The sequence below is a fragment of the Aquimarina penaris genome, from assembly GCF_040786285.1.
GTDB lineage: Bacteria > Bacteroidota > Bacteroidia > Flavobacteriales > Flavobacteriaceae > Aquimarina.
The window spans coordinates 634387-690799 of sequence record NZ_JBFMKQ010000003.1 but is presented as its reverse complement, the minus strand read 5'-3'; the positions used below and the strand labels follow the sequence as shown (position 1 = coordinate 690799).

Genomic DNA, 56413 nt, shown 5'->3' with positions numbered 1-56413 from the left:
CCTTGAATACCGTAAGCCTTTTGAGCTTGCTTATAGGTCATCTCGCCTTTTTCTACCTGAGATACTACTGCTAATTTAAAGCCTAAATTGTAATCGCACTGAGTACGCTTCTTCTTAGAATTCACTGAATCTTTCATAAATAAGTCGATTTTGTGTCAACTTATTTCAGGACGAGACAATATAATTATAGAAAAAGCCTGAAAGTATTTTCAGGCTTTTTTTATGCTATTTTTTATTTAATGTTTGGATACCAATCCAATTGAACTACTTCAATATTAGGATCTTTAGAAACAATCTCCTTAAATTTGATAACATCACTTAATCCTTCAGTTCCGCGATAATGATACGGGTATACTTGATTAGGTTTAAATTCTAGAACAGCATCAGCAGCACTTTCTACAGTCATTGTATACGGTAGATTCATACAAATAAAGGCTTTGTCTATATATTTTAAAGCTCTCATTTCGGGAATATCTTCGGTATCACCAGAAAAGTATATTCGTTCTTTTCCTAAGGTAATCACATACCCATTTCCTCTACCTTTTTCATGAAATTTTAAAGCTTCTTCTCTTAGATTATACATAGGAATGGCCTCTATGGATATACCTTGTATTTCTTTGGTTTCTCCATTATTAATTATGACTAGCTTTTCGGTATAATGAGCAGGAAGTTTTTCGGCAACTGCTTGTGGAACAATAATTTCTGCCTTAGAAAGGTTTAAACTATCCAGAGTGTCAATATTCATATGATCTCCATGAATATCAGTAATCAATACCAAATCTGCGAGTTTTTTGTTGACAAAGGCCTTGGTACCTCCAGTTGGATCAATATATATAACTTTTTCTTTCCACTCTAATATAGTCGAAGCATGGCTTATAGGGTCGATAGTAATATCACTTATTGGTGTTTTCGGTTCTTCTTTAGGTTCTTCAGTTACTGTTTCATCAATAACTTCGGGATCTTCTTTTTTTTGTGATTTGCAACTCAAAATGAGGAAACAAATCATAACGATGGTTAGTAAGGGAAACTTCATATACGACGATTTTGTGTTTGTTAGATGTAAAAGATAAGAATAATCATTTAAAAGTAATTACAATACGAGTTTTGTAATTACTCTTAACTATCCAACCAAAGCTTTACTGCCATAGCAATCACCATAATGATTAAAAACACTTTTACTATGCCATCTCCTTTCTTTACCGACCATCTGCTGGCAATCCATCCTCCCGATGCGTTACCAAGAGCAAGAACAAGACCGTATAGATAATCTATTTGCTGGTTGTATATAAAAATAGCAAGTGCTCCGATGGTATAAATAAAAACCACCAATACTTTTACGGCATTAGCTTTAACAAGCCCCATATAATTTATAGAAGTCAGTGCCAATAGAATAAAAATGCCAACACCCGCTTGAATGAAACCACCATAGATACCAATAAAGAAAAAAGCCAGTATTGCTAACCATAGATGTTTACCTTGTATTCTCTCTATCATGTCTTCAATTTTTACTTTCGGCTTGAAAACCATAAAAAAGACAACAGTAACCATTACGACAGCTAAGATTTTATTAAAGGTGTCACCCTTGATGTCTACAGCAATTTGCGCACCAATTAATGATCCTATCAACGCAGAGAGGCCTAAGTATATACCAAAAGAATTTGGTTTAATTCCCTTGCTTTTAAAACCTGCTACCGAAGTGATACTTTGAATAAAAATACCAATACGATTGGTGCCATTTGCAACTGCCGGAGGCAATCCCATAAAAATTAACATGGGCAATGTGAGTAAAGAGCCGCCACCTGCCATCGTATTGATAACTCCGGCTATAAATCCAATAGCAGCTAAAAGGAGAAGAAGTAAAGTTTCATTCATTAGGCTATATGTGATATTAATCTAGTTATACTTTGCATTCAAAAATAGACAAATCATTAAAATAAACGTATCTATTAGAAATTCATTTGGCATAATTTACCAACTGTTGTAGATTTACCTAATCAACCAAAACAAAAAGAAGTCAAAGCACTACATAAAATAATCCCGTTTCTTCAAATCTTTACAAATAAAGAATACACTACTTCTGTTTTTAGGTCAGATATCATTGCTGGTATAACAGTTGGGGTAGTGCTAATACCACAAGCAATTGCTTATGCCTTGCTTATGGGAGTTCCTCCAATTTATGGGTTGTATGCCTGTTTAGTTCCTTTATTGCTTTACGCATTTTTTGGTACTTCTAGACAATTAAGTATAGGACCAGTTGCCGTCACGGCTATATTGGTAATGAGCGGTGTAAGCCAACTTGCTGAGCCTTTTACAGAAAAGTTCATAGAATTAGTACTATTTTCTGGTTTTTTGATTGGGATTTTGCAGATTATTATGAGTGTACTTAGAATGGGATTTTTGGTAAACCTTATCTCACAACCCGTTATTTCAGGGTTTATCTCTGCTGCAGCAATCATTATAATTGTTTCTCAGCTTAAACAGGGTTTAGGATTGGATATACCTAACTTTACCTATACACACGAAACGATTGGGTATGTTTTTCAGCATTTTCTGGAAATAAACTGGATTACTTTTGGAGTATGTCTATTTTCTATTGTGGTCATTCTAATCTTAAAAAAATGGAAACGATCTTTTCCTGGTGCACTTACAGTATTGGTGATTACTACTATTGCCGCTTATGTTTTTGATTTGAATGAAAGGGGAGTAGCAATAATACAAGATGTTCCTAGTGGGCTACCATCATTTATGATACCCGAAATGAGTTATGATAATATGATGATCCTTATCCCTTCGGTATTAACCGTTACTTTTATTGGCTATGTCGGAAGTATTGGGATCGCAAAATCTTTAGAAATGAAGAATCGTGATCATATTATTCGTCCAAATCAAGAGTTATTCGCTTTAGGCATTGCTAAAGTTATTGGTGTGTTTTTTCAGGCAGTCCCATCATCAGGAAGTTACAGTAGATCGGCTATTAATGATGAGGCAGGAGGAAAAACAACTGTATCTTCAATTATAGCTGCAATAATGGTACTTCTATCCCTATTATTTCTCACGAAGTTCTTTTACTATATACCTAACGCCACCTTAGCAGCTATCATATTAGTTTCGGTGTTTGGGCTTATCAATTTTAGCGAGGCTAAATACCTATTTCGTTTACGAAGAAGAGATTTTATTGTGATGATCATCACCTTTGTGGGAACATTAGTTTTTGGAGTAGAGAAAGGAATATTTATAGGAGTGATATTGTCTTTTATCTTCCTGCAGTATTATAGTTCTAGACCACACATTGCAGAACTTGTAAATATACCTGGCACGACCTATTATAGAAATATTAATAGATTTCCTGATGCTAAGCAATCACCTGATTATTTGATCATTCGTTTTGATAATCAATTATACTTTGGTAATTCAAGCTATTTTAAAGATACCATTCAAGAATATATAACAAATCGTAAACCATCACCTAAATTTTTAATTCTTGATAATACCAATATGCATGATATCGATAGTACAGGTTTACATGTTTTAGAAGATATATGTGAATATGTAGAAGGCTTGGGTATTCATTTGTTAATGGTGGGGACTATTGGCCCGGTGCGAGATTTTTTAAAACGATCTGGTTTTACCGATAAATTAGGAATAGATCACTATTATCTCACCATTTCGGATGCCGTAGCGTACGCCGAAAACCGTACAAAACACCAAGAAATGCATACAGCTGCAGTGCAATTTAATCAGAAACGACGGTCATTTTTAGATTAACAGGCTTTTAGCCCAATACTATTCATCCTCAAACAAATGTAATTTTAACCCCATACCGTAATTGGTATTGTTGTTTTTGATCAGATTGTTATTATCGCTATACTCTGGATCAAAACGCTGCCAGGTCCTGTTTTTAAAGAATATTCTCCTGGTAAATGTTTTGTAGCCGGTTATTTTATCGGTAAATGGAAGTAATGGCCTAAATGTCGTGGGTACTTTTACAATCCCCTTTCTGGTTTCTATCTCACTATACTTTTTTGTTTGTTGTAGTTTACCATCTTTACCAGCATAGCCTAAGACTTGAATAGAAATAAATATTCCATCCTTTGGGATGAAGACTTTGTGTTCTGAAACGTTCAGTTCAAAATTGGATTTATCTTTGTCAGTTACACTAAAAATAACATCATCATAAAACAATCTTTTGCCCGGATAGCCACTATTATTAGCATAAAACTGCATTTTGAATACCGTAGAAAAGGATTGGTTTTTTGTAGCGTTTCGGTTAGAGGATTCGACTTTTACCGGAAGATAAACTGAAGCTATTTTGGTTGATTTTTCTGTACTTTTCGGAAAAAAAACTGCTATTTCTGATTCTACAGTGGGTAGCCAGGATTTGAAATAATCATTATGAACCTCGGACGTTAACTTCTTGGTTTTATACTTTCTTTTCTTTTCGGCAGTTATAACGACTTCCTTTAACATTGCAACATCTTCTATCAAAAGTATCTCCTTAGGCAAAGATTTCGTAGATAATGTTACTTCTTTATGACCCAAAGCCGAAATGTATAAGGAATCAATGTCTGGATACCACTTTTTAGAAAATTGAAAATTACCATCCGCATCGGCAAAAGTTCCATTTCCGTTTCCAAAAGAGATGGTGGCATACGATATAGGTGTTTTTTGTACCGAATCCAGTACAGAATAATTCTGCGAATAAGCAATTTGTGCTAAAAAAAGCAGTAATAGGGGAAACAGCTTTTTCATGATTCAATTTGGGGGGTTAAGGAAACTAAAGTAATAAATTTATTTATAATGAAACCAAAATTATACCAAAGTGCCTAAATATAGGTATTAAATCACAGTAATATCCAAAGGCAGTACGTGTTGATTATTAGATTCTAGATGTATTATTGAAGTATTTAATTAGTGATATACTAAGCTGGTTTAGTATACTCCCAGCTATTAAAAAAATGTATCTTTGATACCTTTATGAAAAAAGCCATATACTATATGCTCCTTAGTGCTGTATGTTTTACAGCAATGAACTTATTTGTGAAATACCTATCTCATTTTGGCGGAGCTCAACTTGTACTTTTTAGAGCGTTTGGTTCCTTGTTTTTTACAATGAGTTATTTATTATGGCATAAAATTCCAATATTAGGGAATCAAAAAAAGTTATTGGTGTATCGAGGGTTGGCCGGTGTAACCTCTATGGGACTATTTTTTATGTCGGTGCAATATTTACCCATTGGTTCTGCGGTTTCTCTACGATATTTATCACCCATTTTTGCAACTATTCTGGCTGTATTTTTTCTTAGAGAACGAGTAAAATCAATACAATGGCTATTTTTCTTAATGGCATTTACCGGAGTATTAATGATCAAAGGTTTTGATCCTAATATTGATTCTTTTGGTTTTCTATTAATCTTAGGTTCAGCGGTATTTAGTGGGGTGGTATATGTATTGATTAATAAAATCGGGCAAAAAGATCACCCTGTTGTTATTGTTAACTATTTTATGTGGATTTCTATAGTGGTAGGAGGAGTACTGTCTATATTTAATTGGACTACGCCTGCGGGAGTAGAGTGGGCGTTGTTATTAAGTCTTGGTATTTTTGGGTATTTCGGACAATTATTTATGACCAAAGCTTTTCAATCGCAAGCGACAAATAAGATTGTCTCTCTTAAATACGTTGAAGTTATTTTTACAATGATTGCAGGCGTATTCTGGTTCTCTGATGCTTATCCATTTTTAAGCCTCATAGGAACATTATTAGTCATCGTAGGACTAGTTCTTAATGTTTGGTACCGCAGCCGGTAAACAGATGACTAATTAAGAAAAATCTTCTCTTAAATAATACATGATTTTGGCTTTATCGCTAAAGCTTTTAATGGTGATAATATCTCCTGTTAACTTATTATATATTACTTCTGCGAACAATAAATCTATATAGAAGATACTATAATAAAAATCACGATTTTTATCATTTATAGTAAAGAGGTGAATACCTCTATCCCAGATATCATTATATTTATGAGTTAATTGTCGAGCATTGAATTGTTGCTCAAGGGTAATTTTGTGCATAAGCTATCATTTTTAAATTTGGGTTGGTCTAAAATATATAAAAACCTTAGAATATGCAAATGAAATTCTTATAGCGCACTGAAAAACAGTCTTTTTACCGAATAACCTATGATTTAATGCATTTTAGTTTCTAGCCATCTTAAGTCTCTTGCGACACCTTCTAATCCCGGATACATTAATCGTTGGTTAATCCCATATTTAAAAAGTGTTTTCTTGATTGTGGCTTTTAATCTTTTCGGAATAATAACTTTCATAAGTTTATCATGTGTGAAAGCAACATCGGGTTGGTGATGCACTGTAAACAATCCCGCCTGATTCTGGATTCTGGCAGAAATATAAGGAGGCCTATATTTATATACTTTATCCAATGCATATGGATCTGTTTCGTCAGGTGCTTGAATAGTGGAACATCCAGAGAGTTTATATACAGCTCCATCGGTAACAGGAGTAGAGGATATTGCAAAAAATATAGCTATCAAGGGATTGTACGTCCAATCAAGCAATCGGGTAGGTAATCCATAGTGTTGTGCTATAGCAAGCCATTCTAACTCATTATTGGGCTTATGCTCCAGGTAGGGTATAGAGGATTCTTTAAATAGCTTTGTAAGTCTTGTCTCTAATTGATCTATAGGCTTGCCCATCGATGACTCACAACGCCCCAAAGAAGTGACTAATTGATATGTTATATTAGATACTCCTCGGTATACGAAGGTTTGCCCGGTTTTTTGACGTTCAAGAGCTTCTAATAACTCTTCAAAGGTTTTAATTTTAATAGTCTCCATAGTAAGCAAGTTTAAAGATATACTTTTTGGAGAATACGAATCATAAATCCAAGGCTAAGATTACCCATAATCAGAAAAATCTTACGGATATGCGCAGATTTGGTACTGGCAATACACAGTATTAAAGTTCTATCCTATTAATTTCAATAATACTATGCGTATTACTAGTATCTCCGTAACTGTTTCCATTAGTGGCAATAAAAACTCGTCCTGTAGGAGAAACTACAATATCTCGTATACGACCAAAAGTACCATTAAAGAATACTTCTTCCTGTGTAATTGCCGTACCATCGTTGTTAAGCGTAAGTGCAATTATCTGTTGTTCTTTTAACACCGTTAGTAGCAATTGATTTGTCCATTGAGGAATACGATCACTGGTATAATAAATTAGATCTGATGGAGCAATGGTTGGCGTCCAATTAAAAATAGATTCGGTGACAGGAGTGGTTGCTGCAAATGATTCTTCGCTTGGGGTATCTATTACTCCTCTTACGTTGGGCCATCCATAATTTTCACCCGATGTTATGATATTGATCTCGTCATCGGTATCCGGGCCGTGTTCTGAGCTATAAATACGTTCATTTGGCCCCAGGGTTAATCCTTGAGGATTTCTATGCCCTAAACTATATACATAACTGTTTGTAAAGGGGTTATCGCTAGGGATACCTCCTTCAAGTGTGAGCCTAAGTATTTTTCCTCCTAATGAGTTTGCATCTTGCGAAAGGCTTGTATTTCCTGCATCTCCTGTAGACATTATAAGATGTTGATCTGGAGTAATTAGAAGACGACTACCATTATGAATTCTATTCGCCGGAATTTGATCGATTAGCGTGGTTTCATTAGATAAGGTGTTATTGGTATAGGTAAAACGTACTAATCGCTCTAATAAATCGTTCCCACTTGAATATGTATATACAGCATATACAAACGGAGTATTAATAAAATCAGGATGCAATACCATACCTAATAACCCGCTTTCTTGTACCTGAGATACGTTACTTATAGTTAATAATTCAATTTGTTCTCCCGTGTTGGGATTGATTCTACTTATTTTTCCGTTGCGTTCGGCTACCCAAAGAAAATTATCAGGCCCCCAAAGTATTTCCCAGGGTACACTTAAGGTACTAATTAATGTTGTGGTGGCATCAGTAGGATTGGGATCTGGGTCTGGATCTGGATTAGGGACATTATCATCATCACTAGAGCAATAAGAAAATATCAGTGACATTAATACAATACCAATAATTTTAGCTACTTGTTTCATATTATAACTTTTTAACTAATAAAACTCTATATATTGATAACCAATGCTTTTTGAATTTATTTTAAGCAATCCTTATTTTATACATATTTGATTTCATTATATATATGTGTTATCCGATGTATTATTTCTTTAGATTCTGTAAAAGATACTAGTATTTCTCTAGTTTAGATTACAGATTATTAGTATCTTGATAAGATATATTTCTTTCCGAAAACAATTGAAAGTACTTTTTGGTGATGTTTCGGAGGATATTTGTGTAAGGGTTATGGGGTATATAAGGGATTCTTCTTTTTATCAAGATGCGATTCAGGAGTTACGGTATTCTTGTGGTACATACTATCTGTTTGATACTTTTATAGTATCAGAGATCAATGAAGGAGTAGTATACACGTGGGATGAGCATGCAAAACCCATTGTAAAAGAGTTAAGTGAACTCTATGATCATAATGGCGAGAATTTAGTCTTAATATCGAACCGGGTACACTCATATTCAGTAAAACCCAGCGATTGGATCAAGTTTTTTAAGAGTGATTATAAGTTAAGGGGATATGCTATTGTTAGCTATAATCCAAAAGGGCTTATTACTTCTTTGTTAGAAAAACTATTTATGCGAAACAGTTTTCAAAGCTTTGATAATCTCGAAGATGCTATAGCCTGGGCCAAAAGCCTAACTCAAACTCCTGATGTTACTTCTAAAAATGATAAAAGTGCGTAATAGTATTTCAAATAATCAAGATATTTGAAGTGCGAACTCATATTATTAGTACATTTTTTATCGAGATTTAATCTCTGTTTTGATATCTTTTATTTGTTTGTAGTTTATAAATAAAATTGTCGATAATGCAATAGGTATCACAAGCAACATATCGAGTGTTTTGGTTTTAATAGAATTAAATACGGTGACACCCAACAAAACAATAAGTACTCCAGCTAAAAGACTAGTTACTGTTTTTAAGGCTGTTGATTTTTTTAAAAGTTCTTCAGTAGATAATTTTTTTAGATCTTCTTTTTTCATATTTAATTTTGGTATTCAATTACTTTTTTATTCGGTATCCTTACGAAATGTAGTTTTCTGTATATATTTCTAGCAATATAATTTATTTGTTTTTAACATAGTTAGAAAAAACTTCCTGAAACTCAGTTACCGTTGTTTTTTCTTCTTTTGTGAGTTTTCCATTCTCATATATTTGATATAGGGTATTGCCCTTATTTTCTATACATCGAATACCATCCTTAATCAATCCATCACCATTAGTGTCAAAATAACCAATAATCACTGGCATTTCTTTATGCTTTTTTTCTATAGAAAAACCTTGAGTTTGTATCAATTTATCAAGTAAATGATCAAAAGCAATATCTATATCTTTCGAATTAGGTGTTTCTAATGTATTAAGGATATGAGTATTTAGATCTGCTTCAGATATTAAAATATTCGAATTATCTATATTACGATATGCCAATCCTCGTTCTACATTGTCTTCGACATATAGTCGTACAATACTATTTTTAGGGAAGTTGATAGCAGCATGAGCAACACTTTCGGTGTGAACCAATATTTGATCTTTATGTAATAATTGTATCACCCAAACATCATTATCGATAAACAACTTAATTTGGTAATTTTTCTCTTGCAAATTCGTAATCTGTATGGCGTCTTTTTCTTTTTCAAAAGTTATCCGATTATAATAATGCACCGCAAAAACGTCTTGAGTAAAACTCTCTAGTTTTCCATTATTCCAGTTTTTACAAAGGATCCCGTCTTTGAATTGTAGAACTTCAGATCCATTAAATATTTTTCCATCTTTATAGGTCGATTTAATATCTAAGACAAATTCTTCTTGCTCCATTTGATCCAAAATATCCATAGAATACTGGTATTTAGGCTCACCATTTTCATAAAAATCAACCGTATAAAACTCACGATCTCCTTTTTTAAAATATCCTTCATAAGGCTTTCCGTCTTTGTATTTTCCTGGATACGAATCCAGTGGGATTTCTTTAATCTTAAAAGAGTTGTCGTTAATTATCGAGTCTTTCATTTGTTGTGCATTAGTATATTGATATATATGTATAAAAAGCATACAGATCAATAACCTTATTACGTTGTTTTGCATATATATGTTATAGTTATCTTTTAAAACCTCTAAACAAAGTATTTTCATCTCCAATTTCTATTCCTAAAGAATCAAAAATAGCATAGACTTTACTTTTATTTTTTTTGTCAAAGAATATAAAATAAAATTGATCATTATAAAAGTTAACCATTCCCATTTCTATTCCATGAAATTGAAGTACCTTATTTACTTCTCCAAAAAGATGATTATCAACTTTATAATCCTTAGAAAATTTTGAAGATAAGATGGGTTCTATGGCCGAATAGATATTACCAAGACAAGGTTTTATATTGTACATAAAATCTTCGAACGAAAACTTATGATCTATAGAAGGTAAAAAACATTCTCCAGAACTTACGCTATAGAATTGCATTACATCCTGATAAAAACTTAATCGCCTCTCTTCTTCAGAAAGTTTTATGAGAACATCTACGTAACCACCCGATTCATTGGATCTGATTACCTGGTCTGCCGGCGGTAATTTATGTGTTTTAATAGAATCTATCAAAAGGGTCTTATTTACCTTATTATGTGTTACATCAAGAAGCTTTATAAACAAATCTTGGGTCTCTATATCATCTTCAGAAAACGTATCGTTTTTTTTATTGCATCCAGTAGTACTTATAACTAGAAGTAAACACAATATTTTGCGGTATCTTAAAAAGATAAATTTATTTCTTTCTGATCTCAACTCTTCTGTTTTTGGCTTTTCCATCGTCTGTATCGTTACTTTCTATCGGTTTGGTATCCCCAAATCCCTGACTGCTTAACCTGGATTCGTCAACTCCTTCGTCAACCAGTGCCATTAATACAGCTCTTGCACGATTTTCAGATAATTTTTGATTGTCTTTGGGTTGACCAACATTGTCTGTATGACCTTCGATAGCGATATCCAAATCCTTGTGCGTAGTCATTAATTTTTTGATCTCATCAATGATACTATACGATTCTGTTTTAATTCTTGATTTACCCGTATCAAAATTGATATAAAGCGCAATAAAACCTTTATCATCTAACTCTTTTTTGATCTCATCGGCGGTTACTTTGGTAATAGTTTGCTCAAAATCTTGTAGTTGCAATACTCCAATTTGCCCTTCGGCTGTACTGGCCCATAACTGCACAAGTATTCTTTTGTCTCCTGTATTGATTGCATATATACTTATTGGTGATCGATAAACGCTTTCGTTACCAATAATATGCTCGTATAAATAGGTGCCGCCATGTTTTTTTGATACTGCTTTTACATCTTCTTTGGGCACTTTTCCTTTAAAAAGTAGTTGTCCACCATTTGATGCTATATAATCTTCAAATGATTTCCGAAAAAGAACCTCATTCCAGGGTTGTCGTTTTCCATCCGAATCTCTTTCCATTTCTATAGATGACATGTATACTTTGCCTTCAATAGTCTGAAAATGACCATTGATATAGAAATCTAAACTATAGTAATCGTATGTTTTATCGCGCTTGTATACGAAGCCTTTTGGAGCATTAAAGAATGGAAAGTCTCCAATGTTTGCTGAAGTTACTTCAATCGTATCCCAATGTAGAGGTTCTTTGGTAGTTTTTTCTTTTTCAACAGAAGAAGGTTCTTCTGAAGCAGTTTTTTCCACCTCATTTGCCTGGTTAGTTGCATCCTCTTTTTGTTCTTGCTTGTTTTCGCTTTTACAACTCATTAAAGTCATACATAAGATTATTACTACCCAAAGTATATTTCTCATCTTTTTGTTTTTGTTGTGTGAATAAATGCTGGCTTATTTCATATAAAGCTTTAGTACGATAAAGTTAATAAAAGTTTAGTATCTAAGGTCAATACTCCCAAGCATACATAACAATAGGCTCTTTATCTTCGATTCCGCCAGCGGCTATATATGCTTTTCTGGCCGCGGTATTAGATTGTTCGGTAGCTATCCAAGCTTCTGTGCAATCTAATTTCTTACCATATTCACAGAGGTATTTTACGATAGCACGACCAATCCCTTTGTTTTGATAGGCCTCGATCACCGAAACTTCATTGATAAAGAGTGCAGGATCTTTATCAGGATGTATATAGTGAAATCCTGATGCCATCCCCACAATCAAGTCTTTATCATAAGCCAAAACCATATGATGCCTGGGGTCGTTAATAAATTCTATGGCGCGATTAGGTTTTATAGCATAATCAAACAGGGTGTCTCCGGCTTGTTGCATAGCATCGAGATCAGAGATTTCGGCTAATTTTAGTTTAATATTTGATAACATGTCGTTATGTACGGTTTTAAGTTAGAGAAGCGCCTGTTGCGCTTCTTAAATTTACAAAAATGATAATCAGTGTTATATCTTCAATCATCATTCTGTCTTCTAGATATTATTGCGCCACTATTTTTACTTAAGTATGATAGTATATATTTGGTATTCATTTTTAGAATCATATTGTTAACAATCAATTAGTTAAAATGTGTTACTGATGTGGGATATAGAAATTCGTTTTTACAATATCCGCTAATAAATTCGTATATTGATGTACTAGATGATTCCCGTAATTGATTAATTTTTTCGCTATGCTACAATTCAAACCACTTTCTAAAGATTCTATTCCAAAGGCTATTACTAGAGCAAAACACTATCGTCTGCTAAATGAACCTTGGCAGGCTAAAAGTATTTGTAGAGACATCCTTACTATTGAACCTGATAATCAACTTGCTCTTTTATATCTAATTCTAGCAATTACAGATCAGTTTGATGCTGAGAATAGCTCCTATTATTCTGAAGCTAAGGAACTATGTGACCAACTAACCGATGAATACGAACGGTATTATTATCGGGGTATTATAGAAGAGCGTTTTGGTAAGGCTATACTAAAAAGAGCCAGACCTAGGGTTAGATATATTGCTTATGAGTACTATCGTAATGCCATGGAATTTTTTGAAGAAGCTGAAAAGATCCATCCGGAAGATAATCAAGATGCAATTTTGAGGTGGAATGCATGTGTGCGAGGAATTCAAGAATTTAAGCTTGAACCTTCACCTGAGGAAGATCAAATGCAACCGCTGTTAGATGTATAGTCTACAACATTTTCAGGATTGAGTTTATCTGATATTGTGATTAGTGCTTAATAGGAGGGAGTTTCTTCTTTTTCTTTCCAAATATCTTGCGCCCTATAATGGTGACAGGGTCATAGTATCTATCGATAACACGTTCTTTTAGCGGAATGATACCATTATCGGTAAGGTTGATATGCTCCGGACATACATCAGTGCAACAGCGTGTAATATTACACATACCAGAACCGAATTCTTTTTTAAGTTCAGGAATTCTATCTTCAGTATCCAAAGGATGCATTTCGAGACTAGCTACTCTAATCATGAATCGAGGCCCGATAAACACGTCCTTTTTATCATGGTCACGCAGTATATGACAAACATTTTGGCATAGATAACATTCAATACATTTTCTAAATTCCTGAACGCGATCCACATCTTCCTGATACATCACATAGCCCTTTTCGGTCTTGGCTTCGCTAGCTAATTTCACAGGTTTTATTCTTTTATTTTGAGTATAATTCCAGGAAACATCGGTGACCAAGTCTTTTATTACAGGAAAGGTTTTTAATGGTGTGATGGTAATGGTTTCATCAGGGTCATATTCATTCATTCTAGTCATGCAGGATAATTTTGGCTTTCCATTAATTTCCATACTGCAGGATCCACATTTTCCGGCTTTGCAATTCCATCGCACTGCTAAATCATTGGCTTGTTCAGCCTGAATTTTATGAATAACATCCAGAACCACCATTCCTTCTTTTACTTCTGTTTCAAAATTTATCAACGTCCCAGTTTCCTGGTCTCCTCTGTAGATTTGAAATTTACGTAGTGTCATATTTTTCGAATTAGAAGTTATAATTGTTTCCTACTTATTAATTTTAAAACATCAAGCTTTTTCTTTTTTTCTTTCTTGGACGATTTCTATTTCAAGGTCTTCAATTGATGATTCTGCAATACGCTCTAACTCTGAATCCGGGACAGGACGTTCTACTTTTATAAGCTGCATTTTTCCGTCCATGCCCTTGGTAGATACAATATTGTAATTAAGCCAATCCTTTTGCTCTCCTGGGAAATCAGCTCGCGTATGTGCGCCACGGCTTTCTTCTCGAAGCAATGCGGCACGTGCCACTGCCTCAGCTGTTATTAATAGATTACGCAATCCTAGTGCTTCATGCCAACCGGGATTAAATTGGCTTGCCCCTTTAGCTTTAACATTTTTATATGCCTCTTTGATTTTATCTAACTGATCAATTCCGGTTTCCAGGGTATCTTTTGTTCTAATAATCCCCACATTGGTCTGCATATTTTGTTCTAGTTCTTCATGCAAAAGATATGGATTAGCTCCAGATTCACGATTTAAAATATTCGTAGCATTTTGAATTATCTTGTTAACCTGTTCTTTATCAATTTCTGAGTGTGTTGCACGTTGTTTAGCATATTCAGCAGCATTTTTACCCGATAAATATCCAAAAACAAGAAGATCAGATAAAGAATTACCTCCTAAGCGATTAGCACCATGCATTCCGGCGGCACATTCACCACATGCAAACATTCCTGGCACAGAACTCATTGTTGTATCAGCATCGACTCGTATTCCTCCCATAAAATAATGACAGGTTGGACCAACTTCCATTGGCTCTTTTGTAATATCCAGTTCTGCCAAAACTTTAAACTGGTGGTACATAGATGGCAATTTCTTCTTAATGTTTTCGGCAGATCGCTGTGTGGCGATATTAAGATATGCGCCTCCATGCTCAGAACCTCTTCCGGCTTTAACCTCATCATTTATAGCTCGTGCAACCACATCTCGTGTTAGCAGCTCTGGTGGTCGTCTCGCATTGGGATCACCTGCAAGCCAACGTGCTGCTTCTTCCTGGGTATCGGCAGTTTCTGAGCGAAACCGCTCGGGAATATAATTAAACATAAACCGTGTTCCTTCGTTATTGAGAAGGATTCCACCTTCACCTCGTACACTTTCGGTAACCAAAATACCTTTTACCGATAATGGCCAAACCATCCCTGTGGGATGAAACTGGTTAAATTCCATATCCATAAGTTCGGCACCAGCTTCATAGGCCATCGCGTAACCATCGCCTGTATATTCCCAGGAGTTTGATGTTACATCCCAGGCTTTGCCACCACCTCCGGTGGCCATAATGATAGATTTAGCTTTAAATATGACAAAGGTTCCGGTTTCGCGCCACATGCATACAACCCCACAGACTTCTCCTTTTTGGTTTTTGAGTAGATCTAGAGCGGTGCATTCCATATAGGTTTCAATTCCCTGATGGATGCCATGATCCTGTAAGGTTCTGATCATTTCTAATCCGGTACGATCACCTACATGGGCTAGTCTTGGATATCTATGGCCGCCAAAATTACGCTGGTTAATCAACCCATTCTTAGTTCGATCAAAAACGGCACCCCATTCTTCTAAAAGGCGTACACGTACAGGAGCAAGTTTAGCATGGAGTTCGGCCATACGCCATACATTCAGAAATTTACCGCCCCGCATGGTATCTCTAAAATGAATTTTCCAGTGGTCGCGCTCATCTACATTAGCCAATGCCGCTGCCATTCCGCCTTCGGCCATTACAGTATGTGCTTTACCTAGCAAAGATTTCATTACAATACCTGTGCTCATTCCTAGTGATGAAGCTTCGATAGCCGCGCTAAGTCCAGCTCCACCAGCACCAATGATTAGCACATCGTGTTCAATAGTTTTTATTTCTGAAATGTCTAACATCTTTGTTTGTTCCTTTTATCCCCAAGTATTGAGGTCTGTTATATATCCCATAGCAACCATACGAACATAGAAATCCGCAATCATAATCCAAATCAAACTAAGCCATGCAAATAATTCATGACGTCTATTGAGCCAGCCTACAACTTTTCCATTTTTGTGTGCTATATTACCGCTCATGCTACAAGAGTAACAATCTCTACTACCACTTAAAAGGTGCCGTATCGAATGACATCCAAAAGAATAACAGGCTAATAAAATAGGATTTCCTAATAACAAAATGCTTCCTATTCCCACACCCAATTCGCCACCTCTGAAAAATGATAGATAGGCATCATAAAAGAAAACTATAATATACATCATGGCAAAGTACATAGCGTAACGATGTAGGTTTTGCACCAGCATAAGTCCTGTCTCTCCTTTATAACCCGATTTTCCTTTGCGCGGTAATGCTCCCACAGCACAAGCCGGAGGAGTACCAGTAAAGGCTCTGTAATAAGCCTTTCTGTAGTAATAACAGGTAAATCTAAAGATTCCGGGAATGGCCAATATAAGCAGAGATGGAGAAGGAGGGATCCACGAAGGCCACCATGTGGGCCATGATCCAAATATAGCGTGTTCTATAGGTGCCGCACCAGCCACACCTTCTTTTATAAAAAGTAATGGAGAATAAAAAGGAGCTAAATACCCGCCAAATCCTTCTTGTCCTGCACTGTACCAATAAAAATCGGCTTGCCAGGCAGACCAAAATCCATAAATTAAGAAACCGGTAAGCCCAAAAACTACAAGACCAGGGTATAACCACCAATTATCTTTACGTAACGTTTTTGCAAATCCTTTGGAGCGAATGGCAATAGAAGGGTTTGAAGACATACGATGAGTTGGTTTTAATTTTGCCCAAGAGTGTGTGTAAGGTTAATTTTCATTAATATCCAATCGAGGATATTAGATCGCTTCGCATTTTAGGTAAAAAAAACAAAAAAAACTTTATTGTAGTAAGTTGATTAATAAAGTTTTATGATTTTAAAGTTAATGAAAAAATCCATACTAATTTAAATTTTTTCGAATTATGAAGTTTAGTATACTACTAGTTTGGAAGATAAAAATTGAGTTCTATATATAATAACATAGCGTAGAAAACCCACGCTATGTTATTGTTCATTAAGGTGACGCTTTATTTTTGTATAATCACCTTTTTGGTTTGTACTTCGCCTTTTTTATTGCTGGTCTTTATAATGTAAATACCATTAGACAATGATTTAGTAGCAAAGGTAGTATTGATGCTATTTTTTGCTTCAAATTTTAAATTTCCATTGAGGTCATATACAGCAACATCAAAAGTTTCATCAGAATTGGTAGTCACAGAAAGCTGATCTTTTGTTTGATGAATGCTAAATCCAATGCCAATACCTCCTCCTGTACCGCATACAGATAAAAAGTCTGTCACTACCGTTCTTGTGCAAGAATTAGCACCCGACGAAGCAGTAACCGATACACTTACTTTATCTACACGACCACTTTGAGGTACACATGGAACAGGGATTATGATTTGTGGATAACCATTAGGGTTAAGACTACCAGTATATGTCGAAACACTACCCGAATCAAGAGTGACCGTAAATGTACTGCTGGTAACCGACCATCCTGATTGTAGTGTAGGAACTGTAAAAAAGGCTACATTATCCTCTCCAGAAGCATTAAGCTGAGTAACTCTACTAATACTTAACCCGCATACGTTACTACTAACCACAATGTTTTTTGAAGCACAGCAAGGAGCAGATCCTGCTTTAAATTTGGTAATGTATAATGTTCCGCTACCTAATCCTCTTACCGTTACCGAAGATCCGGTATTAGATCCAACTATAGATAATCCACCGGTAACCGACCAAAAATAGCTAAACCCCGAAGATGCAGGAACACTGTATACTCTATTTGTATTGAGTGGGATAACACTAGATCCAGAGATAGTACAACCTGTACCACATTGAGCAGATACAGTAATAGATGCTAAAAAAAATGCGAGTAAAAATACATGTTTCATAATGTTTGGGTTTTAAAAGTTTATCTAAACAAGATAGCTTAAAACACGAATGAAAAATGTGAAGAATACATTAAACTTATCATAAATACTATACGTTAGTTTACCTGATTTTAGCTGTGGAAAAACATCAATAAGTTGACGATAAACATGAATAAACTACTACAGATTTTGATCATGTAGTAGTTTATTTTACAAGGGTGAAAGAGTTTTGTTGAAGTAAAGCGGCAACAATTCATAGAACTACTACCGCTTTAACAACCAAGTATGAACTACGTATACAGGGGTAGCTTAGTTGCAGGTACTTTCTACTTCACTAACTTGGCTTTGTGTTTCAATAAGGTTATCCAGTTTCATGGTTCCTCGAACGGTCACTTCTACAAAATCACTTCCGACCTCGGTAATAACACCATTAAAGTTATTGAAACTAAATTGAGATTCTATTTCATTACCGGTTAGATCGGTATTTGTTCTTATGTCTTTTCCTCTTACTCTAAAACGTTTTACAAATGAGACCATCACGTTAGAATAGGTTTGATAGGCATCATACACCAATACTGCTGTTTTAGGAAGTACCTCTATTGTACGACTACTAAAAAAAGTTTGGGTTTTTGAAGTAGATCGATCTCCAAAACCTGCATTTGATGCAGTCATTCCTCTAGAGACACTATGGCTAGAAGAAGTCGATGCCGATACTTCTGCCCCAAAGCCAAAGTAACTTGCCGATACCGATGCCTCTACAGAAGTAGATACTTCATATGTGCTTTCTGAGCTCAACTCGATAGATTCTTCCCATCCTACCGTAGTACTGGTTTCTTCACTTATTTCTCCGCCGACTTCTTGTTCTAATGTACCTTGACTACAATTTACTAAAGTACTATTAAACCCAAAAGAGGTTTCTGCTGCCGGAAGAATAGGTTTCATAAATTCTGTTGTGCCAAAATCGCTCACCTCCCATTGTATGGTTGCCGGGATAATTCTGAATTCGGCGATATCATAGTATTCATTTTCCAGGCCTATTAAAGCGACGTGATTGGGAATTGCTCCCGTATCTTTTGCTCTATAGATATGGCCAGAGCCTTCATGCTTGATAGAAACACTACCAGATGCATTGGTTTCGATAATAAATTCGTGTGCCTGGTTTGCAAGGCTTATATCCGTCAATTCTTCATATTGAAAATATACCAAATTATTAAGAGGTACCGCAGACCAATAAAAGTTGGTTCCAACCTCTCGAATGTAAAATGTCGAATTTTTTCCGGGTACAGGAGCTAAATAGTATTGAGATTTTATGTTCTCGGTCGAGTTGAATGAATTTTGTCTATACCTCGGAGCGTATAATGATATATTTGGAGCAATTGCAGTAGTTATGGTTAGGTCGGATAGCTCGTTATCCAAAATTAATTGAAAATAATAAGGAATTTCTGGGTTAAACGACAAAGGTTTCTCTTCTACTGTAAGTGCATTCGCTGTTATGTTTACTGGTGTTCCATTTTCTTTAAAAGAAACTTTAGAAAAGCTTTCTGTAAGTATTATTTTGCCCGCTTCATCTTTAATGTCTACGAGTATAGATATCCCTTCTTTTAGTTCTGCAATAGCGGCATCAGACAACTCATCGATCAGAAAAGAGATGCTTGCCATATTCGTAAATTTATTGATATCGAGTGTTCTAGAATAGTCACCTTCTGTGGCATCAATCTTTACCTCGGCAGTTACAGGCAATACCCCTTTTTTGGCCACATTACGAGCATTTATAATGATCCCAATTTCTCCTTTATTCGTTGCCAAATCATCTTTTCCGATTCCGTCGGCTACATCGAGGTCATCATTTATTTCTATTTCTGTTGGTATAGGTAATGGATCATCATCTTTACTACATGAGGTGACTACGAGTGTGCTAGCTAATACGATATATAGCATGTGTTTAAAATACTTGGTTTTCATGATTTATGTTTTAATTGTTGTACTTGGTTTTTTGTTGCAGCTAAACTATTAAACAAAGCAACCTAAGCCCAGAAATAGGGGTGGACAAAACCATGGACAATTATAAAAACACAGTAAACACAGGGGGTCTAGGATGGACAAGAAAATAACAAAATGCTTGTAGATTGCATTTATAATCTTTCGATCACAGTTTCTAAGTCATTATTTTCGATATCAGAAATCTTCTTTTTAAGACGATATTTGGTTTTAATTACACTATCGGTATTAATCCCTAACATCCCTGCAATTTCTTTATTCGATAATTGTAATTTTAGCAATGCAATCAATCGAATCTCTGCATTGGTGAGTTTGGGATGTTTCTGTTTTAAGTTGTAGAAGAAATTAGGATGTACTTCTTCATAGAGTTTTTTAAAATCTACCCAATCATCTTCGGTGAGTATAATGGATTTGGTTAATTGTTGTAGATTTTCCTCTTTTTGTGGCAACGAATTCGAAGAGTCTATAATCTGTTGCTCAAAAGCTTCAATAAGTTTATTCTTTTCTCGTATCGAATTTGAGAAGTTATTAAGCTGTTGCGTACTTAATTCTAGCTGTTTCTGTGCAGAAAGCAATTTGGCTCTGGCTGCAATTCGCTCCTGGTTGTGCAGGTAAAAAATACCAAATAAGAATACAATTTTTTCTATTGCATTTCCGGCAACGGAATACGAAAATGTCTGTGTCATGGCATCATTATACTGTGTGATCCATGTGACCGTAGCCCCGATGGCAATGAACGCACTCCCCAACAGGATAAAATATTTAAATTTACCCGGAATCACTATAATTAAAAACGTACTGATCACCAGAAAGCCAAGGTTGGTAATATTGATCGTGGGTAATATACTATAATACGCCACCATATCGGTTAGCCCCAGATATAAAAGAACAACCACTGCTATTACCGCCAACACGATGTAGCCTTTAAAAATGATGCTCACGATCTTATTGTATTTATCTATGTTCAGGTAATTATATACAAACAACAGATACAGAGAAGCCGTTATAGGAAGAAATATACTATGCGAAATTGGCCATTGAAAGGATAATAGCGTAGGGATCTGATAATACCCTGTAAAAAACAATACGTGACTTATGCTATAGAATGCATAAAAAATATAGCTTTTCTTGAAAGCGGTGATCATCAGGTATAAGTTGGCTAGTAGTACTAAAAACAGTACTCCAACATAAATACTGCTACTCCATAAATCGAATAATGCCTTTTCTTTAACCACCGCACTATCACTTATGTATACAAAATCAAAACTTTTAAAGGCAACATCGACTAATACCCCGGGCATCTTTATATAATACGTTCTTGTAGCATTGGGCACGAGGTAGTCCTGGATTTTACCGTCTGCATTCTCCCCGCTATATAATTTGTTATTAAAGGTATTTGGTAATACACCTTGGCGTTCTTTAAAGTAATCGGTAGCAGCATTTTTAGAAAAAAACTGTACATCCCAGTCATTGGTAAAGAGTACAAAATCTTTTCTTTTATCAGATCTGTTTTCGATGGTAAATTTTAACCATATAGTCCCATCACTATCATAGATATAGTCTTTCTTTCTCGGAGTAAAATGATGCTGAAAACCATCGGCACTAATCTCTGTAAACGATAAATGCCCTATAGTATCCTGAAAAATGAATAGTACGGTATCGTCTAGAAATGCTTTTTCGGGTATATCATCATTAAGCACATAGTGTTGTGCATAGTTTGACTGAGAAGTACAAAAAACAAAAAGAAGCAGTAGGCCAATAGACCTAATCGTGCTTTTCATTACTTTTTTTTGCATTATCTAGGGGTACTTTATAATCAATAGTGTTGATATTTATGTATATTAGCTTTTGCGATAAAAACGATTGTTAAACATACAAACATTACCCGAAAATAGAGGTATACCAAATGATATTTTTCTAAATATTAAGTATTTTTTAAGAGGTAATATAAGTACTGATTGTAGATTTTAACGTCATGCCTATAAATTAACATAATTTGATTAAAAGATTGTTAAAGTATAGAAATCCAGTACCTAAAAGGCATTAAATATCGTTAGGTATTCATAGTAATCAATATATAAATATACGATGTTACACAAAGTTTTAAATCTAGAAGGAGTTACAGAACTCAGTAAGACAGAACAACAACACATCAAAGGAAAATCGAGTATAGAATGTGTTGTAGATGCAGATTGTAATAACCCAGAGCAGGTATGCGAATTCGGGAGGTGTTTATATTTCATTTGATGTAACCAGAGTCTAAGTGCTCATTGTTATATCTTTAGACCTTTGTAACTTTAATGTGAGTTCGGTATAAAAAATCACGTCAATTCGAGTAATCCGACAAAGGAGGATTGTATCGAGAATAGTGATTTTTTGGTTGAAAAACCGAATCTCGATACAATTTTTCTATTGCCCCTCGAGCAAAGTCGAGAGGTCATTGCGAAAAATCACTCGATTTGACGGTTTTCCTTAGTCTTATTCTTATATAGAACTCTTATTATAATAAAAATTATCCCCGTTAATCAGATAAGATTACGGGGATTTTTATAGTGTATGATTTAGGTTTACCAGATGGTTTTAATTAATGCCTTCAACTCTTTTAATCGGTCGAACCTCGATACGCCAAATTCCTTCTTCGAATCTTGGGTCTCTTTTAGTAATTTCAATAGCCTCGTCCAGATCTTTCGCTAATAAATGATAGTAACCAGAGATGATTTCTTTGGTTTCATTGTAGGGACCATCGATAATCTTTCCGTTTTTGTAGGATAAGATACGACCTTCCATCTCCAGCGGTTGAGCCGATTTCATTCGCCCTTCTTCCATTAATCCTTTGATGTAGCCACCCACTTTTTCGATGTGTTGTTGTAACTGCTCGGGAGAAAGGTCTGCCTTTGGTTCTTCTTCGCTTCTAATAAATAACATAAATTCTTTCATCGTTTATTTTTTAATGATTTATACCCTTACAACAATCGAGTTTATGCAATAGGGACAATTTTGTGTAATTTTTTTTCTAATTGTTCAATATCCCTTGTATTGGTAGACAACGAAATGGCCTTTTGCAAACATGCTCTGGCCTTAGCAGTACTGTTTTCTTGTATATAAAATTCTGCCAAGGTAGCATGAAATAGAAAATGATTACCAATATCTGAAGTACGTTCTAATTCTTGTAATTCGAGTATACCTGCCATACTACCTTGTACCTTGGCTAGAGGAATACTTCTGTTTAATCGCACTAATGGAGTGTCTTGCAGCGCTAGTAAGTGATCATAAAGGGTAAGGATAGCTGTCCAGTTTGTGTCTTCAAAACTAGGGGCAATACAGTGATGCCCCGAAATAGTAGCCAATATGAGATATACAGAAAGATGGCCTTCTTTGGTGGTTTGATTAAGATAATGCATACCTCTATTGATTAAGGTAGCGTTCCAATGCTCTCTGTTTTGCTTATGCATTTCGACCAGGATACCATTCTCACTACGGGCATCAAAACGTGCAGCATTAAGGTACATGAGCGCCAGTAGGGCATAGGCATCTGATTTTTGTGTGATGCTTTTGTGGTGTATTAAAATCTCTGTAAGCCGAATAGCCTCTAGACAGAGGTCATAGCGTATCACTTTGTTTTGTTGAGAAGGGCTATAGCCTTCATTAAAAAGTAGGTAAATGGTTTTAAGAACGATATCAAGGTTTTCGTTGATGTTTTTAGGGATCTCAAAAGAGATCTGGGCATCTCTTAGTTGTTTTCGCCCTCTAACCAATCGTTTGTTTATCGTTTCTGTAGTGGTAAAAAAAGCATTAGCAATCTCGGTAATACTAAATCCACAAAGAATTTTTAAGATCAAGGTGATCTGAGAATTTTCGGAAATAGAAGGGTGACAACATACAAACATCATTTTAAGCTGCTCGTCGTTGATTTGTTCTTTAGAAAATTCTAGTTGTTGTAATGCCGTTTGAGTATGTTTTAATTTTGCTTCAGACTCATATTTTATTTTGTATTGCTTACGTTTTAAAACATTTAAGGCATGATTTTTTGCAGTGGTATATAACCATGCCTGTGGGTTTTCGGGGATTCCGTTTCGTTGCCAATGATCTACAGCTTTTAGTAAGGTTTCCTGTACGATATCCTCTGCAGTTTCTACATTAGTAGTACCAAGATATCGAGTGACTACCGATACTATTTTTCCGTATTCATTCCTAAAGAAATGTTCTGTAAGCTCTTGGCTATGCTGTTTTATTTCTTTTTCAGTCTCTTTAGTCATTGTATATCATATAAGTCTGGCTAAACTACTTTAAGGTTTTGGTATTACCTATTTAGGAAGGTACAAAAAGTTTATATATGCTGGTTATGATGGTCAAAGGATTTAATCTTATGGCTTATTAAAAATGGTTCCGTTGCCATGTAAATTATTATGTTGATTACCTTCAGAATCACGAGTATAGATAAAGTGTAATCTTGCCAGGTTTAGCTTTCTAGGTAGGTTACTAAACGTAAAAGGGACATTGATATTAGTTACACCGTTTTTACTCAGTTTTATGGGTTCAGCCATTACTGATTCTAGTTTACCATCAATTTCCCAAGTAAGGTATAGACTAGCTTTTGTATCATTATTTACTCCTCTATCAAAAGTCCCTTTCACTATAGCCTTTCTGTGCGTTACTACACAAAATTTACTTTTTGTCTTGCTATTATGTTGTATACCACCACCGTTACCCAAGAAAAAAGGCATTTTTTTATCAGGATCACATTTCTTTTTGGCATTGTTTTGAAGCGCATCAGCCGTATACGGATCTACAACTTCTAACTCTCCTCCAAAGCCGGGGTAGGTAGCACCAGTGCCCTCAAGTGATTGTGTTTCTAAAGTAGATATATCTGAATACCCTGTATCGATAACACCAAGCATACTTTTAAAGTAAGTAAGGGCTTTACCTGTCTTTGCACCAAACATGCCGTCTATAGCCAGGTAACTCCCGCTTTTTTCGTTTAGTCGTTGTTGTAATAGCTGTACTCTGGGACGTAATCCCCATGTTCCAAAAACCAAACCATCACCTCTTTTTAATCCCACAAGGGGGTTATCAACCATCGAAACATCGTAAGTGCTAAAAAAAGGAGACTCTGATTCTTGAAATTGAGAAAAAAAACCTCCTTCTTCACCTTTATTAAAAAAAAGGTGTTTTTCTGAAGTTCTTCTTTTCGTACGGGATTTTCTTGAATTCTTAGTGGCTTTCATAAGTATTGATTTTTGATGGCCAGCAAAGATCGGATATGCAATTACCGAGGTAATTAGTAGTAAAATATGGTGCTTTATAAATTTAGTGAATACTTGTTATATTTTGTGGTATTCTGCTGAAAAATTGGGAGAATTCTTTTCTGGAGTTTTGGGGGCCTCGAGGATATTCAGCCTTCGACTCCGCTCAGGCTTCGGAAGAATAAACAAACAAAGATACGGTGTAGCGATCACTGAGTCCTTCGACAGGCTCAGGAAACACGTAGCCGAAGTGAAAGCTGGGCTTCGACTACGCTCAGCCCACAGATGATCAAATAATCCCCAGTCCCGGAAAATGAAACTGGCATGTGTTATCCTTGTTTAGTATTTTACTAAATAGTAAAAATTAAAACCGTCAATTCGAGTGTCTCGATGGTAATCGAGATGTATCGAGAATAGGTTTTAATACTTCCAAATGAGCGGTTCTCGATACACTTCTCCTTGGGTCGAAGCACTCGAACTGACGAATTTTGGATATTAAGAAACAACTACAAGGATGGTGTTTTACTAAATAGTAAAAATTAAAACCGTCAATTCGAGTATCTCGATGGTAATCGAGATGTATCGAGAATAGGTTTTAATACTTCCAAAAAAAGTGGTTCTCGATACACTTCTCCTTGGGTCGAAGCACTCGAACTGACGAATTTTGGATATTAAGAAACAACTACAAGGCTGGAGTAGAGCTAAGAAAGAGGCGTTGATGCGTGGGGATGTCGAGGCTTTACATGATTTGGCTAATTGTCAAAATGAAACACATTGGCTTCAACGATATTCAGCCTTCGACTTCGCTCAGGCTTCGAAGGAGGTCCAAACAATAATAAAGGGTAGCGATCACTGAGCGTAGCCGAAGTGAAAGCGGGGCTTCGACTCCGCTCAGGCTTCGTACAAGTGCCCAAACAATAATAAAAGGTAGCGCTCACTGAGCGTAGCCGAAGTGAAAGCGGGGCTTCGGCTCCGCTCAGCCCTCAGATACGGATAACAACAAATCCCCAGTCCCGAAAAATGAAGCTAGCATCTATTATCATTGCACATTATTAATAACTTAAAAATGTTTATATGTCTAAAGAAAATTATGACGTAAAGTTATCAAGATGGTTTTTATGGTTCGGGTTATTCATTTTTTGATTTATAAGAGCTTTCTCTAGATGTTTCAAATCCGCAAACGGTTCTTCCGTAGATATTTCTGGCTTTTTTGAGCGAAATTTTTACAATGGTATCCTGGCATCTTTGAATAGCCTTACAATCTTTCTTATAGTGATAACGTTCACTTTTCATGCTGTTACATATGTAGACCTGTTTTTCACTTTCTTTCTTTTCCTTTTTTCGCTCTTGGCCATATGCAGAGCAGTAGAGAAGTGCTAGTAGGACTAGTATTATTTTTTTCATGGTTGAGTAGTTTTGTTAATCAAGATCACCTTTTGTATGAAGGTATTTCTAATTTAGGGCCTAACCATTCTCCTTTCTCATAATTTGGCTTGAAACATTTAAAATCTATATAAATTTCTTTCGAAGATTCAATCACCTTCACTCGTAAATGGCCTTTATAATTTCCCCAACTAAAGTGTTCTATAGCTTCGAATAAAACAATTACATTTTGTCCAACAAACTCTTTATTTATGCAATCTTTTTTAATCCAACCTTCAGCACCAGTTAAGTTAGGTTTATATGTTCTCCAAAATTTATCATTCATTTTTGGGTAATAGAATTTTTTCTCATTTTCTACTTTATTTGGGCTATAAGTTCCTTGACCACAGCCAAGAATATAAAACATAAAAATTAAAGGACTGATCACTTTTCTCATGATTTGGAATTGTTAATTTATTTTCTTTGTTGTTTTTCGCTTACGGAATAACCAGGGTTCTATTAATTTTTCTTGAGACCACATTCCTTTTTTAAGAAGTCTAGCCTGATCTTCTAAATTACTATAGGTAGAATCTTTTGAATATTTTTTGAAGTGTAATGCATACCCATTCGAAACTAACTCTTTATTTAAACTTTGATTTTTATATTCAATAACAGCGATAAGCCTTCTGTATCTATCGAATCTACCCTTTGAAATAACTTTTACTTTTTTATCAAAGCAAAAATCTGACGTAAACTGCTTTGCTTTTTGTCCAAAAGGTTGTTTTTTCTCTGGGCAATCGATATGTTCTAATCGAATAATGATAGGTTCTTTTTTATATAAGACCTCGATGGTATCTCCATCTTTAACACCAATTACTTTGGCAAAGAATTCCTTAGGTACTTTTTGATCTGATGTAAATGATAAAAAGCAAAGTGATATAAATAAGTACTTTATGTAATTTCTTATCATTCGATTAGTTTTAAGTTGATTAAAGTTAGAGATAATAATTATTAATTACACATACTCCTGGCTACATAGGTCTTATTACCATTAGAATTTATGTAATAACAACCACCTCTCGGGCCTTGATAATATGTTCTAGTAGTTCTTGTTTTATATTGCTTACTACTTTGACGTTCTATGGATCTCGAATAACTACCATCATCGTATTTTGCATTTTTTGTAAAGTATTGAACCTGATTTGTAGTTTGACTTTTGTTACCAAGCTTTTTATCTATGGCATCAATTCTTGCTTGTATTTCTTGCGCTTGTTTTAATAGGTCATCTCTTTGTCTTATTAATTCTTCCTTTAGATAGAGACTTGTTTCGGTGCTTTGAGAGTTGCATTGGTACGATGCAGAAATAAATACGATTAGGAATATTAGTTTCTTCATAGGGTACGATTTTATTATTCTTGTTCGTAGTAATCAACAGTTTGAAGCAATTGTTCTTCAAAATTATAGATGTCATCAACGGATTCGATTTGCTCACGTTGTGTTTTTTTGTCTTGATCAAAAAGGGTGATATACTTTTTATTATTATCTAAGTGAAGTCTACAAATAGGCTTTCTATTATTGTCGTCAAGTAAAACTCCAAAATAGGATTGAGTGTCTCGATGCACGATTCTATCTATGGATACTTTCCTCCGTAAAATGGCTACAACAATTCGGTATCCTTCTAGTTCTACCTCTGTAGTTACAATTTTACTGTATTCTTCTTCCTCTTCAAGTTCTTCTTCCTGTTGCTTTTCAACTTCTTTATTCAGGGCTGAGTTTAGACGATCACTAACACGCTCACTAATGGTTTGATTGAATGCTTTTTTTACTAGTTCTGTAAACTCTTCCATTACTCGTTCTGTAAGACGACCTGAGTATACTTGTCCTGCAAATAATCGTACAAAGTCATAAGAAGGTTCATGCAACTCAACATTGATTAGTTTCTTAATTTCCTTTGTGAATTTTAAAGAACTGGCATTATTTACTATTTTATCAATGTCAAAATTTGATTTGTGAAACTTTGAGATTTCATGAATGGTATTCTCTTTAAGGTTTGTGATATCGAATTCTAGAAAAGGTTTTTCATCCATGATATTGGTTTCATCAAGATCTGTATAGAATCGATATTCAATACCATTGGTTAGCAAAGCAAATCTCGTATGTGTAACATGAAAATATCTTGCTAGTTGTGAGTTATGTACATCAAGATCTTCTTTCCAGTTTTTACATTCAATAATGATCACAGGATTACCATCATGAAATATTGCATAATCTACCTTTTCACCTTTTTTTAATCCAAGATCTGCGGTAAACTCTGGTACCACTTCTGTGGGATTAAAACTGTCATACCCTAACAGGTTTATAAAAGGTAATACAAAAGCATGTTTAGTTGATTCTTCTGTTTCTATTTGATCTTTAAGCTGTTCGATCTTATCGGCTAGAGCCTTAAGTTGGTTGTTTAGTTCCATGGGCTAGTTCAATTCATTTTTAGCTTGTTTGAGAAGTTCAAGTAAGATTAAGAAATCTGATTTACTTATAGTTAATAGTGACTTGCCATCATGTTTTTTGATTTGGATATATGGTTTCCAACTATCCTTGCTCCAATAACAACCTGCTACAAATCCGCTTCTACTTCTAAATGATATTTCAGTATAATTTTCTGGAGGAAAATCAAAAACTTGTTTCTGTATTATTTCTATTGACTTAACTAAAGCATCAATTTCATCAGTATCCAATGAGGCAATTTTAGTATCGGAATTATATTTCCCTATAAACGCGCGTTGAATCCTCAAAGAACTTACAGATTCTCCTGAAATCATATCAGTTAGTTTGACTATTTTAATTTCAGTTTTACCGACTTTTCCAACTTCTTTAAACTGTTTTTCAATTAAAGAACCCGATCTAAACGAAAAGATCTCGGCATTACTTTGATTAGGTTCTGTTTTTTGACCTTGTGATATGATAATATTAGATAATAATATCATTAATATAAATGGAATAATTTTTTTCATTTCTTTAGTTTTTAATTGCAGCTATCATTGCAATTTGTTTTTCTTGATCGAACTCTTTTTCCTTATTTTCTATTTCTTCAATTCTTTTAAAAATTGGGAAATTGTGTTTAGATACTTTATCAGACATAGTAAACAGATCTATTAATGACCATATTCCTAAACCTCCAAACGTAAACCAGAATAGGAATTGTAGCCCCCATTTCCCTAGATAAGCATAATGACTACCAAAGAGTAAGAAATAAAAAAGATAGGCGGTTCCTGTTGATTTAATTTGAGATTGTAAGTAGTGTTTATTCATAATATATTTTGTTTAATTATTTTTTACTTTTGATTCTATAAATTAATCTAGATATTTATTTATCATGGACAACTCCAAAAGCGTTTATCGGCTTTGTCTAAATTATTTTTCCAATGTAAAGGTTGGAGATTTATATACTCATCACTTCCTCCATTAGAAACAGGATTGATATGATCTATTTCCCAGCCATGGATTGAATTTCTATTACCATGTTCTGAGTACTTCATTCTTTTTCCACATCTATCATTCTTCCATTCGTTTACCGGTAATCCTAGAATGGAAACACCCCCGTCGTTCCAAACTTTTCTTTTTTGATCTTCAGACCATGTTCTACCATCTCTATTAGTGTTAGGTTTTCTGGACATATTTTACAACTTTAAGATTAATACACCCCAAACTTACCAACCTCACCGACCAATCCCTTGTGGTTTTCCACAGAGCATCGAAATATTCAAAAGAAAAGACCTCACAGGTATCGATACCTGTAAGGTCTATACGGCTCGTTACCCCAAAACAAGCTTTATCCCAAATAAAATATCACTTACTCCATTTAAAACTTAACTAGGACAACTCCAATCAGTTTGATTTCCTTTGTTTAGATTGTTTTCCCAATGTAGAGGTTGAAGATTAATGATATCGTCACTACCATCATTAGAAACGGGGTCAATATGGTCTATTTCCCAACCATAATTAGAATCTCTATCTCCATGATCATCCCATTTCATTGTTTTTCCACATTTATCAGTCCTCCATGTGTCAGAAGAATATCCGGTAATTACTTTACCTTTTTTCCAGACGTCATTTTTTTCTTGATCCGTCCATGCTCCACCAGTTGTGTTTGTGTTTTCATTTCTTGCCATTTTATAAAGTTTTAAGATTAATAACGCCCCAAAATTATGACTATGAAAAAAGAATCCCTTGTGATAAGCCACAAGGGATAGTATTTTATAGGTTATGTGTAGATAATTCAATCAATTAACCCCAATTGATTTACGATATATACAAGTTGTATATTGGTTTTGGCGTTAAAATCATCTCGTAGTTTTCGTATTTTATCTTCTACAGATCGTTTGCTACTGGGTTCAATGTCGTTTTCTATTAAATATAGACTTATTTCTTCGTGTTTATATCCTTGTGCCAGTAATTTTAAAAGTTGTATTTCGTATTGATCTAGTTGTAATACATTTTTTTGATGTAACGCATCTTTAGATACCGGGCAGGTGTATATATTACCTTGATCTACTGCTGTAATAGCTTGAACCAATTGAGTTAATCCATAAAGACCTTTACAAACATATCCATCGATTTTATGGTTTGTAAAAAAGGATTTGATTATAGCGGGTTTCTTTTCTCCGGTAAAGACTATGATCTTAATACTAGGTTGTACTTTCTTTACTTCCTCGATAAGTTGTTTACCCGTTGTAATGTGGTGCTTTTTATAATCTATTACAAAAGAAAGGTCGGTAATCAATAAATCATAAGGAGTATTCTTGTGTATAGCATTCTTTAGTTTAAGCAGTGTTTTATCACAGAACTGCGCGGTATCAACATGGGCTTTGGTGAATTCGCTAACGGCAGAAACAATACCTAAATTATCGCTATCCTCATCTTCGGCAATCAAAATTTTTGTAAACATATTTCATTCAAATTATGGCTTAAAAACAATTGTTGCTTTAAAACCTTCTTTTGGTTTTGAGTCAAAAGTAATAGTTCCGCTAATGTCTTTTATGCGGTTTTCCACATTACGCAGTCCATTTTTTGAAATTATTTTTTTTGTATTCATACCAACGCCATTATCAGTATAGTTTACGGTGATCTTTTCCTTTTCTTTTGTAAAAGTCACAGCTGCAATACTAGCTCGACTATGCCTCTTCATATTAGTTAATAGCTCTTTTAACACCCAATAGAGTTCTTCTTTTTTGAGAGGAGATACTGCTGTCCAAAAATTAGCCTCTAATTCACTAGTGATTACTTTAGTTTCATCATCACCGTATGAATCTAACAATGATAGTAGTTCATCACCATACTCTTCTCCGGTTTCTACTTTATTATCCCTAGAAAAATCTCTAATCTTATGATAAACAGTATCAAAACCCTTTAGTATTTTAAGATTTCCCTGATCATTTTTAAAACCGGAAACCTTTTGTAATTGTAATAGCAGGTAGTAGAGGTCATTGCCTACCTCATCATGTAATTTTTTGGATAACCTGCTGTTTGTATCATGACGTTCTTCGATACGTGCGGTTTTGATACGTTGTTTCCAGATTAAAACGATGGATATAACTATGATTAGTAAAGTAGTCGAGACTAGTATTAGAATATTCCTTCTTGATGTTTCTTTGGTTAGTTTTAAGTCCTTTTCTACTGTTTCAGCTTTTAATTCTAGAACTCTTTCACGGTTTTTTTCGGTATCATATTTTACTTTGGCAAATTGATTTTTGGCCATTCCTCTTGCATCTGTAAGGCTATCGGTTAACCTTCTGTATTCATTAGCCACCTTTTTAGGATTATCTTCTAATTGGATAAGATAGGAGAGAGCCTCTACTTTGGATTTTGCACCGTTTATTTTTTTTGCTATTTCATACGCATTATGGGCATACTTAATAGCAATTTTATCTTGTTTGAGGTTTTTATGATACTCTATTAAATGGACATAACTGGCAAATTGACCAGAAAAATCATTTTCACTTAAACGTATTTTAAGATTACGGTTTAATTCGTCTTCAGCCCTATAATTTTTATTATCTAACCATTTAATATATGCTAAATTATCATAGATTCTGGCTTTTTCTTTTCTATTAATGGTTAATGTATCGATAGCTAACTTAGAGAGTAGATTTATTGCTTTTTCAAAGTTGTTATTTTTTGAATAAACAATTGCCAAATTATTTTTGTAGATAAGCTTATGTGTTTGATTCTTGGTTTCTGAAATTGCTTTATTATACCAGTAGATAGCCTCATCATAATTGTTTTGTCTATTTGAGCTAATTGCCAATGTATTGTACACAGAGGCGATTTGTTTTTTGTCTGTCTCTGGATTTAAATATTCTAAGGCTTCTATAGCCGTAACCTCACTACCAATAAAGTCCCCTTTATTATTCTGTAAAGTTGCCATTGTCAATAATCTTTTACCGGCCTTAGTATATTCTTTTATTGACAGGTGATAATTTTTCGAACGGTTTAAGTAAAAGAAAGCACTATCTGTCCTCGATGTTTTATAGAAGTAATTCCCTATTTTAAAATTAGCCTTAGCAAGCATTACAGTGTCATTTGTACTTAACGCTTTTACCATTAATTTTCTACCATAAAAAAGAACGCTATCGTATTGTTTAGCTTTGTTGTGCAATATGATTTTATAGGAAAGGGATTTTTGCTCTAAAGAATCTATACTAGCATTTTTCGATAGTGTATAAGAAGTGTTGATTGACGCAATACGTTCTGGTAAAGGTTTTAATTTATCTTTAGCATTCTGGTAGCATTTTGAAATACTATCTGTTTTTAAACTTTTTACACTACCAAATGAATCGTTTCTATCTGAACAAGAAGTAAAGAAAAAGGAAGAAAACAGTAAGATAAGTGCACTATATTTAAAGTAGTTTACTTTCATATATTGAAAGTACTAAAAATATCAAAACCGCACTAATATGGTGCGGTTTTGATCTCTATTAATTGAACATTTGTCTATTCATCATCATCGTCTGGAACAACAACTCCTTCTTCACCTTCGGTAGCTGATTCTTCGATACCGATTTCTTCAGATAAATCTGAGGTTGTACAAGAAAATAATGACATATTAAACACTACTATTGCTATAATTATAAATGATCTTCTCATCTTTTTTTGTTTTTGAAATTGAACAATAGTGTTGCCGTCCGGGTCTTGAATCCAGAGGATTGTTTGCCTTTCAGCAACACACGAAATGAGAAGAAGCGCTTCTTCGGTTTTGGGAAGTTTGTTTGGAAAGACGAAGACAGAAAAAGTTAATTGTACTTCCCAGTTTCAGTTACCTGATCCTGTCTTGTATTTCCAGTTTTGAATTAGTTTGTATACATTTGTCTTGATAGCTAATCTCGACTTGATCTAAATTCTTTCGCAAGATATGGCTGTTTTACCCCTCTGACAGTAAAGGATTCCGAAGATTCCGAAGAATCTTTTTGTTCCAAACATTCCGAAAGAATTTTATAAATAGAGAATTATGACTATGGTTACTTTTGAAACATATATTAATGCAATTCGACAGAAATATTTGAATGATAGAGGAGGTGAATTAAGTACTTTTTTAGCAAAACCTACTCCTGGACAATTGAAAGATGCATGTATAGACGTACTAGGTGAAATAAAGAATAGAAGTGATCAAAATATTTTAGAGAGATTCTTTGAACTCAATGATGCTGATCATATTAAAACAATCAGAAAGTTTGATAATGATAAATTAAAACCTATTGCAAATTTTTTGAAGAATAAAACTGATTCCATACAATCACCTATCGCTTTAGAGTTAGTAGCATTGTTAATTGATTTTCAACCAAGGCCTTTTGCTAAATTTCAAAAATTAAGTAACACACAAATTGATATTACAAAAGAACAAGGATCCAAAAGAGATATAACTTTAATATCGGATGAGACCGGGAATGATATCAAAACAAAGGCAGATGGAGATGGCAATCATGGAGGTAAAACATTGAGAAATATTATAATCACTATAAGTTCTATTTCTGCAATTATTGTAATAGCCCTTTTTGCTTTAAAAATGTTACAAAAAGACTGTATGAAATGGAATGGAGAGTACTACGAATTGGCCTTTTGTTCTAAAAGCTTTGATAAAAAGATTATTCCTATAGACGAAAAGCTATTAAATGAATTCAAGAAGATCAAAGTAGATACAAATTATACTTTCTTTGATGATGATGGAAAAGCCAAGGTTTGGTATGCTAAAAGAGAAGGGAAGATTGAGTTTTTTAACTCTCAAGGTACACATCCGACTAACGGGAATAAACTAAAACCCATTACTCAAACTATTGTTCGTAAATATATTTTTGGAGAATAATGATATACAAATCACTAAGAAATTTGAATTGTATATTTGTGTATCTAACTTATTAAGTATGAATAAAAACTTACTATTTGTCTTTATTTTATGTACGACATATTCACAAGCCCAACTAAAAGACTGTTCCCAATGCAATACCGTAGTCTACACCACCAGTGACATTGCCAAAAACACCTTGTATGAGCTACAATTGCTACGCAATGAGGTTTTTGCGCGACATCGTTATGTGTTTAAAAGTGTACGGTTAGAAGATTATTTTCTTACTAAAGAATGGTACAACCCAAATCATGATGACGTGGTACAAGTACAACTTAATGCTATCGAGAAAAAGAATGTAACTCTTTTTAGAGATAAAGAAACCGAGATAGAAAATCAAAGAAAGCAATTGTTTAAAGAGCTTACCACCCTAAAAGAAGCTCTACAGACCAATAACGCACCGCAAATAAAGAAATATCTATCTAATGTACTCCCAGAAGACGAAGGGTATGATAATGCTATACAAGGACTTACCCGTATGTTTGCCATCATTGATCTAGACGATATACATTGGTATAAAGATACGGCACTGTACCAGGTTAAGATCGATAATGGTTTTTTGGTAAAGGTAATTGCACTGCGTATTAACGGTAATGAGATTACACTAAGTGCGGGTGATATTAGTCATTCAGAAATCATGACCGAGCCTTTTAAATACGGTAGCGATTACCATTCTGAGGATGAGTATTACGTTGCATGGATCTTTAATTTCGATGGACAACGACTGGTTTTAAAAGATAGACAAATAGCAGGATGATTTTAATAAGAATGTTGAAATATTCCAGCAGGGTGAGGTGTCAGACCGAGCTTGTTGAAGTACCGCCGAAGGGTGAGGCCCTCGAACCCTGAGACTACCGGAGAAGAAAGTGGGGCTTCGAGTGCCTCAGCCCCCAATGACATCTGAAGAGTGAGGTGTCAGACTGAGCTTGTTGAAGTACCGCCGAAGGGTGAGGCTCAAGATTCCAATCTTATCAATGTATTCCCGAAGGGTGAGGCTCTCGAACCCTGAGACTACCGAAGAAGAAAGTGGGGCTTCGAGTGCCTCAGCCCCCAATGACATCTGAAGGGTGAGCTGTCAGACCCAAGCTAAACTGTAGATAAAAGTGGGGAAATATCACCCAAGTGTGTAAAATATACACACCCTGGGATTCGCCGATTATCGTAAATGGTTGTTTTTCAGTAGTATTTAAAAAAGGGTATCAATATTGTTAGTTCTGAGAAGGAATTAAGAAAACATTCATGAAGGGATCACCATCTGTTAAGACTGCCACAACGTCAATATCTATTGATCGTTTAGAAAAACTAATTGTAAATGCTTCATCATCTTTTATTTTAATAGCAACATTTATACTGCTATTTGGGGCTGCATCTTTGTTCTATTTCTTACAACCCTATTTCGAGGAAATTCATCTAGAAAGAATGAATACTCCCTGGGGAATTGCATTGATGATCACAGGGTTCTCGCTATTGACCATTAAGATTAGTTTTATCATCTACATTTTGGTATTATATCTACGCTATAAAACGATTGCCCCCATATCTAATGAAGCACTACCTTTATGTACTGTGATCGTACCTGCATACAACGAAGGAGAATTGGTGTATAAAACCTTACAAAGCCTTGCCGAAAGCGATTATCCCCAAGACAAACTACAAATCATTTCTATTGATGATGGTAGCCAGGACAATACCTGGCAATGGATGAAAAGAGCTAAAGAGGAGCTAGGTGATCGTATTTCAATTTATCAACAACCCAAAAACAAAGGGAAAAGACATGCTTTATACCGTGGATTTAATTTAGCCACCGGAGATGTCTTTATCACCGTGGATAGTGATTCTATTGTAAAAAAAGATACGCTTCGTGTTATGGTAAGTCCTTTTGTGGTTAATGAAACCTGCGGAGCCGTAGCCGGAAATGTTCGCGTGTTAAACAGAGAAAAAGGGTTAATCCCACGTATGTTAAATGTAAGTTTTGCCTTTAGTTTCGAATTTATACGTTCTGCGCAAAGTACATTGGGTTCTGTACTATGTACACCAGGAGCTTTGTCTGCTTATCGCAGAGAAGCCGTTTTTAATTGCCTCGAAGAGTGGATTAATCAAACCTTTATGGGGCAAGTCTCAAAAATAGGTGAGGACCGTGCCATGACCAATATGATTTTAAAACAGGGGTATAAAGTACTGTTTCAGCGCAAAGCATATGTTTATACTAATATTCCTGAGCGTTATAAGAACTTATATAAAATGTTTATCCGTTGGGAGAGAAGTAACATTCGCGAAAATATTGCCATGAGTAAATTTGCCTTCAGAAACTTTAGAAAAGAATCTAAAAGTGGTACCAGAATACTATTATTAAACCAATGGTTAAAGATGACCATGGCGTATCCTGCATTTCTACTAATGATATTTTTTATTTGTACGTATCCGTTATTATTTCTTAGTTCTACCTTAGTGAGTATATTAATCTTTTCGAGTATACAAGCCTTGTTTTATGCCAAGAAACACAGTGTATCAGAATCACTTTGGGCCTATCCTTATAGTATTTTTTATGCCTTTACCTTGTTTTGGATAACCCCTTACGCCATCGCTACAGCAGGCAGAAGTGGATGGTTAACACGTGATTTGACTAAAAATGAACTTGAAGAACAGCAAGTCGACCCTACGACCGAGCTTAGAGAACAAGTTGTTGTAGTTTCCTCTTAATGTAGTGAAATAAAGACTTCGGTTTCGGGAGCACTTCGATAAGCGCAGTCTGACACCCCAATCTATGCCTAAATTCAGAACCCCGAGGTTACTCGAAGGGTCAGCCCCTAATGTTATACGATCACTGAGCGTAGTCGAAGTGAAAGCAGCCGAAGTGAACGCAGCCAAAGTGAGCGTAAAATCAAACCACCTTCGATTCTCCAAAAAGCTGATATTTATCATTATTCCAACAAAAGGGTAATAGTATATTCACTATATTGAATACGTATAACTCTTAAATATTGTCAATTATGGAATTTATGGAAATTATGGACAACAAAGGCACTACACATTATATCAATCCCAGTCATATATCGGGGCTTTGCGATGTAGATGGTCATTGCAAAATTAATTTAATGGGGCAGGACTATATGATTACCAAAGAAGGGATGGCAGATGTAAAACTTCACCTAATGTCTTTTAGACATTAGAAATGATATAGTGAAAGCTACGATCACTTCGACTACGCTCAGTGATCGTAGGTCGTTTGATTACAATCGAATCCTGAGCGTAGCCGAAGGGTGAGATAACTATATAGAGCAAACTTCGAGTTCCTCAGTCCTCAATACAAACCAAAAAGTGAGCGATCACTGAGCGTAGCCGAAGTGAGAGCAAGAATATCTGTTGATATTAGATTGATCATACTATATTTGTAGGTTGTGATACTTAGTACATACCATATGGCAAAAAAAGGAAAAGAAAAGAATACCCAGAATAAGGCAAAACATGCCAAGCTCATGAATCGCAAAAAGAATAAGCTTAGAAAAGAGAAAGAGGCTAGGGCAGCACGGTTAAAAGCATTGACACAAAAAATAAACCAACAAAACAATACCGAAACCTCTAATGAATAGTTGCTATTGTGGTCGATCTATGTCGTATGCTTTGTGTTGTGGTAAAATTCATAAAGACATTTCTAATGCAGCTACAGCCGAAGACTTAATGCGTTCGCGATATAGTGCTTTTGTATTGGCTAAAGGTGATTATTTGTTGAAGAGTCATCACAGTACCACCAGACCCTCGTCTAAAGAAAAGAAATCGATGGTACGATGGGCTAAAGCTGTAAATTGGGTAAAGCTAGAGGTATTGCACACTTCTAAAGGTACATTACAAGATACCGAAGGTACAGTAGAATTTAAAGCATTTTATTACGATCAAGATGGTCTACAAATGATCCATGAACATTCTACGTTCACCAAAGAACAAGGATATTGGGTCTATGTAGGAGAGAAACAATGAGGGCTGAGGCTCTCGAAGCCCAATATTATCCGAACCCTGAGCGCAGTCGAAGGGTGAGCGCAGTCGAAGGGTGAGCGCAGTCGAAGGGTGAGCGCAGTCGAAGGGTGAGCATTATATAATGCAACAACCCTAATCAAGGTGGTAAAACAATAGCTTTAAATAACTTGATCGAACCATCTGTAAACCAGCAAATTCCAATTATTTTTACTTTAGTGGGATGTTCTACTTTCCAATACGATACATCTAATGCCTTTTTTATATCAAGAAAAGAATTTCGGTCATCTGGATCAAAATCAAAGTCTGCACGGTTTAGAATCAAACGGTCCTTTTCGTTGCAAGTATTTATCAAAGGTTTGGTATCGACTATTGTACCAATATTGCACACACTAGTTTTGGCGTTAATGGCATTATGTAATTGATCAATCAAATTTGAATCCATCATTTTTTTTGAAGTTACACATCTTTCCTGAATCAGGAAAATAGAAGCGAGCAATACTATAAAACACTTCATCTTGGGCTTTTTATATATGAATTATATTCATGGTCCGGGCCCAAGAGGTCCTAACATCCCTCCACCTGGTTGAAGGTGTGGTGGTAGTACTGGACCTAAAAACTTTGTAGTTTCAATTTCTACGCGTCTATTAAGATCGTCTGGCGTATGCGTAGTATCTTCTCCATGTTTCTGAATAACCAGCATGTTGGCAGGAATACCTTCACTAATTAATCGATCGCGAATAACAATTGCTCTTCTTTCTGATAAATCCATGTTATATCCGGCAGCTCCGTCTTGACTTGCATACCCATGAATAATAATTTGGGTATAGGGCATCGTGGCTAGTATATGTTGACGGATTCTCTTATTGGCAATGGCATAATGCGTATTAGAATCAATAGTACTGTCGTTTCTTAAGCTCATAGAGTCATGGTCAAACCAAAGAATACTGCGAGTGCCTTCATGATCTACAGGAGATTCTGTAGCAAAGTCAATCCCGGTGGCTTGATTACCAGCAATAGCGTCCCATCGGGCAGAGGCGTCCTGTAGCTCCTGAGAAGCCCCACAAGTGGCTATTGGTGTTGCTGGTCTAAAATTGATCGTTCCAGAACTATTTATATAAAACCCCCAGTTTACCCCGGCAATGGTTTTACGATCTCCTGTGCCTGTTTCACAAACTAAGAAAGTTTGAAATTCTCTCCCTGCATTTGTATCGGTGTCCCATACGCCAGGAGCATCCCATAAAATTGCCGGTTGCGAAGGAGAACCGATTTGAGAATCAAATCCTGGACTAGTGTCATAAAATGGCCTGGTTTCTGAACTAACCGTATCAATTCTCCAACCTCTTGATGCGGCACTAGGGTCACTCCATCCTGATCGTTCTCTTCTGGTAGCATTTCCTGGGTCGTCCGTTTCTATATTACCGCTAGTGCCTTTTGTAATACTCCTTACGGTTTGAATTAATCTAATTTGATCACAACTACCACAAATGTCATGATCATAGACACTCTCGATCTTTGCATAAACACCTTTTACATCTCTACCGGCGGCGGCATAAGGATAAATTCCTTTATAGGCTTTGGCGAAGTTAAATCCAACATTACAACCAAATAGGCCTCTACAATTATCAGCGGTAACCGTAGTTCCCATAATAGCATCTGCTGCCATAGTACCCGAAGTGAGGGCAGTAGACAATCCAGAGCCGCCCTCAAAAGCTGCATCATTTCGCTGGATAATATTCGTACCCGAAAGGCCATTCGATTTCATCACAGTTGGATGATTTGTGGCCACACTGCCTTGTTGTATCGTATGAGTCAACTCGTGGGCCAATAGTTTTTTCCCTTCTTTACTAGAATTATTAAATTGACCTTGATTGAAATAAATATCAGCTCCGTGAGTAAAAGCCCGTGCACCAAGATCCTTATTCATTTGAGCTGCTTGGGCATCGTTATGGATTCGTACATTGCTAAAATTGGCGCCAAATCCTGTTTCCATTTCAGTACGGGTATCTTTAGATAAAGGACTGCCTTTTCCGTTTGTGCTATGCAGAGTACTCTCTAAATCCGGGCTTAATTGTATATGGTTCTGTGTTGATTTGGCCTGTAGGGTTTCTTCTTTTGATTTTCCAGCACTTTCAAAAATGGGTTTTTTATGAATAATAGGATCCGTTTCTTTCTTTTCCTGTATTTGCTCTTTATCCTCACAGGCGTCACATTTTCTTTGAATCACCTTAGGAGTAGTGTTCACAGAACTACTTTGGCTAACGACTTGTTCTGCCATAGCATCAGCTTCTTTTTCATAGGGATCACCAGCTTGTCCAATATTTAGTTTGGCTTGAATTTTTGAAGAGGTAAAGAAAGGAGCTTCGGTTTCTTTAGATTTTGAAAAAAAACTTCCGGTTGCATCCTTGTTAAAGAACGCCTTAGAAGCATCTGAATGCGTAGCCTTATGATTTTTAGCAATGGTAGTTCTCATAAGAATATTCTTTAATTCAAACTATGATTTTACAGTCTAATAAAAATAACACATAATGATTGTATTACAATGGCTATATCCCTTTTTTTTAACAGGTAAATGCCCCTATTTAAAGAAGATCATAAATTAAAGAGTTCTTCGGGTTAAAAGGGTATATCGCAGAATAGCAATACACGAATTAGATAGTGGAAGGGAAGGAAAAATGAAATAAAGTAGCCTAGGTTTCGAGAACCTCACTCTTCTTATGTAATTATAATTCTGAAGGGGGAGGTTATCAAATCCTGAAATAATTGAGGAAGAACTACTCTTCTTCTTCAAAGGTTACAGTTGCAAAAGCAGTGTCTTCTTCTATAATGCTGAAATCTTCTAAAGGTGCTTTGGGTTCTTCATTAGCTTCAACATCAGGAGTATCTTCTGTTTGTTCGGTGATTACTTCTTCTGATTCTTGTGTCTCCTCTTCCTCAACAGGAACAGAATCTTTTAATGTATTAAATCGCTCTAATTTTTGCAATTCACCTTCATCTCCAGAGAAATATGGAAACACATCCATAATTGGGGACTCGGCAATCGCAGGAATGGTATAGTCGCCCATCGTGTTTTTCATCGTTTGATTAGTGTTGTCAAACGCCTCTTTTACATCATTAGCCTGCACCAATAAATACATATTAGACTTACGTTCTTTACCGCTTTCTTCATCATATGCAATTAATGATACTTTGGATTTAAACCAACGATCAGAATTTTCGAAAGGATGAATCTCTGCATAATTGGCCACCTTAATATTCGTGATCTTAAATTCATCACTAATATAGGCCGACATTTCTTCGTTAATACGGCTTTCGGCCTCGGTGTATGATATGGCATCTACCAAATAGGGTTCTGTAGTCATGCGTTGTACTCCAGAATCATCTGTTTTTCTATATTTTATCTTGCATTCATACCAAATTGCACTCATATTTTTTTCTATTTTAGGAGGGCAAATATAAATGTTCTGGCGCGTCAGAAATGGCTATATCTAAAATAGATATTCACAATTTTTGAAGGGTAATATTAGGTATTTGAAGACCAGCGTTTTATTTGTGAATACTATTAATTATAGACCGTCAATCGAGTGCTTCGATTTTAAGAGAAGTGCACTTCGACTGGCTCAGCAGAGCTATCGAGAATAGGTGCTGAAATCCAAAGAGCGGATATCGATATACCGTACCACGGTATGGCACTCGAACCGACGTACTTTTTACAATGTAACAACAAAAGGGACTTCGATTACGCTCAGTCCCTATAAGAGATCATGATCACTGAGCGCAGTCGAAGTGATCGCTATACGAGTCATACTACCTTATCTATCGTATGAATATTTACTTTTTCCCGCTTTCCTTTAAGTAATACACTTCCTAAGAATTTAGAAGACAAATAGGTGTTGATCTTTAGGTCTTTTAGTAATTTTTCTGAAATAAGGAGCAATACATGGTGCTTATTACATTCTGCCTGGATGCGGGCAGAAGTGTTAATCACATCGCCATGATAGGCTATTTCTTTTTTGATCACACCCACTTCGGTAACCATTAATACTCCGCCATGTAAACCGGCTTTAAATTCGGGTATAATACCGTACTTATCCAGGTAATATTGTGATTTGCTTTGTTTTTTCTGCTGAAAGGCAAAAAATAAGTCTATACAGTTGTTATTGGCAAGGCCTTTTTTATAAGGCCAGCTTAGTACGGCTTCGTCACCTACGTATTGATAGATTTCGGCATCATATTTAGGTACTACTTCGTTAAGGTCATAAAAACAATCTTGTATAAATTGGCTATACTTAAAATGCCCAAGGTTTTCGGCTATCGTAGTAGAGTCTTTTAGGTCTAAGAACATAAAGATGCGTTTCTCTTCTTGTGGGTTTTTGTATTTACCCATGAGCATCTTTAAAAAAACACCTTTCCCAAACTTTTCGGTGGCAATTTTAATAAATGAAAATACAAAAGAAACCAACACAATGTATAATATTGCGGTCCAAAAGGCTTTGTCCTGTACCCACCAACCCCGACTGGTATCAAGTGGAAGATTGTAAACATTAGAAAAGACACGTATTACCCCCGTAAAGACAGCGACAGTAGTTATAAAATATAATATGGTTCTTACTATAAGATCAAGAACAAGAGATATTCGGTTTGAGGTATATTTATCAAAAAAGAAATCAATAGTGGCATATATAACACCTATTAAAACTCCAACAGACATAAGTCCTTGTAAGGCTTTTAAAGCTCCGCGATTTCCGCTAAATTCTGCAATAACCGTAATACCAACTTCTTCGTCCATTCCATAATATCGAAATATCGAATATAATCCCATGACCAGTGCCCAAAAAAGAATGGATTGCCATAGTAGTTGAAGATATTCTTTCAGGTTACGGTTCATATCTGCGATTTATACGAGTAAATGATTATTGGTTAATAATACTATGTACTCCATTTTCCAGATTATATAGTGTGGTAATCTCGGTATCGGTTAAACTTCTGTTATAAATAGAGAGTTCATCCATCAGACCGATATACCCTAACCCAAGATAAATATTCGATAGCTCGAGATCCCAGGTAAAAGGTGTAGTGATATTGGGTCTAGATCCTTTTAGCTCACCATTCATATATAAAGAAGCTTGACCTTTTTCGGTATTCAAGTTTGAGAAATTGATAAGAATGTGAGTCCACACGTCCTTACCAAATGGAGGGCTTTTAACTCCTTTAAGCTTTTCCATAAAAACAGGATTTTCGTTATCAGGTCCTTCAGGATTTGGGTTCCATACCGCTCGGTCACCAATTACTCCTAATCTAAAATCTCTAGGGTTTTCTTTGGTAAAATCTACCCAAATTGAAGCATCATTATAACTTACATCCGTAATTTGTATGGGATCGCAATAACCAGGTTCGAGATCGGTAGCCGGATCTAGTTTCAACCAAAAAGAAATGGCGCCACTCCAGTCGGTAGTATTGTATGCAATATTATCCTTACTTGGGTAATAAATATTTCCTTTGCTACGCTCTGTAAATAATAGGCCATCACCATAACGTCCTTGAGTCTTTGCAATACGTATATCTGGTTTGTGTAAACCTTTTTGGGCAGAATCTCTTGCTTTGCGATTAGGAACGGTATACAAATGTTTGTCGCCTGCCGCAAAATCGGCATCAATGCTTTGATCAAAAGATGCGTAGAAGGTAAGTGCCGTTTTTAAATCTGCTTTACTGGTATCAGTATGGCAAGAAGTAAGAAATGCTGTTATCAATGCGCCTAAAAATAGATTGAGAAATGTGTTTTTATGTTGTAACATGATGTTGGTTTTTGAAGACTAAATATAAGATTATCCTTTCGTTAAACTATAGAATTTACTTAAATTTAGCATCATTGCGCATTACATGGGTTGAGCAATTATGCCAAGTAGAAGCCCGTAGAAGTTATGAAACTCTATAGTTACAAAATTTAGGACACAAGGTTTTTACCGTAAAAACTTTCCATTATAATTCGCTGCACCCTACCAAATCATTTAGTACCTTTATAAAGAGCCAACTTAAATGGATATGCTATGAAAACTATCAGTACACTTGTTGACAATCCTACTATTACCCCAGAATTAGAAACTACTTTTGAAACCATTAAAACTGAACTTGGTGCTCCTTTTGTTCCACACTTTTTTCAGATATGGGGACATAACCCAACGGCATTACAAGGGATTGTACCCGCTATGAAACATATTTTGGGAAGTGGTGTTCTTGATCGTAAGCTTAAAGAAATGATCATGATTGCAATATCTTCTTTAAAAAAATGCAACTATTGTGAAACCGCGCACCAGGTATTTTGTTTTAGCATGGGGGCAGAACCAGAGCAAATAGAGTTTTTAGTAAATAGTCATACATTACCAGACTCTGATAATCCAAAGGATAAAGCGGCTATCGATTTTGCCGTACGATTATCTAAACATCCAAATACATCTAGTAAAGAAGATTTCGAAAAATTAAAAGCATTAGGGTTTTCTAAAGCTGAAATTTTAGAAGTTATAGCGATGTCTGGCATGGCCGTTTTTTATAGCCATTTAGCTGATGCCACTAAAATTACGATTGATGAAGGGTTTACTGCTGCGCTTTCGAAAACAGAAACCACAAAAGCTAATAGTTAATATTTTGATCATTATAACATATAAATAAATAGGAGTATGGCTTCAAATGATATCAGAAAAGAATATAGTAATAAAGAAATCACTGTAGTATGGAAACCCGGAAAATGTATTCATGCGGGGATTTGTGTACAATCATTACCTAATGTATATGATCCTAACGGAAAACCGTGGATACAACCAGAAAATGCATCTGCAGAAGCATTGATCAAACAGATAGATCAATGTCCATCGGGAGCATTAAGTTACTATAAGAATTAATCTCCGTTATAAGCAAACCTTTTGATCAAAGGGTAGTGATGCTGTAAAGGCTCGACCTTTTGATTAAATAAGTCACTCATTTTTTGAGTTAATACATTCTTAAACTCGGTACTTAGCTCCTTATCGTCATTATCCATATTAGGATGATCTTCGATATTCGAGTATAGGTCGGCAAAAACAGCATCACTTGAAGCTTCAATAATGCAGTCTTCGAACCATGGGTTTAGCTTTTTAAATTTACCAATAGGCAAGGCTAGCAATAGAAGTACAGCTCTTATTTCTGCAAGGTCGTCATGATCTCTATATCCAAAATCTTCATGAGCTTTTATAATTCGATAGATATTCACAAATCGTTTGATCGCTCTTGGACTAGAACCAATAATCATCGACATTTCTTGCAAAAGTTCAATTTCCTGATCAGATAATTCTAAAGAAGCTATAGTTTCTTTGGTTTCTATAACTTCATTATGTGGTTCAGATACGTTATTAACAGTACCCGTAGGTTCTTTTGTAACTACAGATGGCTTTTCATCGGTCTTTATAGTTTCATTACTTACAACGTTTGGACTACTTTGAGGTTCCTTAAGATCAGGAGTTTCTTCTTTATGAATAGGATTTGTTTCTGCTAGCTTTTTAAGCATATGCTTTACACTTTCGTCCTCGGCCGCTTTTAGATTAAAAGGTACTTGAAAAATTTTCTCAAGGTAACTCGATGGATCAATCATTTCCATCTCTGTGCTTTGAAAACTCTCTACAAAATGCATTTGATGCTTCTTAATTAATGCATTTTTCACCCAACGGGGATCAACACCAACGACAACCACAAAGAGGGGATAGGCCATCAGTAAATTTACGGCTTCGAGTACTTCGACTACACGTTCTTCTGGACAACGATCAAGATCATCGATATATAAGATAATTCGCTCTAGCGGGCGTTCAAAATTTTCTCTAAATTTTTCAGCCTCTTCGGCCTCTTCAAAATTTTGTAGTTCTTTATGGTGATCGGTAAACAGGTTGCTTAAAATTTCAAAATCTTTTCTGATTATAGAGATCAGCCCCAGGTGTTTTTCATATTCTTTACTGTTGGATCGCTTTTCTATAAACGAATGCAATGCTTCTGTGGATAAAGTATTTTTTAATCTAAACTCGATCTCAGCCCTTTGTTCGGTAGTTTGATTGATCTGTTGATTAATATCAATGATCTGACTTTTGATTTGCTCAATCTCTAATGTAAGTGCTTTTTCTTCTTGTGCAAATCGAAATAAAGCATCTTCTTTCTTTAATTCATATTGTTTTTTGATATTCCAGAAAGAAGCGACTAGGGGTTGCAACTGCCTGTAGGTTTTAACACCTCTTATGTATAAAGCTCCGGCAGCAGAAATGATATACCAAATATTTGAAGGTATAGATAAATCAGACCATTTTGTAACAGTAGCAATATAGTGCAGTAATCGAGGTACAGCTAGCACAACACCTATAATACCCACTAACCATAGTACGTTTATATACCATTTACCTGCTTTGAAAAAGGTTTTTAGAAAAGTAAATACCGATTTGGTTTGATTATATAATTCATCTGGAGTTTTCCAATACGCTCTCGGAACAATTTTAGCAAACTCTTCCTGGTTACTTATGAACGTACTATTTTTAGTAATAGCCTCTTCAACAGTTTTTTCTACTTTAAATTCTTTATCAATTTGTTCGACTATTTCAAACATAGTCCTACACTTGATTTTCTTTATTTTTTGTTGAAGTAACTCTTCAATAGTTTTCTTCTTCGTATTTAAGCTCTCTAATTGCGCATCTATAGCGCCTTTTTTTCTTTCAAGTTCTTCTAACTCACTATGCGTAATATTTAGTTTATGAGTAAGTACTTCTTCAATTTTTTTCTTGTACTCATCACCAGCAGAATTATTTTGAATATAATGATTGAGTCCATCAAAAATCTTGGTTATAATCCCTGCCCATAGATTGGCATCCATATAGGACCATGCATTAAAATGAACATGGGCAATGCCTTCGCAAAATCCTTGCTCTGGATTTACACTAGACAACAATTTGATGCGTTCTTTTAATTTCTTCATAAAGAAGCTTTTACCCGATCCCCATTGACCAAAAAGCGCAATGGCGAGAGGAGGCGTAAAACTCTTTGCAGCAATTACGCGGGCAAAAGCAGATACATCTTTAGCAATATTAAGGTGATCTGTACTTAAATCTGAATCGCTAATCAGACCCGCTATCGTATTAATCTTTGTGACTGTTGTAATGGTAGTTTTGGGACTAAAACCAGGTGTTAATTCCCTCCATCTATCTTTTATTAGCAACAGTATTTTTAATGTATCTTGAAGCTCAGGAATTACTATAGCATTTCTTCGATAATACCCATGAACAACTAGTTCATATGTGATATCGGTAATTTTCCAATCTATTTCTAGAGTTTTTCCATCTCGTAAATTATTAGTTACAATACCAAACCCTTGTATTATTAAATTAATTTGATCATCTTCTACACCACTTGTTGTCTTTAATATGACTATATCACCAGAGTTAACGCTCTTTAGCAATGTGTTAGAGGGGATGTCAAAATCATGTTTTTCCCAAGTGTTGTTATTAAAAAAGTAATCTTTTTTCTTCCTTTGCAGAGAATTTGAACTAACTAAATAGAATTTCCTTGGATAATGACTAATATAAAAATGATGTGCAAGGCTTAATGATTCCTCTTCAGATATTTTATCTACTTTTTCCTGTTTCTTTTTCTTAGGTGATTTTTTTTGAGTAGTCTCGGTTGTATTTTGCTGTATTTGATTGAAAAAGGCGACCCCTCTTTTACTATCGGGAATAGAGATGATAAAGCGGGCACCTAATTTATTAAACTCAGCGGCAAAGCCTTCAATAACAAATTGAGTAATATTAAGGCTAATCGCGAAGGATAGACCTGACTCTCCGGTACCCAATAACGGAATCCATATCGTTTTTGAGGATAAACGATCCAAATAGTATTGTATCGCATAGGTGAGATTATTTCTTAGAGAGTTCTCATTATTCTGTTCTCCTCCGTAAGTGACGATAAAAAGGATGGGTTTTTTACCTTTTTGAACTAATAGGTCAAATCCTTTTTCAAAATCCAGACGTTTAAGAACCTTTGGATCATATCCATATGCAGTGAGTACTAATACATTTAGATTTCCGGTATTGCCATATATATCAACAGAGGTGATCGCGATATCTGCTTCATTAGGAGAAGCATTTAAAATGATTTCATAAGGTACACTAGACGTTTCCTGATCCATGAACTATTAATTTTGAATAAATTTCAATTCTATTTTTACTTTTTAAGGATTCAAAATTTTCTACAGGCTCTTTTTAAGACAAGTAATACGCATTATGTATTACCAAAGAATTGAAATCAACAGTTAATATATTCAAATCTTGAGTCTATAAGGGTAATCTAAGTTAAAGATAGAATTAATGTATAAGCTGGCAAAGAAATGACCCTTTTTAAAGGCACATTGATTATGAATAAGAAGCTATGTTAGAAAAATATCAATGATTCTCTATGTAAATACGTAATATATAGAGTTATGGCATGTATTAATTGATCAAATCCAAGAATAGGGAAGAAAATACGAGGGTTTTTTCGATATTTTGAAGTCAACTTACTTGTAAAAAAATCAGTAAGGCCGTGCAATACACAATTGATCAATAAAAAACCAATAGCTACTTTTAAAGGGAATAAAATAAGGCTACAGACAAGTAATACACCGGTATAAGTAAGCACATGTAAGAAGAGCCATTTAAAGTGGTGACTTTTGCCCATTGCCATTTTAGAGGTTTGCAATCCATAGTCCCCAACCCAATGTGCCAAAAGAATCCAAACAAAATTCATACCTAAAAGATATCAATTCAATGGGTTATAACCTAATTGTTAACGCAAAGTTTTAGAATAAAGTAGTCTAAAACACAAAAATAAAGAGGAAACTTAAGTATATTGTAGTATAAAACACATTTGACCCAAATTACTAAAGAACTACACCATTTTTGAGGTGAAAACTCGTACATAGGTACAGTCAATATATATCCAATTTTAAAACTATCAGATGTTTCGCACGTTTCGTCATCGATTGTTGTTTTGGTTTCTGGTATTCATTAGCTTTAGCTTTGTGATTATCATGCTTTCTTTTGCTTATCTCGATAAGCGTGAACACATTTTGCAACGTACAGATGCGATAGAACAATCCTATGTGATCTTGTTAAAAACTGTAAAAGCGCAACAGGATTTTTTTAGTTATGCTACTAAAGATCAGAAATTCTTCCGTACCGGTGATAACGATTATCTAAATAATTACCTCAAATTATTAGATAGTACTCGATTTCACCTCATGCATGTAAATTTTAGTAAAGAATCTATTTTATACGATGGTATAGAATCTCTGAAATTAGATATTACAGAGATCGATGCTGTTTTTCTTGAGTTGATTGAGAACATTCAAGCACGTGGATATAAAAATTATAACCTAGAAGGGAGTATGCGCAAAGACGCTCATTGGCTCGAAAAGATTTCCGAAATCCCTACCGAAGATATTTTAAGGCTTAGAAAGCTAGAGAAAGATTATATTATTAGAAACGAAAAGAGTTATGTAACCCAGTTCAAAAATCAAGTAAAAGTTGTTAGAGATCGTATCCAAACCAATACACGTATTACTAAAAAAAGGAAGAAAAGTATTCTATACTATCTCAAAGGATATGAGAACAAATTCATGCAATTAGTGGAGCTGGATCAACGTATAGGCCTCAAGGACAATATAGGGTTAAAAGAAGCCTTGGATCGCCGAATCACGATTTGCGAGGCTGGTTTTAGTACTGCTGTGCTTCAGGCCAAAGAATGGGCTAAAGCAGAATTTAGACAGCTTACTATTTATTTTGGAATAATTGCCTTTGTATTATTAATTGTAAGTATTTGGATTAGTGCAATGATCTCCAGGAAGATTACCAAACCACTAACAGAGTTAACGATGCATATTACGCGTTTTGTGGACAGTAATTTTACATTAGAAAGCGAGCATCCTGTTGTGCGTACACATGATGAAATAGGAAGTCTTACACGAAATTTTTCCTTTCTGAAAGACGAAGTCATCTCACGACTTAAGTTTTTTAAACAAAAAGTTGATGAACGTACTGCAGAATTAGCCAATGCCAATAAACGATTATTACGCCTTAGTGAAGCAAACAGCCGATTCGTGCCTATAGAGTTTCTGCAAAATCTGGGAAGAGAAAGTATAGAGCAAGTAGAGCTGGGAGACCAGGTAGAACGAGAAATGACAGTGATTTTTTCTGATATACGTGAGTTTACTAAAATATCTGAGTCCCTAAGTCCTCAGGAAAATTTTGACTTCCTTAATGAATACCTCAGTGGTATTGTTCCGATTATTAGACGTAACGGCGGATTTATCGATAAATTTATAGGAGACTCGGTGATGGCTCTATTTCCTGAAGATCCGGATGCTGCGATACGTACTGTTTTTGAGTTTGAAGATTTCCTCGATACATTTAATCAGAAACTCAAAGAAAAGAAAAGACGACCTATAGATATCGGTACAGGTATTCATACCGGAAATCTGATCTTGGGTACCATAGGCCATGAACACCGACTAGAAACTACGGTGATATCCGATGCAGTAAACACTTCTTCTCGTGTAGAAGGCCTAACTAAATACTACAAAGCCAGTACCATTTGTACCGAAGCTACACTTTCTAAATTAAAGGATAAGGATTCTTTTCACTATAGGTTTCTGGATAGAGTACAGGTGAAAGGAAAAACTAAAACACTTTCTGTATATGAATTCTTGTCATCACGAGAAAAAATTAAGTTAGACTATCTGGATATTTACAATAAAGCTGTAGAGTATATTAGAACTGAAAATATTGCAGAAGCGGTTAAAATATTTTCTAAATTAAGTTCAAAATACCCCGAAGATAGGGCTGTAAAGATCTTTTTAGATCGATGTCACAATTATATAGAAAGAAAAGCATCTTCTTGGGATGAAATAACACAAATGATTAGTAAATAATTAAAACTATACACTGTGAAAAAATACGACCTCATTGTTATAGGCTCAGGACCTGCTGGCGAAAAAGCAGCTGCAAAAGCAGCATATTTTGGTTATAAAGTAGCACTTGTAGAAAAAGAGCGCACCTATGGAGGAGCAGGAGTACAAACGGGAACACTACCTTCTAAAACCCTAAAGGAAACTGCATTGTACTTATCTGGAGTATATCAAAAAGGCGTATTTGGGGTCGATAAAGAGATTGGTAGAGAAACCGGTGTACATGACTTCTTATATCGAAAAAATGTGGTGACCAATCATATGAATAAAATAGTAAAATACAATCTCGAAAAACACGGGATAGAATTGTATGAGGGCTTTGCCAGTTTTATAGATCCAAATCATATAAAGATATCAGGAGAGCTAGAACAAATTATAGAAGGTAAATATGTTCTTATCGCCACTGGATCTTATCCATATCATCCAGAAAGTATACCGTTTGACAATAAACGAATACTAGATTCGGATACTATTCTAAGTATAAAAAAATTTCCTAAATCAATTTGTGTACTAGGCGCTGGAGTGATTGGTTGTGAATATGCTACTATTTTTGGAGCCATGGGCGTTAAGACCTTTGTGGTCAATGATCATGATAAAATTTTGGGGTTTCTAGACTCAGAGGTATCGGAAGCTTTAGTGAAGCAAATGAAAAAAAACGAAATAAAAATATTGTTTAACAACTCGGTTACCACTTTTGAAATTCCCGAAAATGAAGAGAAACCTTTAAAAATTACCTTAAAATCCGGACAAATATTAAATGTAGATATGTTTTTGTTTGCTGCTGGACGTAGTGGTCATATTAAAGGCCTTAATTGTGAGGGTATAGGCCTTAAGACAGGAAAACGTGAAACAGTTTTGGTCAATGATAAATTTCAAACGAATATTTCTAATATCTATGCTGTGGGAGATGTAATAGGATTTCCGGCCTTAGCCAGCACAAGTATGGAGCAAGGACGTATTGCAGTAACCCATATGTTTAATACTGCGGATCTCGAATCTCTGGCTGATATTTTTCCTTATGGTATTTATACGGTACCCGAAGTATCCATGGTTGGTATTACCGAAGAGCAGGCTAAAGCAAGAAAGATTGATTATAGTGTAGGATACAGTTATTATCGCGATACTGCAAGGGGAATGATTATGGGAGATACCGATAGTGGATATTTAAAGCTAATTTTTGATAAAAACACCAAAGTGATTATGGGCGTTCACATCATGGGATACTCTGCCACCGAGTTAATTCACTACGGAATGCAACTTGTACAGGAGAAAAAGACTCTGGACCACTTGATTGCTACAGTTTTTAATTATCCAACTTTACATGATTTATATAAATATGCCAGTTATGATGGGCTTGGGAATTTAGCCGGTAAGAAAGTAAAAAAAGCTGGAGAGTTGATCTAGTTTAAATAAGAGCTTAAACAATACATCTAAAAACGGGCTGCTACATCATGTAACAGCCCGCTTAGACAATTCAGTTTAAAATAAATTGACACTAAAAATTTATTCTTCCTGTTCCTATATTACCGGTATAGTAAGAATCCCAACCATCTGCCGTATCATTGTCTAACCATACATTAGGATATGACCAGAATTGTGAGAATCCAGTTGCTGGTATGGTTTGGTCACTTTCCCATAGTTGGCAAATATATTCTTTAACAAACCATCCATTTGTACCTTTTAGGTATAATTGACCGTAATCAACTTCAACCCATTCTATCGCTGCTCCCGGAATAGCTCCTCTAAATAAATAACCATCATATCCACCATCAAGGCTATTACCAGCACCATTCATCCAGTTAAATGCCGGAGTATATCCACCAGCACTTGTGGTAAACCTAATGTAAGTCCCTACTGGGCCATCGGTTTCATTGTAGGTTTGCGTACCGGTTTTTACCCAAACTCGATAATACCACTCTGTACTAAAATCTTTGTTTAATTGATTAGATTGTTTACTCATGTATTCCTTAACGGCAACATCAAATTTTAACATTGCTTCCTTCATCGGTACATCGTCATCAAAATGTACCTTGAGTACCGGACTAACCGTTTCTTTAAAGTTTTTTAATACTTCTCCGTCGTTGCCCGTAGTGCTTTTAAATCCTTCATCTTGTTGTTCTACACTACCTTTCTTTACTTCAAATTGGTTAGTCTCTGTTGCTAGATCTGATTTCTCACAGGACACAATAAATAATACCCCAATACATAATGCTACTATGGTTTTAAGATTATGAATTTTTTTCATCGGTTTTAATTTTATAATTAATAATTCAATTAGTTAGTTGTTACTCCTTCATCTGCCGGCTAGAAAATATTCGTACAACTTTGGTGACAAATGTATTGGCTTTATCAAAGTGAAATAAGAGTTATTTCTCCCTGTTTATTTATTTTTAACCCCATTTATGAAGGGGTTATTTCCCCACTAGTTTAGATAAGTATTACCTACAGAAATATCGATCTATGCCTATAAAGAATAATATTCGTATACTTGTTCCTTTTTATATAAATAACCTCTATAAATAGTATATCGCAATGATTAATAGAATTGTTTTTTTCCTTTTAATCGTAATCACACAAACTATACATGCTCAGGATTACATTGATCTTGTTAAAATAAATTATGGTTCTATCCGAGATGCTGGATTTGAGGGTAGTGATTCTCAAACGAACGTTGCAATATTTGATGTTGCAGTTACGTATCCTATAAAACTTAATGAGAACACTGCTATTATCACTGGGGTTGACTTTATACAACATTCTTTAGATCTTGTACCTAATGGTAATACAATTAATCTTAGTAATATCACACTTAAAGCAGGGCTAAATATTAAGCATGGATCAAAATGGTCTGGTACGTATTTGTTCTTACCAAAAATTGCCAGTCAGGATTTACATACCGATGGGGATCACTTATTTTTTGGAGGGGTCGCTTTATTAAAATATCAAAAGAGTGACCGTATGCAATATCGCTTTGGAGCGTATGCTTCTAGCGAAGGATTCGGTACGTTTGTAACCCCTATTCTTGGGTTATACTATGTAAGCGAAGATAGAAAGTGGGAAGTTTCAGCCAGTTTACCTATAAATGCAGATGTTAATCATCGTTTTAATGATGCCATTGCCGTTGGATTGGGATTTCAGGCCTTTGTACGATCTTTTAGTTTAGAACGCGAACCGAATACCGCAGAACTATATACCCAAATGTCTAACATAGAATTTGGACCTTATTTTCAACATGGTTTTATGGATCAAAGTATTTTATTACGTATACAGGCAGGATATTCTACAGCTTCATATGAAGTATTTAATGAAGGAGATACTTTGCCAATACGTGTTTCGGCGTTTGAGTTTGGAGATGGTCGTAATCTACTTAATCCCGAGATGACCGGAAATCTCTTTGTAAGGGTTGGGGCTACGTATCGTTTTCATTTAAAAGAAAAGAAAGAGTAGTAGACTCCTCTTTTTGTGCTTTAAATTGAGTTGTCCATTTATTTTAATTATAATTTTTATTCTAAAGGAATAATTAATACTGGTATTTTTGATTTTTTAATAATGTTTTCAGATACACTTCCTACAAAGGCTTTGTAAATAAAAGTATACTCATGATGGCCAACAATAATTAAATCAATATTTAGTTTTTTAGACTCTTCTATTACCATTTCAATTGTAGATCCTTGTATGAGTAAACCTTCAGCGCTAACTTCTTTTTCCCTAAGCTTAGCTGTGTATTCCTGAAGTAGTCTGTGTTCTTTTCTAAGTTCTGATGCTCGGCTATCTCTAATGTATTGAGGTCCCACATCGTAACCCACAAAATAAGGGTCTGGAGCGGCTATATGTACAAGCCATATTTTTGAATTAAATGCCTCGGCTAGTTGAAAAGCTTTATCAATTAATAATTGTTCGTTTTCATCAAAATCGATCGCAACTAGTATATTTTTCATATCCCATTATTTTAATGATCTGCAATGATTATATAAAGTTACTAAAGACTTTTATAATCTACTATAAATCCAATCACTAAAATGATGTAAATTAAGGCATTACACCTTCAGTTAAATATACTAAAGAAATGCTTACTCTAAAGTAAAAGAAGTTATCTGGATTGTAATATTTTTTGACTTCGATTAATGTTCTATGGTAAAAAAACACCTTGTAGATACAAGGTGTTTTTTTTAGAATTTGGCTAATTCAAACACTATCTTTAACTAACTATCGCTTTTATGGCTTTAAGAAGTGATAATTTTGATTCAAATATAGTGCTCATCCAAGAACTACAAAAGAGTTAATTAGCTTAATGAATACCGTTAAAAACCCCATTATTAAGGAGTTATATCCTTAAATTTGAAAAACCCAAGTATCCTGTTAAAGAATGTTTAAAACTTGTTTTTACTTTTTGAGTAATTTGTGATTTCTTTGCCAGCGGGAAAAAATAGATCATCA

Annotated in this window: 55 protein-coding genes and 2 pseudogenes; 15 read left to right on the top strand and 42 right to left on the bottom strand. The window is 35.1% G+C overall.

Annotated elements, in window-relative coordinates; genetic code table 11:
- From ABW637_RS16880 to ABW637_RS16870, 3 genes and pseudogenes are all read right to left on the bottom strand, one after another.
- A pseudogene (locus ABW637_RS16880) lies at positions 1-137 on the bottom strand (IS3 family transposase); the annotation flags it as partial.
- Positions 138-232: 95 nt separating this feature from the next.
- Entirely contained in the window at positions 233-1033 is an 801-nt protein-coding gene (locus tag ABW637_RS16875) for an MBL fold metallo-hydrolase (RefSeq protein ID WP_367585897.1), read from the bottom strand.
- Positions 1034-1116: 83 nt separating this feature from the next.
- Positions 1117-1872, bottom strand: a complete 756-nt coding sequence (locus ABW637_RS16870) for a sulfite exporter TauE/SafE family protein (protein ID WP_367585896.1) — start codon at positions 1870-1872, stop codon at positions 1117-1119.
- Between the two features lie 159 nt (positions 1873-2031).
- Here ABW637_RS16870 and ABW637_RS16865 point away from each other — a divergent pair, with 159 nt between their 5' ends.
- Positions 2032-3765, top strand: coding sequence for a SulP family inorganic anion transporter (locus ABW637_RS16865; protein ID WP_445012728.1), 1734 nt, complete (start codon positions 2032-2034; stop codon positions 3763-3765).
- Between the two features lie 18 nt (positions 3766-3783).
- Here the strand turns inward: ABW637_RS16865 and ABW637_RS16860 are convergent, their stop codons facing one another.
- Positions 3784-4749 carry a carboxypeptidase-like regulatory domain-containing protein gene (locus ABW637_RS16860; protein WP_367585895.1) on the bottom strand — a complete coding sequence of 322 codons (966 nt, stop codon included), beginning with the start codon at positions 4747-4749 and terminating at the stop codon, positions 3784-3786.
- Between the two features lie 225 nt (positions 4750-4974).
- Here ABW637_RS16860 and ABW637_RS16855 point away from each other — a divergent pair, with 225 nt between their 5' ends.
- Complete coding sequence (locus tag ABW637_RS16855) at positions 4975-5805, top strand: DMT family transporter (protein WP_367585894.1); 831 nt, start codon at positions 4975-4977, stop codon at positions 5803-5805.
- Positions 5806-5817: 12 nt separating this feature from the next.
- On the opposite strand, the gene ABW637_RS16850 is transcribed toward ABW637_RS16855, so the two are convergent.
- The 3 genes from ABW637_RS16850 to ABW637_RS16840 form a co-directional block, all read right to left on the bottom strand.
- Positions 5818-6069 carry a hypothetical protein gene (locus ABW637_RS16850; protein ID WP_367585893.1) on the bottom strand — a complete coding sequence of 84 codons (252 nt, stop codon included), beginning with the start codon at positions 6067-6069 and terminating at the stop codon, positions 5818-5820.
- A gap of 113 nt (positions 6070-6182) precedes the next feature.
- Positions 6183-6851, bottom strand: coding sequence for an FRG domain-containing protein (locus ABW637_RS16845; protein WP_367585892.1), 669 nt, complete (start codon positions 6849-6851; stop codon positions 6183-6185).
- Between the two features lie 121 nt (positions 6852-6972).
- Positions 6973-8115, bottom strand: a complete 1143-nt coding sequence (locus ABW637_RS16840; RefSeq protein WP_367585891.1) for a PQQ-dependent sugar dehydrogenase — start codon at positions 8113-8115, stop codon at positions 6973-6975.
- A 217-nt stretch (positions 8116-8332) separates the two neighbouring features.
- On the opposite strand from ABW637_RS16840, the gene ABW637_RS16835 reads away from it, so the two are divergent.
- A complete protein-coding gene (locus ABW637_RS16835) occupies positions 8333-8830 on the top strand; it encodes a hypothetical protein (protein WP_367585890.1) in 498 nt (165 codons plus the stop codon).
- Positions 8831-8887: 57 nt separating this feature from the next.
- Here ABW637_RS16835 and ABW637_RS16830 read toward each other — a convergent pair whose 3' ends face one another.
- The 5 genes from ABW637_RS16830 to ABW637_RS16810 all read right to left on the bottom strand — a co-directional run bounded on the left by ABW637_RS16830 (position 8888) and on the right by ABW637_RS16810 (position 12467).
- A complete protein-coding gene (locus ABW637_RS16830) occupies positions 8888-9130 on the bottom strand; it encodes a redox-active disulfide protein 2 (RefSeq protein ID WP_367585889.1) in 243 nt (80 codons plus the stop codon).
- 82 nt (positions 9131-9212) lie between these two features.
- The gene (locus tag ABW637_RS16825; RefSeq protein WP_367585888.1) at positions 9213-10154 is read right to left on the bottom strand and encodes a hypothetical protein; all 942 of its coding nucleotides are present in this window, start codon (positions 10152-10154) and stop codon (positions 9213-9215) included.
- Between the two features lie 88 nt (positions 10155-10242).
- Positions 10243-10944: a hypothetical protein gene (locus tag ABW637_RS16820; protein WP_367585887.1), complete on the bottom strand. Its 702-nt coding sequence runs from the start codon at positions 10942-10944 to the stop codon at positions 10243-10245.
- On the bottom strand, positions 10901-11947 hold the full coding sequence (locus ABW637_RS16815; RefSeq protein WP_367585886.1) for an OmpA family protein: 1047 nt from the start codon (positions 11945-11947) through the stop codon (positions 10901-10903). The genes ABW637_RS16820 and ABW637_RS16815 overlap by 44 nt, the downstream gene beginning before the upstream one ends.
- Before the next feature lie 88 nt (positions 11948-12035).
- Positions 12036-12467, bottom strand: a complete 432-nt coding sequence (locus ABW637_RS16810) for a GNAT family N-acetyltransferase (protein ID WP_367585885.1) — start codon at positions 12465-12467, stop codon at positions 12036-12038.
- Between the two features lie 299 nt (positions 12468-12766).
- Here ABW637_RS16810 and ABW637_RS16805 point away from each other — a divergent pair, with 299 nt between their 5' ends.
- A complete protein-coding gene (locus tag ABW637_RS16805) occupies positions 12767-13270 on the top strand; it encodes a hypothetical protein (RefSeq protein ID WP_367585884.1) in 504 nt (167 codons plus the stop codon).
- Positions 13271-13310: 40 nt separating this feature from the next.
- On the opposite strand, the gene ABW637_RS16800 is transcribed toward ABW637_RS16805, so the two are convergent.
- From ABW637_RS16800 to ABW637_RS16700, 21 genes are all read right to left on the bottom strand, one after another.
- The gene (locus ABW637_RS16800; RefSeq protein ID WP_367585883.1) at positions 13311-14084 is read right to left on the bottom strand and encodes a succinate dehydrogenase/fumarate reductase iron-sulfur subunit; all 774 of its coding nucleotides are present in this window, start codon (positions 14082-14084) and stop codon (positions 13311-13313) included.
- A 51-nt stretch (positions 14085-14135) separates the two neighbouring features.
- Positions 14136-15995, bottom strand: a complete 1860-nt coding sequence (locus ABW637_RS16795) for a fumarate reductase/succinate dehydrogenase flavoprotein subunit (protein ID WP_367585882.1) — start codon at positions 15993-15995, stop codon at positions 14136-14138.
- Between the two features lie 15 nt (positions 15996-16010).
- Positions 16011-16865, bottom strand: a complete 855-nt coding sequence (gene sdhC, locus ABW637_RS16790) for a succinate dehydrogenase subunit SdhC (RefSeq protein ID WP_367585881.1) — start codon at positions 16863-16865, stop codon at positions 16011-16013.
- Positions 16866-17166: 301 nt separating this feature from the next.
- Positions 17167-18033, bottom strand: a complete 867-nt coding sequence (locus ABW637_RS16785; protein WP_367585880.1) for a T9SS type A sorting domain-containing protein — start codon at positions 18031-18033, stop codon at positions 17167-17169.
- 288 nt (positions 18034-18321) lie between these two features.
- Positions 18322-19974 carry a hypothetical protein gene (locus ABW637_RS16780; RefSeq protein WP_367585879.1) on the bottom strand — a complete coding sequence of 551 codons (1653 nt, stop codon included), beginning with the start codon at positions 19972-19974 and terminating at the stop codon, positions 18322-18324.
- A gap of 170 nt (positions 19975-20144) precedes the next feature.
- Positions 20145-21791: a 7TM diverse intracellular signaling domain-containing protein gene (locus ABW637_RS16775; protein ID WP_367585878.1), complete on the bottom strand. Its 1647-nt coding sequence runs from the start codon at positions 21789-21791 to the stop codon at positions 20145-20147.
- A gap of 799 nt (positions 21792-22590) precedes the next feature.
- On the bottom strand, positions 22591-22947 hold the full coding sequence (locus tag ABW637_RS16770) for a YciI family protein (RefSeq protein WP_367585877.1): 357 nt from the start codon (positions 22945-22947) through the stop codon (positions 22591-22593).
- 41 nt (positions 22948-22988) lie between these two features.
- A complete protein-coding gene (locus tag ABW637_RS16765; protein ID WP_367585876.1) occupies positions 22989-24266 on the bottom strand; it encodes an RNA polymerase sigma factor in 1278 nt (425 codons plus the stop codon).
- 108 nt (positions 24267-24374) lie between these two features.
- Complete coding sequence (locus ABW637_RS16760; protein ID WP_367585875.1) at positions 24375-25235, bottom strand: peptidoglycan-binding domain-containing protein; 861 nt, start codon at positions 25233-25235, stop codon at positions 24375-24377.
- 1146 nt (positions 25236-26381) lie between these two features.
- Positions 26382-26657, bottom strand: a complete 276-nt coding sequence (locus tag ABW637_RS16755) for a hypothetical protein (RefSeq protein WP_367585874.1) — start codon at positions 26655-26657, stop codon at positions 26382-26384.
- 25 nt (positions 26658-26682) lie between these two features.
- Positions 26683-27072 carry a hypothetical protein gene (locus ABW637_RS16750; RefSeq protein ID WP_367585873.1) on the bottom strand — a complete coding sequence of 130 codons (390 nt, stop codon included), beginning with the start codon at positions 27070-27072 and terminating at the stop codon, positions 26683-26685.
- A 12-nt stretch (positions 27073-27084) separates the two neighbouring features.
- On the bottom strand, positions 27085-27585 hold the full coding sequence (locus tag ABW637_RS16745) for a thermonuclease family protein (RefSeq protein ID WP_367585872.1): 501 nt from the start codon (positions 27583-27585) through the stop codon (positions 27085-27087).
- 41 nt (positions 27586-27626) lie between these two features.
- The gene (locus ABW637_RS16740) at positions 27627-28010 is read right to left on the bottom strand and encodes a hypothetical protein (RefSeq protein WP_367585871.1); all 384 of its coding nucleotides are present in this window, start codon (positions 28008-28010) and stop codon (positions 27627-27629) included.
- A 14-nt stretch (positions 28011-28024) separates the two neighbouring features.
- Positions 28025-29080 carry a type I restriction endonuclease gene (locus ABW637_RS16735; RefSeq protein WP_367585870.1) on the bottom strand — a complete coding sequence of 352 codons (1056 nt, stop codon included), beginning with the start codon at positions 29078-29080 and terminating at the stop codon, positions 28025-28027.
- Positions 29081-29083: 3 nt separating this feature from the next.
- Positions 29084-29623 carry a hypothetical protein gene (locus ABW637_RS16730; protein ID WP_367585869.1) on the bottom strand — a complete coding sequence of 180 codons (540 nt, stop codon included), beginning with the start codon at positions 29621-29623 and terminating at the stop codon, positions 29084-29086.
- 4 nt (positions 29624-29627) lie between these two features.
- Entirely contained in the window at positions 29628-29921 is a 294-nt protein-coding gene (locus ABW637_RS16725; protein WP_367585868.1) for a TM2 domain-containing protein, read from the bottom strand.
- A 62-nt stretch (positions 29922-29983) separates the two neighbouring features.
- A complete protein-coding gene (locus ABW637_RS16720) occupies positions 29984-30286 on the bottom strand; it encodes an HNH endonuclease signature motif containing protein (RefSeq protein ID WP_367585867.1) in 303 nt (100 codons plus the stop codon).
- A 192-nt stretch (positions 30287-30478) separates the two neighbouring features.
- On the bottom strand, positions 30479-30781 hold the full coding sequence (locus tag ABW637_RS16715) for an HNH endonuclease signature motif containing protein (protein ID WP_367585866.1): 303 nt from the start codon (positions 30779-30781) through the stop codon (positions 30479-30481).
- Positions 30782-30888: 107 nt separating this feature from the next.
- A complete protein-coding gene (locus ABW637_RS16710; RefSeq protein WP_367585865.1) occupies positions 30889-31557 on the bottom strand; it encodes a DNA-binding response regulator in 669 nt (222 codons plus the stop codon).
- Between the two features lie 12 nt (positions 31558-31569).
- Positions 31570-33528: a tetratricopeptide repeat-containing sensor histidine kinase gene (locus ABW637_RS16705; protein WP_367585864.1), complete on the bottom strand. Its 1959-nt coding sequence runs from the start codon at positions 33526-33528 to the stop codon at positions 31570-31572.
- Between the two features lie 74 nt (positions 33529-33602).
- Positions 33603-33755 (bottom strand): hypothetical protein, encoded by a 153-nt coding sequence (locus tag ABW637_RS16700; protein ID WP_367585863.1) that lies wholly within the window; start codon positions 33753-33755, stop codon positions 33603-33605.
- 361 nt (positions 33756-34116) lie between these two features.
- Between ABW637_RS16700 and ABW637_RS16695 the strand changes: the two genes are divergently transcribed.
- The 6 genes from ABW637_RS16695 to ABW637_RS16670 all read left to right on the top strand — a co-directional run bounded on the left by ABW637_RS16695 (position 34117) and on the right by ABW637_RS16670 (position 38982).
- Positions 34117-34968, top strand: coding sequence for a hypothetical protein (locus ABW637_RS16695; protein WP_367585862.1), 852 nt, complete (start codon positions 34117-34119; stop codon positions 34966-34968).
- A 58-nt stretch (positions 34969-35026) separates the two neighbouring features.
- Positions 35027-35764 (top strand): YARHG domain-containing protein, encoded by a 738-nt coding sequence (locus tag ABW637_RS16690; RefSeq protein WP_367585861.1) that lies wholly within the window; start codon positions 35027-35029, stop codon positions 35762-35764.
- A gap of 482 nt (positions 35765-36246) precedes the next feature.
- Positions 36247-37707 (top strand): glycosyltransferase family 2 protein, encoded by a 1461-nt coding sequence (locus ABW637_RS16685; protein WP_367585860.1) that lies wholly within the window; start codon positions 36247-36249, stop codon positions 37705-37707.
- A 290-nt stretch (positions 37708-37997) separates the two neighbouring features.
- The gene (locus ABW637_RS16680; RefSeq protein WP_367585859.1) at positions 37998-38177 is read left to right on the top strand and encodes a hypothetical protein; all 180 of its coding nucleotides are present in this window, start codon (positions 37998-38000) and stop codon (positions 38175-38177) included.
- Between the two features lie 249 nt (positions 38178-38426).
- The gene (locus ABW637_RS16675) at positions 38427-38597 is read left to right on the top strand and encodes a hypothetical protein (protein ID WP_367585858.1); all 171 of its coding nucleotides are present in this window, start codon (positions 38427-38429) and stop codon (positions 38595-38597) included.
- The gene (locus ABW637_RS16670; RefSeq protein WP_367585857.1) at positions 38590-38982 is read left to right on the top strand and encodes a YchJ family protein; all 393 of its coding nucleotides are present in this window, start codon (positions 38590-38592) and stop codon (positions 38980-38982) included. The genes ABW637_RS16675 and ABW637_RS16670 overlap by 8 nt, the downstream gene beginning before the upstream one ends.
- 133 nt (positions 38983-39115) lie before the next feature.
- On the opposite strand, the gene ABW637_RS16665 is transcribed toward ABW637_RS16670, so the two are convergent.
- From ABW637_RS16665 to ABW637_RS16645, 5 genes and pseudogenes are all read right to left on the bottom strand, one after another.
- Complete coding sequence (locus ABW637_RS16665; RefSeq protein WP_367585856.1) at positions 39116-39493, bottom strand: hypothetical protein; 378 nt, start codon at positions 39491-39493, stop codon at positions 39116-39118.
- 27 nt (positions 39494-39520) lie between these two features.
- On the bottom strand, positions 39521-41449 hold the full coding sequence (locus ABW637_RS16660) for an eCIS core domain-containing protein (protein ID WP_367585855.1): 1929 nt from the start codon (positions 41447-41449) through the stop codon (positions 39521-39523).
- Positions 41450-41864: 415 nt separating this feature from the next.
- Positions 41865-42404 (bottom strand): annotated as a pseudogene (locus ABW637_RS16655) (DUF4494 domain-containing protein); the annotation flags it as partial.
- Between the two features lie 374 nt (positions 42405-42778).
- Positions 42779-43864, bottom strand: a complete 1086-nt coding sequence (locus tag ABW637_RS16650) for an adenylate/guanylate cyclase domain-containing protein (RefSeq protein ID WP_367585854.1) — start codon at positions 43862-43864, stop codon at positions 42779-42781.
- Positions 43865-43889: 25 nt separating this feature from the next.
- The gene (locus tag ABW637_RS16645) at positions 43890-44771 is read right to left on the bottom strand and encodes a LamG-like jellyroll fold domain-containing protein (protein ID WP_367585853.1); all 882 of its coding nucleotides are present in this window, start codon (positions 44769-44771) and stop codon (positions 43890-43892) included.
- Between the two features lie 252 nt (positions 44772-45023).
- Between ABW637_RS16645 and ABW637_RS16640 the strand changes: the two genes are divergently transcribed.
- On the top strand, positions 45024-45614 hold the full coding sequence (locus ABW637_RS16640) for a carboxymuconolactone decarboxylase family protein (RefSeq protein ID WP_367585852.1): 591 nt from the start codon (positions 45024-45026) through the stop codon (positions 45612-45614).
- A 36-nt stretch (positions 45615-45650) separates the two neighbouring features.
- The gene (locus tag ABW637_RS16635) at positions 45651-45872 is read left to right on the top strand and encodes a (4Fe-4S)-binding protein (protein ID WP_367585851.1); all 222 of its coding nucleotides are present in this window, start codon (positions 45651-45653) and stop codon (positions 45870-45872) included.
- Here the strand turns inward: ABW637_RS16635 and ABW637_RS16630 are convergent.
- Entirely contained in the window at positions 45869-49162 is a 3294-nt protein-coding gene (locus ABW637_RS16630; protein ID WP_367585850.1) for a P-loop NTPase fold protein, read from the bottom strand. The genes ABW637_RS16635 and ABW637_RS16630 overlap by 4 nt on opposite strands.
- Positions 49163-49404: 242 nt before the next feature.
- Entirely contained in the window at positions 49405-49758 is a 354-nt protein-coding gene (locus ABW637_RS16625) for a DUF3307 domain-containing protein (RefSeq protein WP_367585849.1), read from the bottom strand.
- A gap of 211 nt (positions 49759-49969) precedes the next feature.
- On the opposite strand from ABW637_RS16625, the gene ABW637_RS16620 reads away from it, so the two are divergent.
- On the top strand, positions 49970-51940 hold the full coding sequence (locus tag ABW637_RS16620) for an adenylate/guanylate cyclase domain-containing protein (protein ID WP_367585848.1): 1971 nt from the start codon (positions 49970-49972) through the stop codon (positions 51938-51940).
- A gap of 15 nt (positions 51941-51955) precedes the next feature.
- Complete coding sequence (gene sthA / locus ABW637_RS16615) at positions 51956-53380, top strand: Si-specific NAD(P)(+) transhydrogenase (protein WP_367585847.1); 1425 nt, start codon at positions 51956-51958, stop codon at positions 53378-53380.
- A 91-nt stretch (positions 53381-53471) separates the two neighbouring features.
- Here sthA and ABW637_RS16610 read toward each other — a convergent pair whose 3' ends face one another.
- Entirely contained in the window at positions 53472-54221 is a 750-nt protein-coding gene (locus tag ABW637_RS16610; protein ID WP_367585846.1) for a hypothetical protein, read from the bottom strand.
- Positions 54222-54508: 287 nt separating this feature from the next.
- On the opposite strand from ABW637_RS16610, the gene ABW637_RS16605 reads away from it, so the two are divergent.
- Positions 54509-55423 carry a DUF6268 family outer membrane beta-barrel protein gene (locus ABW637_RS16605; protein WP_367585845.1) on the top strand — a complete coding sequence of 305 codons (915 nt, stop codon included), beginning with the start codon at positions 54509-54511 and terminating at the stop codon, positions 55421-55423.
- A gap of 56 nt (positions 55424-55479) precedes the next feature.
- On the opposite strand, the gene ABW637_RS16600 is transcribed toward ABW637_RS16605, so the two are convergent.
- On the bottom strand, positions 55480-55914 hold the full coding sequence (locus ABW637_RS16600) for a universal stress protein (RefSeq protein WP_367585844.1): 435 nt from the start codon (positions 55912-55914) through the stop codon (positions 55480-55482).
- Between the last annotated feature and the right edge of the window lie 499 nt (positions 55915-56413).

Bases quoted from the DNA above. Each gene is read 5' to 3' on its own strand.
- ABW637_RS16875 (WP_367585897.1), bottom strand. From the start codon at position 1,033: ATGAAGTTTCCCTTACTAACCATCGTTATGATTTGTTTCCTCATTTTG.
- ABW637_RS16870 (WP_367585896.1), bottom strand. From the start codon at position 1,872: ATGAATGAAACTTTACTTCTTCTCCTTTTAGCTGCTATTGGATTTATA.
- ABW637_RS16860 (WP_367585895.1), bottom strand. From the start codon at position 4,749: ATGAAAAAGCTGTTTCCCCTATTACTGCTTTTTTTAGCACAAATTGCT.
- ABW637_RS16855 (WP_367585894.1), top strand. From the start codon at position 4,975: ATGAAAAAAGCCATATACTATATGCTCCTTAGTGCTGTATGTTTTACA.
- ABW637_RS16850 (WP_367585893.1), bottom strand. From the start codon at position 6,069: ATGCACAAAATTACCCTTGAGCAACAATTCAATGCTCGACAATTAACT.
- ABW637_RS16845 (WP_367585892.1), bottom strand. From the start codon at position 6,851: ATGGAGACTATTAAAATTAAAACCTTTGAAGAGTTATTAGAAGCTCTT.
- ABW637_RS16840 (WP_367585891.1), bottom strand. From the start codon at position 8,115: ATGAAACAAGTAGCTAAAATTATTGGTATTGTATTAATGTCACTGATA.
- ABW637_RS16830 (WP_367585889.1), bottom strand. From the start codon at position 9,130: ATGAAAAAAGAAGATCTAAAAAAATTATCTACTGAAGAACTTTTAAAA.
- ABW637_RS16825 (WP_367585888.1), bottom strand. From the start codon at position 10,154: ATGAAAGACTCGATAATTAACGACAACTCTTTTAAGATTAAAGAAATC.
- ABW637_RS16820 (WP_367585887.1), bottom strand. From the start codon at position 10,944: ATGGAAAAGCCAAAAACAGAAGAGTTGAGATCAGAAAGAAATAAATTT.
- ABW637_RS16815 (WP_367585886.1), bottom strand. From the start codon at position 11,947: ATGAGAAATATACTTTGGGTAGTAATAATCTTATGTATGACTTTAATG.
- ABW637_RS16810 (WP_367585885.1), bottom strand. From the start codon at position 12,467: ATGTTATCAAATATTAAACTAAAATTAGCCGAAATCTCTGATCTCGAT.
- ABW637_RS16805 (WP_367585884.1), top strand. From the start codon at position 12,767: ATGCTACAATTCAAACCACTTTCTAAAGATTCTATTCCAAAGGCTATT.
- ABW637_RS16800 (WP_367585883.1), bottom strand. From the start codon at position 14,084: ATGACACTACGTAAATTTCAAATCTACAGAGGAGACCAGGAAACTGGG.
- ABW637_RS16795 (WP_367585882.1), bottom strand. From the start codon at position 15,995: ATGTTAGACATTTCAGAAATAAAAACTATTGAACACGATGTGCTAATC.
- sdhC (WP_367585881.1), bottom strand. From the start codon at position 16,865: ATGTCTTCAAACCCTTCTATTGCCATTCGCTCCAAAGGATTTGCAAAA.
- ABW637_RS16785 (WP_367585880.1), bottom strand. From the start codon at position 18,033: ATGAAACATGTATTTTTACTCGCATTTTTTTTAGCATCTATTACTGTA.
- ABW637_RS16780 (WP_367585879.1), bottom strand. From the start codon at position 19,974: ATGAAAACCAAGTATTTTAAACACATGCTATATATCGTATTAGCTAGC.
- ABW637_RS16775 (WP_367585878.1), bottom strand. From the start codon at position 21,791: ATGAAAAGCACGATTAGGTCTATTGGCCTACTGCTTCTTTTTGTTTTT.
- ABW637_RS16770 (WP_367585877.1), bottom strand. From the start codon at position 22,947: ATGAAAGAATTTATGTTATTTATTAGAAGCGAAGAAGAACCAAAGGCA.
- ABW637_RS16765 (WP_367585876.1), bottom strand. From the start codon at position 24,266: ATGACTAAAGAGACTGAAAAAGAAATAAAACAGCATAGCCAAGAGCTT.
- ABW637_RS16760 (WP_367585875.1), bottom strand. From the start codon at position 25,235: ATGAAAGCCACTAAGAATTCAAGAAAATCCCGTACGAAAAGAAGAACT.
- ABW637_RS16755 (WP_367585874.1), bottom strand. From the start codon at position 26,657: ATGAAAAAAATAATACTAGTCCTACTAGCACTTCTCTACTGCTCTGCA.
- ABW637_RS16750 (WP_367585873.1), bottom strand. From the start codon at position 27,072: ATGAGAAAAGTGATCAGTCCTTTAATTTTTATGTTTTATATTCTTGGC.
- ABW637_RS16745 (WP_367585872.1), bottom strand. From the start codon at position 27,585: ATGATAAGAAATTACATAAAGTACTTATTTATATCACTTTGCTTTTTA.
- ABW637_RS16740 (WP_367585871.1), bottom strand. From the start codon at position 28,010: ATGAAGAAACTAATATTCCTAATCGTATTTATTTCTGCATCGTACCAA.
- ABW637_RS16735 (WP_367585870.1), bottom strand. From the start codon at position 29,080: ATGGAACTAAACAACCAACTTAAGGCTCTAGCCGATAAGATCGAACAG.
- ABW637_RS16730 (WP_367585869.1), bottom strand. From the start codon at position 29,623: ATGAAAAAAATTATTCCATTTATATTAATGATATTATTATCTAATATT.
- ABW637_RS16725 (WP_367585868.1), bottom strand. From the start codon at position 29,921: ATGAATAAACACTACTTACAATCTCAAATTAAATCAACAGGAACCGCC.
- ABW637_RS16720 (WP_367585867.1), bottom strand. From the start codon at position 30,286: ATGTCCAGAAAACCTAACACTAATAGAGATGGTAGAACATGGTCTGAA.
- ABW637_RS16715 (WP_367585866.1), bottom strand. From the start codon at position 30,781: ATGGCAAGAAATGAAAACACAAACACAACTGGTGGAGCATGGACGGAT.
- ABW637_RS16710 (WP_367585865.1), bottom strand. From the start codon at position 31,557: ATGTTTACAAAAATTTTGATTGCCGAAGATGAGGATAGCGATAATTTA.
- ABW637_RS16705 (WP_367585864.1), bottom strand. From the start codon at position 33,528: ATGAAAGTAAACTACTTTAAATATAGTGCACTTATCTTACTGTTTTCT.
- ABW637_RS16700 (WP_367585863.1), bottom strand. From the start codon at position 33,755: ATGAGAAGATCATTTATAATTATAGCAATAGTAGTGTTTAATATGTCA.
- ABW637_RS16695 (WP_367585862.1), top strand. From the start codon at position 34,117: ATGACTATGGTTACTTTTGAAACATATATTAATGCAATTCGACAGAAA.
- ABW637_RS16690 (WP_367585861.1), top strand. From the start codon at position 35,027: ATGAATAAAAACTTACTATTTGTCTTTATTTTATGTACGACATATTCA.
- ABW637_RS16685 (WP_367585860.1), top strand. From the start codon at position 36,247: ATGAAGGGATCACCATCTGTTAAGACTGCCACAACGTCAATATCTATT.
- ABW637_RS16680 (WP_367585859.1), top strand. From the start codon at position 37,998: ATGGAATTTATGGAAATTATGGACAACAAAGGCACTACACATTATATC.
- ABW637_RS16675 (WP_367585858.1), top strand. From the start codon at position 38,427: ATGGCAAAAAAAGGAAAAGAAAAGAATACCCAGAATAAGGCAAAACAT.
- ABW637_RS16670 (WP_367585857.1), top strand. From the start codon at position 38,590: ATGAATAGTTGCTATTGTGGTCGATCTATGTCGTATGCTTTGTGTTGT.
- ABW637_RS16665 (WP_367585856.1), bottom strand. From the start codon at position 39,493: ATGAAGTGTTTTATAGTATTGCTCGCTTCTATTTTCCTGATTCAGGAA.
- ABW637_RS16660 (WP_367585855.1), bottom strand. From the start codon at position 41,449: ATGAGAACTACCATTGCTAAAAATCATAAGGCTACGCATTCAGATGCT.
- ABW637_RS16650 (WP_367585854.1), bottom strand. From the start codon at position 43,864: ATGAACCGTAACCTGAAAGAATATCTTCAACTACTATGGCAATCCATT.
- ABW637_RS16645 (WP_367585853.1), bottom strand. From the start codon at position 44,771: ATGTTACAACATAAAAACACATTTCTCAATCTATTTTTAGGCGCATTG.
- ABW637_RS16640 (WP_367585852.1), top strand. From the start codon at position 45,024: ATGAAAACTATCAGTACACTTGTTGACAATCCTACTATTACCCCAGAA.
- ABW637_RS16635 (WP_367585851.1), top strand. From the start codon at position 45,651: ATGGCTTCAAATGATATCAGAAAAGAATATAGTAATAAAGAAATCACT.
- ABW637_RS16630 (WP_367585850.1), bottom strand. From the start codon at position 49,162: ATGGATCAGGAAACGTCTAGTGTACCTTATGAAATCATTTTAAATGCT.
- ABW637_RS16625 (WP_367585849.1), bottom strand. From the start codon at position 49,758: ATGAATTTTGTTTGGATTCTTTTGGCACATTGGGTTGGGGACTATGGA.
- ABW637_RS16620 (WP_367585848.1), top strand. From the start codon at position 49,970: ATGTTTCGCACGTTTCGTCATCGATTGTTGTTTTGGTTTCTGGTATTC.
- ABW637_RS16610 (WP_367585846.1), bottom strand. From the start codon at position 54,221: ATGAAAAAAATTCATAATCTTAAAACCATAGTAGCATTATGTATTGGG.
- ABW637_RS16605 (WP_367585845.1), top strand. From the start codon at position 54,509: ATGATTAATAGAATTGTTTTTTTCCTTTTAATCGTAATCACACAAACT.
- ABW637_RS16600 (WP_367585844.1), bottom strand. From the start codon at position 55,914: ATGAAAAATATACTAGTTGCGATCGATTTTGATGAAAACGAACAATTA.